Source organism: Nocardioides sp. SLBN-35 (assembly GCF_006715725.1).
In the GTDB taxonomy this organism is placed as follows: Bacteria; Actinomycetota; Actinomycetes; order Propionibacteriales; family Nocardioidaceae; genus Nocardioides.
In genome coordinates, this window is record NZ_VFNU01000001.1 from 3938578 (window position 1) to 3994808 (window position 56231).

Below are 56231 nucleotides of genomic sequence, written 5' to 3' on the forward strand. Positions count from 1 at the left end.
CGTCTCGACGAGCATCGAGACCCCGAGCACGTCGGACAGGAGGACGAACTCCTGCCGGGTGTCGTCGCACGTTTGCCCGACCGCGGTGAGGAAGTCGATCGCCTGCTCCCACTCGGCCAGGGTCGGCCGCACCTCGCCCACCAGCGCGTGGACGTGCCGGGTGACCGCGTCGAGCACGGCGCGGGTCCGCGGGTCCGGCGTCGCGGCGAAGCTCGCCCGGACCTCGTCCAGCAGAGTGGCGCGCGGCGGGGCGAGATGGTCGGCGAACCAGTCCGCGACGACCGCGTTGCGCTCCTCGCCGTGCCGGTAGACCGTGTGGTCGCCGTCCTCCCACTCTCGCAGCGTCGCCTCGCCGAGCGCCGCGTCCAGGAAGGGCTGCTGCTCCTCGCGCGAGACGATCGGGTCCTGGCCGCCGTGCACGACGAGCACCGCACCCGTGATCCGGTCCCTGGCCTGTAGCGCGATCCGGTCGAAGTTGGCCCGGACCTCGGCCTCCCCGGCGCCGCCGAGCATCGCCGCGGCCTGCTCGTCGAAGGTCCGGAAGCCCAGCAGCCGCGGGCGGGCGGGCGCGCCGTTGACGCAGACCGCGGAGATCCGTGGGTCGCTCGCGGCCGCCGTACCGGCGAACAGGCCGCCCATGCTGTTGCCCCAGATCCCGACGCTGCCACCGAGCGAGGGGTCGGCGAGGACGTGGTCCACGAAGGTGGAGTACGCCGCGCGCACGTCCACGTCGAGCAGCACGCCGCCACGCATCCGGGTCTCCCCCTGCCCCGGCCCCTCGACCAGGAAGGCGGCCACGCCCCGGGCCAGCAGGGCGTCGGCGGCGCGCAGGTAGGTCGCCCCCCAGCCGCTCTGCCCGCCGAGCACGATGACCGTTCCCCGCACCGGCCCGACCGGGCGGACCAGCCAGCCGAAGAGCCGGCCGTCGCCGAAGGGCAGGGTCACCTGCTCCCAGGCCGGGTCGGCGAGCGCGCCGGCCCTGGCGACGGTCGCGGTGAACCGTGCGTAGAGCGCGACGCGGTGCGGGCTGTCGTCGTTCCACGCCATCTGCGCGAACAGCAACGCCGCGGCCGACCAGCGGAAGGCCTCGCGGGCGGTCACGACCTGCCCGGCGGCCAGCGCCTTCTCGGCCTGGGCCGCGCGGTCGCCGGCGATCGCGACGAGTGCCTCGTCCCACGGCGTGCCCGCATCGGTCGCGTCCCGCAGCCGTCGTACGTCCGCGGCGGCCAGGCCGCCGTCGATCATGCGCTCCGGCGACATGGACCGCCACAGCACGTCGGCCGGCGGTGTCACGGGGGTCACGCGACGGTCCAGTCGAGCCGCTCGCGGAGCTGGGCGAAGGCGGCCGGCAGGTCGGCCCGGGCACCGGCCCAGAACAGGTGGTGGTCGGGGCGGCCGAGGAACGCCTCGACGCCGTGCTCGGCGAACCATGTGGCGTAGGTGCCGTCTACGTCGGCGACCGTGTCGAGAGATGCGGTCACGACGCCGAGCTTGTCGAGGAACGCGAGGTCCGTCGCGTCGAGCGACACAGCGGTCGTCGTGACCAGGTTGAAGCCCCGGCCGATGACGTCGTCGAACAGCCCCGTGACGTCGCCGCGGCGCACGACGCCCTGGGGCGTCAAGGTTCCGGCGAGCGGGCTGACCGCACCTGCCCCGTCGTGGTGGACGACACCGGCCACCAGGGTCGGGAACGGCGGCGGAGGCGGCACGTTGCCCGTGCGGAACGCCTCGTCGCGGGCAGCCGCCTCGGCCGGGTCGTGGGTGTTGGCGACCTTGCCGAGCGCGGTCGAGATCTCGGTGATCGCGGTGGCGTGCGGCCGGCGCTCGGCCTCGTAGGTGTCGAGCAGCGACTCGTCCGCAAGGCCGCGCAGGACCAGGTCCAGCTTCCAGGCCAGGGTGATGCCGTCGCGCATGCCCGAGCAGGCGCCCTGGCCCATGTACGGCGGCGTCGTGTGCGCCGCGTCGCCGGCGAGCAGCACCCGGCCCTCGCGCCAGCGCTCGGCGATCCGGCCCTGGAAGGTGTAGACGACCTGCCGCAGGATCTTCACGTCCTCGGGGCCGAGGCCGTGTGTCTCGGCGAGCCACTGCCAGGCGAAGGCCGGGTCCTCATAGGCCGCCTGGTCCTCCCCGGGCAGCACCGCGAGCTCGAAGCGCTGCCGGCTGCGGCCGATCGGCATGAACATGTGCCCGCGCTCGGGGTCGCAGAACTGCGTCGTGCGCGTGAACCGCTCGGGCAGCACGCGCAGCTGCTCGGTATCGACGTTGAGCCAGCGGTCGTCGACGCCGTTGTCACTGCGCTCGATCCCGAGTGTGGCGCGAACGAAGCTGTTGGCGCCGTCCGCCCCGACGACGTACGACGCCGTGACGGTCCGCTCCTCGTCGGCGTGCGACCACTGGCCGGTGCGCGACTGGCTCCACGGCCGCGCGGTCACCTCGACGCCACCGTCGTGCTGGCGCAGGTTGACGACCGACCAGCCCTGGTTGACCTCGACGCCGGCCGCGCGGGCGCCGGCATCGACGGCATCCTCGATGTCGGGCTGGTACATCGAGATGTGCGCGGGGTGTCCGGCCGACGTACCTCTCCAGTCGAGCTCGACCAGCAGCTCGCCCGCACCGCTGAAGTAGCGGTAGTAGTCGAGCGGCCGCGCGTCGCGCAGCGCGTGGTCGAGGTCGCCGACCGACGCGATCACCCGCGCCGTCTCGCCGTCGATGTGGGTCAGGCGCGGCAGGCCGTAGAGGCCGGGCCAGCGCTCGAAGACGACCACGCGGTGGCCGGCCTTCCCGAGGGCAGAGGCCAGCACCAGGCCGGCCGGTCCGTATCCGACGATCGCGACGTCGTACTCGTTGCTCATGACGGCGACGCTAGGTTCGCGACGCCGTCGCGACGATCCGCTTCGCGTCAGGGTGATCCGGTGAGCGACAGGAGTGTGCGGACGGTCACTGTGGGGCGGCGCGCAGGGTCGTCGAGGGGCTCTCGCCGTAACGCTCGAGGTAGGCGCCCGCGAACCGCGGGACGTGCGTGAAGCCCCACCGCAGCGCCACGTCCGCGACCGTCAGCCCGCTTCTCGGTACGGCGGCCCGCAGGTCCGCGTGGACCCGGGCGAGCCGCACCTGCTGGAGGTACTGGCGCGGCGTGACGCCCACGTGGTCGCGGAAGTGGCGCTGCAGCGAGCGAGCGCTGACGCCCGCCTCCTCGGCCAGCCGCTCGACCGAGAGCTCCTCCTCGGGGTGCGCCTCGATCAGGTCGACCACGCGCTTGACCGGGGTCGGCCGGTGCGCGCCGTGGCGCCGCTCGGCGAGCTGGTCGCTGTAGTTGTGGGGCTGGGCGAGCAGCAGCCCGGTCATCAGGAACCCGGCGAACGGGTTGGCCTCGTCGACGGTCCCGGCCAGCCCCAGCGGTTCGTCGAGGTCCTCGACCAACAGTCGCACGGCTCGCGCCCACGACGCCGCGGCCGGCGCGCGCAGGTCCATCGCCATCCCGAACCGGATCGGCGCGACCACGGTCCGGCCGAGCAGCTGCTCGAGGTGCCTCTCCAGCGCGTACCGCTCGAACCGCACGTGCAGCTGTCGGTAGTCGTCGCTCAGCCTCATCCGGGCCTGCATCCGCGGCGAGATGATCCCGGCCGTGACGTCGTCGACGACGACCTCGTCGTCGCCGCACGTGATCAGGTTGCGCCCGCCCCACGACAGGTTCACGTCGTAGTAGTCGACCTGCTCGGTCAGGGTCGCGCCGAGCTCGGCGCCGCGGTGCTCGCCGTACACGAGGGACAGCGAGCCGAGCGGCGCCACCGCGACCGAGGCGCGCTCGACGCGTCCGGCGTGGTCGAGCGGTGCGAGCCGGTGGGGCGTGAGCGCCCGCGACACCGAGGCGCGGAACTCGTCGAGGTCGTCGGCGTCGACCACCGAGAACCGCTCGAGCACCGGGCGGGTCGTCATCTCGCCATGGTAGGGCGGGCTCCGTCAGCCGAGGAAGGATCGCACCAGGTCGTGGTAGCCGCGCGGCTCCAGCAGGAACGAGTCGTGGCCCCACGGCGAGGCGACCTCGGTGTGGTCGACGGTGACGCCGCGGGCGGCCAGCTGGTCACGGATGCGCAGCGAGTGGGCGGTCGGGAAGCGCCAGTCGGAGTCGAAGGAGACCAGCCGGAACCGGGTCGACGGTACGACGTCCGGATGGGCGGCGAACGGGTCGAAGTAGTCCATCGGCCGGGTCAGGTGGAGGTACGACAGGGCGTCGAAGCGCGCCAGGAAGCTCTCCCCCTGGTGCTGCAGGTAGTGCTCGACCTCGAAGTCGGCGGCCAGCCGCTTCTCGGTGCCGGAGGTGTCGCGGGCGTGACCGAACTTCGCGGCCAGCGACTGTCCCGAGACGTAGGTGATGTGGGCCATCATCCGGGCCACCTTGAGACCGTGGCGCGGCATGACGCCGTGCTCGGCGTACCGGCCGCCGTGGAAGTCGGGGTCCTCCAGGATCGCGGCCCGGGCGACCGCGGAGAACGCGATGTTCTCCGTGGTCAGCCGGGAGCTGGCGGCGACGACGACCGCCCGGTCGATCCGGTCCGGCTCCTGCAACGCCCACTCCAGGACCTGCATCCCGCCGAGCGATCCGCCGACGGCAGCGTGCAGGCGTTCGATGCCGAGCTGGTCGAGCAGGCCGCGGTGGGCCGTCACCAGGTCGGCCAGGTCGAGCGCCGGGAAGTCGGGGCCGTACGCGCGGCCGGTCGCCGGATCGGGCGACGACGGGCCGGTCGTGCCCGAGCAGCCGCCGAGCAGGTTGGCGCTGACCACGAAGAGGCGGTCGGTGTCGAGCGCCTTGCCGGGCCCGATCAGGTTGTCCCACCAGCCGGGGCGGCGGGCACCCTCGTGCCACCCCGCGGCGTGCGCGTCACCGGTGAGGGCGTGGCAGACGAACACCGCGTTGTCGCGGGCGGGCGACAGCTCGCCGTACGTCTCGTAGGCGACCTCGACGTGCGCGAGCTCGGCGCCGGAGGCCAGCACCAGCGGGCCGTGCTGCGTGAGCACGGCCCGCCGGGTGGTGACGAGCCCGACCGAGCCGGTCGCGGCGGCAGTGCTCACTTGGCCGCGATCAGCGCCTGCTCCAGGTCGGCGATGATGTCGTCGACGTTCTCGATGCCGACCGAGAGCCGCACCAGGTCCTCGGGCACCCCGGCCGCCTCGAGCTCCTCGGGCGTGAGCTGCGAGTGGGTGGTGGTCGCGTTGTGCACCGCCAGGGACTTGGCGTCGCCGATGTTGACCAGGTGGCTGAACAGCTCGAGCGACTCGATGAACCGCTTGCCGCCGTCGCGCCCGGACGTCAACCCGAAGGAGACCAGGCCGCCGTACCCCTTGCCGGTGAAGAGCCGGTTGGCGAGCGCGTGCGACGGGTCGGTCTCCAGGCCCGGATAGCTCACCCACGCCACCGCCTCGTGTCCCTGGAGGTACTTCGCGACGGCGAGCGCGTTCTCGCTGTGCCGCTCCAGGCGCAGGTGCAGGGTCTCCAGTCCCTGGAGGAACAGGAACGAGTTGAGTGGCGCGATCGCGGCGCCGGTGTTGCGCAGCAGCACCGTGCGGGCGCGGATGATGTAGGCGAGGCTGCCGACCGCCTCGGTCCAGACCACGCCGTGGTACGCACCGTCGGGCGTGGTGAGCCCGGGGAACCGGTCGGAATGCGCGGCCCAGTCGAAGTTGCCGGAGTCGACGATGACGCCGCCGATCGAGGTGCCGTGGCCACCGATGTACTTGGTCGCCGAGTGAACCGACACGTCGGCGCCGTGGTCGAAGACCCGCTCGAGGTACGGCGTCGTGACCGTGTTGTCGACGACGAGCGGCAGGCCCTCGGCGTGGGCGGCGTCGGCCCAGGCGCGGATGTCGACGACGTTGATCCTCGGGTTGCCGACGGTCTCGGCGAAGACCAGCTTCGTCCTCCCGTCGACGTGCTGGGCCAGGTCCTCGGGCCGGTTCGGGTCGACGAAGCGGACCTCGATGCCGTACTGCGGCAACGTGTGCGCGAACAGGGCGTAGGTGCCGCCGTACAGCGTGGAGATGGCCACGATGTTGTCGCCGGCGTGGGTCAGGTTGAGCACCGCGTAGGTGATCGCCGCCGAGCCGGACGCGACCGCGAGGGCCCCCACGCCGCCCTCGAGCTGCGCCACGCGCTCCTCGAACGCCGACTGGGTCGGGTTCATGATCCGTGTGTAGATGTTGCCCGGCTCGGCCAGCGCGAACAGGTTGGCGGCGTGCTCGGTGTCGTTGAAGACGTACGACGTCGTCTGGTAGATCGGCACCGCCCGCGCATTGGTAGCGGGGTCGGGCTGCTCCTGGCCGGCGTGCACGGCGAGGGTCTCGGGGCGGTGGGTCATCGCGGGCTCCTTGTCGGTGACTGCTTTCCGACCTAACTGTAGTTAATTACTCCATTTTGTCCGGAGGGGCTGTCCGCAGGATGGACTCCGATAGGTTCCGGAGGGTGAGGAGACCCCGCACCCGCAGCGTCGTCGTCGAGTGCCGCACGGACGACGACCACGCCCTCGAGGCCGGGGCGGGGGCCGTCGCCGGCACCCACGTCGCCGGCCTCGACATCACGCGGACCCGGCTCTACACCGCCGACGAGCTGTACGACGCGCCGCGCTACGCCGACACCTTCGACGGCCGCGCCTACCAGTGGGCGCTGGCCACCTCAGGCCCCGCGGAGGCCCTGGCCGAGGTGCTCCACGACCAGGCGATCGACAACGCACTCGGCGCGTGGGTCGCCGGTGTGGGGCGCGGCCTGGTGGGCGTCATGGGTGGGCACGCGGCGGACCGCGGCACCCCCGGGTACGCCGAGGCGGCCCGCCTCGGCGCCCTGCTCGGCCGCGACCACGTGGTCGCCACCGGCGGCGGGCCGGGCGCGATGGAGGCGGCCAACCTCGGCGGCCGGCTGGCCGCCGCTCCCCCGGAGGCGCTCGCCGAGGCGCTGCGGCGGGTGGCCGCCGTACCGTCCTTCAAGCCATCGGTCGACGAGTGGGTGGCCGCCGCCCGTGGGGCGCTCGCGCTGGTCGCCGACCCGACGCCGTCGCTCGGCGTCCCGACCTGGCACTACGGCCACGAGCCGCCGAACCTGTTCGCGACCGCGATCGCGAAGTACTTCCGCAACGCCCTGCGCGAGGCGATCCTGCTGATGGTGTGCGACGCCGGGATCGTGTTCCTGCCCGGCGCCGGCGGCACGGTCCAGGAGATCTTCCAGGACGCGTGCGAGAACTACTACGCGAGCGACGACGCCGTCGCGCCGATGGTGCTCGTCGGCCACCGCTACTGGACCGAGGAGCTCCCGGCCTGGCCGCTGCTGCGGGCCCTGTCCCGTGGTCGTGCGATGGAGCAACACGTCCATCTCGTCGACACGGCCGAGGAAGCGGCCGAGCTGTTCGTCAGGCAGCCCGTGCGCTGACCGCGCAGCCGAGCACCGCGCGGTAGTGGGCGACCAGCTGCTCGTTGATCGCGTACCAGGACCGCTCCTGCACGGCCCGGACGGCGGTCGCGGCCATCCGGCCGCGCAGCTCGACGTCACCCGCCAGCCGGTCGACGCACGCCGCCAGGTCCGCGCCGTCGCCTGGACGGTAGAGCAGGCCGGAGGCGCCGTGCGCGACGACGTCGACCGGGCCACCGGCGGCCGGGGCGACCACCGGGACGCCCGAGGCGAGCGCCTCCTGCGCGGACTGGCAGTAGGTCTCGTAGCGGCCGGTGTGCACGAACACGTCGAGCGAGGCATAGACCCGGCTCAGCTCGTCGCCATGCAGCAGGCCCAGGAAGCGCGCCCGGTCGCCGAGCAGGCCGCGCAGCCGCTGCTCCTCGGGCCCGCCGCCCACGACCACGAGCGCATAGCGCGGGTCGTCGGCGAGGTGGGTCAGCAGGTCCAGCTCCTTCTCGGCGGCCAGCCGGCCGACGTACCCGACCAGCAGGCGGCCGTCCGGGGCGAGCCGACGGCGCAGTGCCCGGTCGCGGTGCCGCGGGTGGAAGGCGACCAGGTCGACGCCGCGGCCCCACCGGTGCACCTCGGGAACGCCCAGCGCCTCGAGCTGGTCGATGCTGGCGGTCGACGGCGCGAGCGTGCGGTCGACATGCTGGTGGATGCGCCGGGTCAGGCCGGCCGCCGCACGCACACCGCCGGGGACGTCGTACCGCTCCGCGAAGCCGACCAGGTCGGTCTGGTAGATCGCGACGGTCGGGATGCCCAGTTCGCCGGCGGCGCGGGCGGCCTGGAAGCCGAGCGTCGCGGGCGAGGCGATGTGGACGACGTCCGGGCGGAACCGCAGCATCCGCTGGCGCAGCCGCCGGCGGGTCTCCAGGCCGAGCCGGAAGTCCGGGTAGAACGGCAGGTTGGCGCCACGGGCGCGACGGACCCGGAAGCCGGCGTAGGTGTCGGGGCCGGTCGGCGCCACGAGCTCGGCGTGGTGACCTTCCGCCGCGAGGTGCTCGAGCACCCGACGGACCGAGTTGGTCACCCCGTTGACCTGCGGGAGGAAGGACTCGGCGACCACCAGGACGCGGAGCTTGCTCCCCAACTGCCGGGCCTCACTCATGGCCTCACTCATGCCACCGACGCTAGGCAGCGCCCGTCAACAGGAGGTCGGACCTGCGCGAGTGTCCGGCGACCCTTTCGTGAACGCCAGGGGTACGACGTGACCCGGCTCACCCCCGCGTCGTTGCCTGCTTCGTGGAGATCTCTCGCCGAAACCTGATCCGCAACGCCGTCGCCGCCGGCGGTCTCGCTGCCGCCGCCACCACGCTCCCGGGCGTGCTCCGCTCCGCCGCCTCCGCCGACCCGGCCCCGGCTCCCGCGACCCTCGGCCGGACCTTCGCCTACGGCCCAGCCGGCACCGGCGGCTACCGCTCGGTGATCGCCGCCTCCGGCGAGCCGCACCTCGCGCGCACGGCGCTGGGTGTGCTCAGCGACGCCGGTCGCGCCGGCCGCCGCCAGGGCCTGATCTCCTTCGTCCAGCTCAGCGACGTCCACGTCGTCGACGCCCAGTCGCCGCTGCGCCTGGAGTGGACCGACCGGCTCGACGACCCGAGCCCGCTCCCCTCGACCAGGCTGTTCACGTCGTCGTACCGACCGCAGGAGATGCTCACCGGTCACGTCGCCGACTCGATGGTCAAGGCGATCAACCGGATCGGCAGCGGCCCGGTCACCGGCAAGCCGTTCGCGCTGGCCATCCAGACCGGCGACAACTCGGACAACTCCCAGCTCAACGAGGTCCGCTGGAACATCAACCTCCTCAACGGCGGACCGGTGCGCTTCGACTCCGGCAACCAGACCCGCTGGGAGGGCGTGGCCGACAACGCCCCACTGACCTATGACCCGGCGTACTGGCACCCCGAGGGCAACCCTGCCGGCAAGCCGGTCGACCACCCGCGCGCGGAGTACGGCTTCCCGGTCGTGCCCGGCCTGCTCGACGCCGCCCGCCGCCCGTTCACCGCCGAGGGCCTGACCATCCCGTGGTACTCCGTCTTCGGCAACCACGACGGCCTCGCCCAGGGCAACTTCCCCGCCTCCACGCTGCAGCTCAACCTGATCGCGCTCGGTGCCCTCAAGATCGTCTCGCCGCCGCTCGGCCTCGACCCGGGCCAGCTCCTCCAGGACCTCACCGCTGACCCCGGCGCCGTCCTCACCGGCCTGCTCAGCGGGGTCACCAACGCCGGCGTCCGGGCCGTGACCCCCGACCTGAACCGCCGCCTGCTCACCCGCAAGCAGATCGTCGAGCAGCACTTCCTGCTCGGCGGCGCACCCTTCGGCCACGGCTTCACGAGCACCAACCGCCAGCAGGGCACGGCGTACTACTCCTTCGACCAGGGGCAGTTCCGGTTCATCGTGCTCGACACGGTCAACCCCAACGGGTACGCCGACGGCTCGCTCGACAAGACCCAGTTCGCCTGGCTGAGCGCCCTCCTCGCGCAGTCCTCGGACAAGGTGGTGCTGGTCTTCAGCCACCACACCTCCGACACCATGGGCAACCCGCTGATCGCCACCGGCGGCTCGTTGGAGACCCGGGTGACGGGTGCGAAGGTGCTCGACGCGCTGCTCGCGACGCCGTCGGTCGTCGCCTGGGTCAACGGGCACACCCACCGCAACAAGATCACCCCGCGCCCACGCACCGGCGGTGGCGGACTGTGGGAGATCACCACGGCCTCGCACATCGACTGGCCGCAGCAGGCCCGGATCATCGAGGTCGCCGACAACCGCGACGGCACCCTGTCGATCTTCACGACCATGGTCGACCACGCCGGCCCTGCCTCCGCGGGCGCCGGCACGGCGAACGCCGAGCAGCTCGCCGGCCTCGCCCGCGAGCTCGCGGCCAACGACTGGCACGACCACGGTGCCGGGCTCGGCAGCCCGGACGACCGGAACGTCGAGCTGCTGGTCGGCAACCCGCTGGCCTGAGCCCCTTGTAACTAAGTGTTACGTCACGAAAACGGGTGCAACAACGCCCAGGTAGGTACCACACCACCCAGGTAGATGGGTCTGGCGGCAAGACCTGCCTCTGAGCGTGGCCGGCTGTCACAGAGACGCGCTCGTCGGCGACTACCCGGGTGCTGTGGCCGCTACCCGGGCGTTGTGGCGGCAAGAATCGCGCTGTAACACTTAGTTACAAGCGCCCTCAGCGGACCGGGAGCAGCCAGGACCGCTCCTGCCCGTGCGCGGTGAATCCCGCACGGCGCAGGATCGGTCCGGACGTCTGCACCCGCCCCTTCACGATGGCCAGGTCGGCGCGGTGGTCCGCGGCGTACCGCAGCCGCGCCGCGAGCACTGCCCGGTAGACACCTCGCCCCCGCGCCTCGGGCAGCACCGCCCCACCCCACAGGCGCCCGTCCGCCCCGACGACGGTGAGGCCGCCGGACCCCACCGGCCGGCCCCCGGCGTACGCCACCACGGCTCCGCCGCCCCCGCTGGCGACCTTGGCCGCCTCCCCCGGGAAGACCGCCTCCAGCGTGGCCCGGTCGGTCGGGGTGCCTCCGAGCACCTCGGTGGTCAGGCGGACGGCGTCGACGAACACGTCGAGGTCATTGCTCCAGCGCAGCTCGACGTCGGCCGCGGGTGCCGCCGCTCCCGCGTCGGCCTCGGTGAGGTCCAGCGCCAGTACGTCGACCGTCTCGTCGAGCACCGCGCCCCGCCCGACCAGCTCCCGCTCCAGCCCCTCCGGGGCATCGAGCCGCACCCACCACGCCACCTCGGCCGTGGCCGGCACCGCCGGATCCACCAGGTCCCGGGCCCGTGCGAGCACCTCGTCGACGACGGCGCCGACCGGGCGGCCAGGGTCGCCGCTGCGGGTCCACGCGACCTGGACGGGCCGCTCGTTCCAGTCCGGGTGGCGCACCAGCAGGTACTCCTCCGCCTCGACCCGCGGCGCCCCTGCCGGGACGAAGACCCACGCCGCGCTCGCGGCCTGCACCCGCTCCCGAGCCGGCACGCGGGCGACTACTCCGCCGCGGCGAGCTGCCCGCAGGCCGCGTCGATCTCGCTGCCCCGCGTGTCGCGCATCGTCGTCGCGATGCCCTTGGCCTCGAGGCGGCGCACGAACTCGGCCATGTCCTCCTCGCGCGAGCGGGTGAACTGCGAGCCCGGCACCTCGTTGAGCGGGATCGGGTTGATGTGGACCCAGCCGGTGCCGCGACCGTCGGCGGAGAGTACGTCGGCCAGCAGGTCCGCGCGCCAGCCCTGGTCGTTGATGTCACGCATCAGGGCGTACTCGATCGACACCCGCCGCCCGGTCTTCGCGAAGTACTCGTAGGCCGCGTCGACGGTCTCGGCGACGGAGAACCGGGTGTTGATCGGCACCAGGTCGTTGCGCAGCTCGTCGTCGGGCGCGTGCAGCGACAGCGCCAGGGTCACCGGGATGCCCTCGCCCGCGAGCTGCCTGATCCGGGGCACGAGGCCGACGGTCGAGACCGTGACGTGGCGGGCGGACAGGCCGAGCCCGGACGGGGCCGGCTCGGTGAGGCGGCGTACGGCGCCCAGGGTGGCCTTGTAGTTGGCCAGCGGCTCGCCCATGCCCATGAAGACGACGTTCGAGAGGCGGCCCGGCCCGCCGGCGACGTCGCCGTTGGCCATGGCGCGGGCGCCGACGACGACCTGGTGCACGATCTCGGCGGTGGACATGTTGCGCTGCAGGCCACCCTGGCCGGTCGCGCAGAACGGGCAGGCCATGCCGCAGCCGGCCTGGCTGGAGATGCAGATCGTGGCGCGGTCCTTGTAGCGCATCAGCACCGACTCGACCAGGGAGCCGTCGAAGAGCTTCCACAGCGTCTTGACCGTCTTGCCCTTGTCGGCGCTCTGCTGCCGGATCGGGTCCATCAGGTCCGGCAGGAGCGCACCGACCAGCTCGGCACGCTGGCCGGCGGGCAGGTCGGTCATCTCGGCGGGGTCGTGGACCAGCCGGCCGAAGTAGTGCATGCCGAGCTGCTTGGCTCGGAAGCCCGGGAGGCCCATCTCGACCAGCAGGTCCTTGCGCTCCGCCTCGCTCAGGTCGGCGAGGTGCCGGGGTGGCTTCTTGCGCCCCCGCGGCTCGGTGAAGACGAGGGGAAGCGGGCGCGGCTGCGCGTCGGGCTGCTCGGACATGGCCCGACGATTCTCCCACCCGGGAGCGCGCCCGCCCAATCCCCCGCGGCGGGCCCAGTCTCGACTCAGGCGTCCTTGTTGAGCAGGAACCACACGACGGCGGCCCCGACCCCGACCACGACGACCAGCGTGGCGACCATCCCGAGCAGCATGTAGCGGCCGAACCGGCGGGTGTGCTGCGGCACCAGCATCCCGATCGGCACCACGAACATCAGCAGTACGAACGGGAAGAGCTCCTCGACCCGCTTGTAGCCGGCGACCCACTTGATGATGGCGGCGTACAGGCCGGGCACGACGATGACCGCGACCATGCCGGTGAAGAAGCCGGCGAGCGGGAAGAAGACGGGGTGCCCGCGGTGGAACCAGTCGGGGCGCCGGGACCTCTCGTCCAGCGTCTCCGCCTCGCCGCCCACGCGGTCCTCGCCTGCCTCAGTCATGTCCGGGCGATCGTAGCGGCCGGACACCAAGGAGCGGATATCCGGTGAGTGTCGATCCGGAGGTTCCCCGTTCGACTGCGGGGTGGAAGGGTCGACACGCGACCCCGAGACCGAGGAGACCGACCGTGAAGTACATGCTCATCATGCGCGCGACCGACGAGGCCGACGCCGCCTTCGCCGAGAGCGACCTCCCCTTCGACGAGGTGATGGAGGCGATGGGCCGGTACACCGACGAGATGCTCCAGGCCGGGGTCCTTATCGCCGCCGAGGGCCTCGACCCCGACCCGGCCACCGGCCTGGTCGTCGACTACTCGAGCAAGCCGCCGGTCGTCACCGACGGCCCCTACGGCGAGACCAAGGAGCTGTTCGGCGGGTACTGGATCGTCGACGTCGCCTCGCTCGAGGAGGCAGCCGAGTGGGCCAAGAGGGCACCGCTCGCCGGGCCCGGCACGAAGGCCGAGATCCGCCGGATCACCTCGATCGACGAGTTCCCGCAGGACAACCCGTGGATCCAGAAGGAGCGCGCCTGGCGCGAGGCGACCGGCCAGCTGTGACCGGTCCCTCCCGCCGGGGCGGCGCCGAGGGCCGGCGGGCCGTCGAGGCGGTATGGCGCATCGAGTCCGCCCGGATCGTCGGCGCGCTGGCCCGCTACGCCGGCGACTTCGCCCTCGCCGAGGACCTCGCCCAGGAGGCGTTCGCCGAGGCACTCGTCGCGTGGCCGCGCGACGGCGTGCCGGCGAACCCGGCAGGCTGGCTGCTGACGGTGGCCCGGCGCCGGGCGATCGACGGGTTCCGGCGGCGGGCCGCGCGCGACGAGCGGTACGCCGCCCTCGGGCGCGACCTCGCGAGCCGCACCTCCGCCTCCGACGACGGCGACCTCGACCTGCTCGCGGACCCCGGCCGGATCGATGACGACCTGCTCGCCCTCGTCTTCATCGCCTGCCACCCGATCCTGTCCCCCGAGTCACAGGTCTCGCTCACGCTGCGCACCGTCGGCGGCCTCACCAGCGACGAGATCGCCCGCGCGTTCCTGGTGCCGACCGCGACCGTCCAGGCCCGGATCACCCGGGCGAAGAAGACCCTGGCGGCCGCGCGGGTCGCCTTCGACGTACCGCCTCCCGAGGAGCGGCGCGAGCGGCTCCGCGCCGTTCTCGGCGTCGTCTACGTCATCTTCACCGAGGGCTCCTCGGCCACGTCCGGCGACGCCTGGATCCGGGCGGACCTGGCCCGCGAGGCGATCCGCATGGCCCGGGTGCTGGCCCGGCTGGTCCCCGACGACCCGGAGGTCCACGGCCTGCTCGCGCTGCTGGAGCTGACCGCCGCCCGCTTCCCCGCCCGTACGACGCCCGCCGGCGCCCCGGTCCTGCTCGAGGACCAGGACCGCCGCCGATGGGACCACCGCTCCATCCAGCGCGGCCTGGCCGCACTGGACCGGGCCGAGACGGTCGGCCGTGGCCTGGGCGCCTACGGGCTGCAGGCCGCCATCGCCGCCTGCCACGCACGCGCCCGGTCGGTGGCCGTCACCGACTGGGACCGGATCGTGCTGCTCTACGAGGCACTCGGCAGGATCGCGCCCTCCCCCGTCGTCGAGCTCAACCGCGCGGTCGCCGTGTCGATGGCGTCCGGCCCGGCGGCAGCGCTGCCGCTCGTCGACGAGCTCAGGGCCCGGGGCGCCTTCACCGCCTCCCACCAGCTTCCCGGCGTGCGTGGCGAGCTGCTGCGCCGGATGGGCCGCGCCGAGGACGCGCGGGCCGAGCTCGAGCTGGCCCTGGGGCTGTGCGGGAACGAGTCCGAGCGCGTCGTACTGGCAGCGAAGCTGGCCGCTCTGTGAGAGTGGGCCGGTGACCGAACCACACCCGTCGCTCACCGGCCGCCTCGACGGCAGCACCCGGATCTCGGCGGCCATGGCTCGCCCGCCGCTGTTCGACTCGTTCCACGACCTGTGGACGATCCGGAGCGAGATGTGAGCCTCGCCGAGCACTACACCCGCTTCCGGGTGGCCGACCGGCTGCTGCTCACCGGCCACTCCCACCAGGCCTGGCCCGACGTCGCGCGGGAGGGCGTGATCGAGGCGTACGACGACGCCGCGCTCGACGTCGGGCGCAAGTGGGCCCGGGCCGAGGTCCGCGCGGAGCGACTGCGCGCCGGCGTGCGGATGCTCGTCGGCGATCCCGTCGCCGAGGTGGCACTCGGCGCCAGCGCGCACGAGCTGCTGGTGCGCTTCTTGTCCGCCCTGCCCCTGTGCTCCAGGCCGCGGCTGGTGACCACCGACGGTGAGTTCGACTCGGCCCGCCGCCAGCTCGACCGGCTCGGCGCTGCCGGGGTCGAGGTAGTGCGGGTGCCCGCGGCGCCCGTGGACACCCTCGCCGAACGGGTCGCGGCAGCGGTCGACATTGGCACCGCGGCAGTCGTCATCTCGTCCGTGCTGTTCGAGACCTCGCAGCTCGTGCCGGGGCTCGCGGCGGTGGCCGAGGCCTGCGAACGAGTCGGCAGCGAGCTGCTGGTCGACGCCTACCACCAGCTCGGCGTCGTACCCCTGTCCGTCGCCGCGGACGGGCTGCACGAGGCCTGGATCCTCGGCGGCGGCTACAAGTACCTCCAGCTCGGGGAGGGCAACTGCTTCCTGCGGATCCCGCCGCACGCGAGCGGCATGGAGCCGGTGGTCACCGGCTGGTTCGCCCACGCCGGCGACCGGTTCGCCGGGTCGACCTACGACCCGACCAGCCACTACCGCGCGGCCCGGGTCCTCGACTTCTTCGCGGAGCAGGGCCTGACTCCCCCACGGCTGCGCGAGATCTCGCTGCACCAGCGCGGCCTGCTCGCGAGCGCCTTCGACGCGCTCGGCCTGCCCGACAGCCTCGTCACCCGCGACCGGGACACCCCCGCCGACGGCTTCGGGGGCTTCCTCACGCTGTTCACGCCCGAGGCGGCGCGCCTGCAGGCCGCCCTGGCCGAGCGCGGGGTGCTGACCGACAGCCGGGGACCGCACCTGCGGTTCGGACCGGCGCCGTACCTCACCGACGATCAGCTCACCACCGCGATGGCCGTGCTCGGCGAGGTGGCGGCCGACCACATGCCCGGTGGTTGAGGTGCGAGGCGCCCCGGCGCCGAGCCTCGAAGCCTCCGGGGCAGGTCAGGTGAAGATGCCGTAGTGCAGCAGCAGCCAGATCGGCGCGATCGTGGCGAGCAGCGAGTCGAGGCGGTCCATCAGGCCGCCGTGGCCGGGGATGACCTGGCTCATGTCCTTGATGCCGAGGTCCCGCTTGATGACCGACTCGCACAGGTCGCCGAGCGTGGCCATGACGACCGCGATCAGGCCGAGCGCGACACCGATCCACCAGTCGCCGTCGAGGAGGTAGACCACGAGCGCCACACCGGCGGCGACGGTGGCCACGGCCGAGCCGGCGAAGCCCTCCCAGGACTTCTTGGGCGAGATGACCGGCGCCATCGGGTGCTTGCCGAAGAGCACGCCGGCGACGTACCCGCCGATGTCGGAGGCGATCGTCACCAGGATGAACGTGATGATCCCCTTCACGCCCGGGTCGTCCAGGCCACCGCCGTCACGGCCGCCCTCGGCGAGCATGAGCGCGACGAACGAGCCCAGGAAGGGCACGTAGACCAAGGCGAACACCGAGGCGGTGGCGTTCTTGACGTAGCCGTCGATGCCGCGGCGCAGCAGCCACAGCATGATCACCAGGGCGCTCACGGCGGTCGCCGTCACCAGGGCCGCGGAGCCCCACAGGTAGGCGACGACGACCATCACGACGCCGCCGATCATCAGCGGCTGCTCGGGCAGGTCGATGTCCTTGGCGAGCAGCCCCTTGCGCAGCTCCCACACCGCGACGACCACGGCGATCGCGACGATCACCATGAACGCCGGCTTCCAGAACAGCAGTGAGGCCGCGATCGCGCTGAGCAGCACGACCGCGGAGCCGACCGCCGCCTTCAGGTCCCGGCCGGCGCGGCCGTGGTCCTTCTTCGGGGCAGCGCCGTTCGCGGACGGAGTCGTCGAGGACATCGAGGGCGGGAGCGTGGCGAGGTCGTCAGACCTCGAGCAGCTCGGCTTCCTTGTTCTTGAGCAGCTCGTCGATCGCGTCGGTGTGCTTCTTGGTGAGGCCGTCGAGACGCTTCTCGGCGCCGGTGACGTCGTCCTTGCCGACCTCGCCGTCCTTCTCGAGCTTCTCCAGGCCCTGCTTGGCCTTCTGGCGCACCTGGCGTACGGCGACCTTGCCGCCCTCGGCCTTCTCCTTGGCGAGCTTGATGAACTCCTTGCGGCGCTCCTCGGTCAGCTCGGGGAAGACGCAGCGCAGCTGCTTGCCGTCGCTGGACGGGTTGACGCCCAGGTCGGAGTCGCGGATCGCCTTCTCCACGTTGTTGAGCGCGCCGACGTCGTACGGCGACACGATGATGATCCGCGCCTCGGGCGAGGCGAAGGACGCCAGCTGCTGCAGCGGCGTCGGGGTGCCGTAGTAGTCGACCATGATCTTGCTGAACATGCTGGGGTGCGCGCGCCCGGCGCGGATCGCCGCGAACTCCTCACGGGTCGCGTCGACCGACTTGCCCATCTTCTGGTCGGCCTCGTTGAGGGTGTCGTTGATCACCGGTTCTCCTTCGTTGCCTTCTGCTCGCCTGTTCAGCCGGTCCAGCGTGTCTCAGCCTGCGCTGACCCGCGTGCCGATCCTCTCACCCTGCACGACCCGCAGGATGTTGCCCTCGGGCTCCATGCCGAACACGATCATCGGCAGCTTGTTCTCGCCGCACAGCGCGAACGCGGTCTGGTCCATGATCCGCAGGCCCTGGGCGATCGCGTCGTCGTAGGTCAGCTCGTCGTACTTCGTCGCGGTCGGGTCGACGTTCGGGTCGGCGCTGTAGACACCGTCGACGCCGTTCTTGGCGACCAGCACGACGTCGCACCGGCTCTCCAGCGCGCGCTGGACGGCGACGGTGTCGGTCGAGAAGTACGGCAGGCCCATCCCGGCGCCGAAGATGACCACGCGGCCCTTCTCCATGTGCCGGATCGCGCGCCGCGGGATGTAGGGCTCGGCGACCTGGCCCATCGTGATCGCGGTCTGCACGCGGGTCTCGACGCCCTGCTTCTCCAGGAAGTCCTGGAGGGCGAGGCAGTTCATGACGATGCCGAGCATGCCCATGTAGTCGGCCCGGACCCGGTCCATGCCGCGGGTCTGCAGCTCGGCGCCGCGGAAGAAGTTGCCGCCGCCGGTGACGACGGCGATCTGCACGCCGGCGTCGGCCACGGCCTTCACCTCCTTGGCGATGGCCTGCACGACGTCGGGATCGACCCCGACCTTGCCACCGCCGAACACCTCACCGGAGAGCTTCAGGAGGACGCGCTTGTAACCGGGCACGAGGTGACCTTACCGGGCGGACGCGGCACCTCCGCATTGCGCCTCATTGCACCCGCTGCACCCGTTGGCGGTAGTTGTCGCTGTTGTCACCGTCGATGTCGGAGTCCCGAGTCTTCGAGATGTGACCGACCTTCTCCTCGCCGCCCTGGACGGGCTGCGCCTCGATGAGGGTGTCCCGCTCGAACTGGTGGGACTTGTCGGTGTTGCGGTAGTAGCGGTAGAAGGCCCAGTACGTCGCCGCGCCGCCGGCGGGTCCGGCGGCGAGCAGCCAGACCGGCCCGTCGTCGGACGCCATCGGGACCAGCGCGGGGATCAGGGTCGTGATCAGGTCGAGTGTCATGCCGAGGCCACCAAGATCGCGCCGGCGATGCCTTCGAGGAAGGTGCCGACCGTGAATGCCGCGAGGAGCAGCTTGGGCTGGGAGACCGGGATGCTGCCCATGGTCTCCCCCGTGCGGGCGTTGACCGCGATGTAGTGGAGCATGCCGTTGCTCTCCTGGCGGTAGGAGTAGAGCCACACCGGCAGGTACATCGACACCCAGCGTGAGCCGCCCACGTCGAGCTTCTCCTGCTCCCACCGCACGCCGCGGTCGAACCGGCCCAGCGACCCCCGGACCTCCGAGCGGCCGATGGAGAGCAGCTGGTCCTCGAGGTGCGGGCGGACCGCCTCGACGTTGAGGTCGCGCTTCTCGCTGGTGAAGCCCACGAGGTAGCTGGCGTTCCACTTCACCGCGTTCTTCGTGTCGAACGGCAGGATCGTGTTGATGATGTTGTTGGTGTTGGCCGGCCCGATCTGGGCGCGCTCCGAGGATCCCTCGACGGTCAGGTCGTCGACCGTGAACGAGACCTGTCGCGAGACCTGGTAGACGTCGGCGGCGTAGTAGGTGACGTTGTTGTCACCCTGCTTCTCCGTCCAGCGCCGGGTCTGGACCTCACCCTTGCCCCAGTACTGCGACTCCGCGCGGGCGTCGATGACGAGGTACGGCAGGTAGACGCCCAGGACGTTCTCCGGGACGAACTCCTTCTTGAACCGCTTGTGCGCGAAGAGCCGTCGCTTCGAGGCGAACTCGCGGATCTTCTCGACCGCCTCGTCCTTGGTCAACCGGAACGGCAGCACCGCGTCGGGTACGGCGCCGTTGGGGATCTGCTGGTTGACGTTGAGGGTGTGGCGGCACCAGTGGCAGCGGGCGTTGAGTGCGTGGGCCGTGTCGACGACGACCTCGGCACCACACGCCTCGCACTTGAAGGTGAGCTGGTCCGCCGCGTCGGCCGCGATGTCCCCCGCACCGCTCGCGATGACCGTGCCTTCGAGCTGGTCGATGCCCTCGCCGAGGCCGAACTCCTCCTCGACGCGGGCCTCCTGCCACTCGTTGCGGCAGAACAGGCACACGAGCATGCCGGTCGAGCCGCGCAGCCGGACGTCGGTCGACCCGCACTTCGGGCAGCGGTTGAGGCCGTCCTTGAGCGACTCGTTGACGGTCTCGATGCTCGGGCCCGGCTCGGGCTCGGCCTTGGCCGCGGCGAGCTCCTCCTCCAGCGACAGGGGTGGCCCGTCGAAGGTGGGCTGCTTCGGCTCGGCGGACTCCTGACTCACAGACCGAGCGCCTTCGCCTTCGCAGCGTCGTAGTCCTCCTGGGTGATCAACCCGGCGTCGAGCATCTCCTTGGCGCGCTTGAGGACCGCCATCGGGTCCTCGGCGGCGGGGGCTGCGGGGGCGGCCGGAGCCGCGGGCGGGGCGGTCGCCGCCGGGGCGGCGGGCGCCTGAGCGGGCGGCACCGGCTGCTGCAGGCCGCCGAGACCCATGCCGCCGGTCGCCATGCCCATGCCGATCAGGCCACCCGGACCGGCGTTCTCGCCGGCCGCCTCGATGCCGGCCGCGACCGAGGCCTGGAGGTTGGAGTTGCCGCGCGACCCGGACAGCGCATCGGCACGCTGGACGTTCTTGAGGAGCTCACGGGTGTTGGCGTCGTACTCGATCGAGATGATGGCGGTCTTGACGATCTCCAGGCCGCGGTCGGTGCGCCACTGGTAGTTCTGCTCCACCGCGGCGGACAGCGACTGGGCGAAGCCGATCGAGTCCTGCTGGAGCTTGGCGATGCGGTTCCCCTTGGCGGGGTCGTTGGTGTACATCGAGAACGCCGGCGCGAGCGAGCCGACGACCTCGTTGAACAGCTGCTCCCCGGCCGGGTTGTCGATGTCGGTGAAGTCGAACGCCTTGCGGCCGCCGATGACGTCGGCGGGCACGAAGTTGCGGATGAAGGTCAGCGGGTCGGTGATCTTCAGCGTGTAGGTGCCGCGGGTGATCGCGCCGACCTGGGTGTTGAGGAACGCGTCGTCCCAGTAGATCTCCGACTGGGTGCCGAACTTGTTGTTGGGCAGCTCCTTGAGCGTCACGAAGATCGCGGACTGCTGAGCGGAGGGACGCCCGCCGAACTTGAAGCGCTCCCAGCTCTGCTTGATCAGCGAGTCGACCAGGCCACCGCCGGTGAAGATCGACTGCGAGGCCGGGTCGTCGGAGTTCCAGATGTAGGCGCCCGGCTCGGCGGCGAAGCCGGTGAAGGCGCCGTCCTCCATCAGGACCAGGCCGTAGCCCTCGGGCACGATGATCTTCGACCCGTTGGTGATGACGCCCTCGGAGCCCTGGGTGTTGCTGCCCCGGCCGGCGTTCTGACCCTTGGCGACCGCCGGGAAGACCGCCACCGTCGAGCCCACGCCGTCGGGGACTCCGTAGAAGTCGACCCACTGGTCGGCGAGGGTGCCGCCGATGGCACCGATTGCAGCCTGGATGAGTCCCACGTGACGCTCTCCTTCTGACACCGATGTGCACCCGCGAGTGCGGGTGCGCAGGTCCGACACATGTCCGATGGCCGGGCGGCACAAACCTACCCCCTGGCAGGTGGCGGCACAGGTGAAAAACCAGACGGCCGGCGGCCACCCGAAGGTGACCACCGGCCGTCGGTGCGATCAGTGCACCGGACCGTCAGGTCAGGCGCCGACCTCGAAGCGGGCGAACCGCTTGACAGTCGTGCCGGCGGCGTCGAGGACGGCCTTGACCGTCTTCTTCGACTCCGAGACCGACTCCTGCTCAAGGAGCACGAGCTCCTTGAAGAAGCCGCCCAGGCGACCCTCGACGATCTTCGCGACGGCAGCCTCGGGCTTGCCCTCCTCGATCGTCTTCTTGGTCAGGACGTCCTTCTCGGCGGCGACGATGTCCGCGGGGACCTCGTCGCGGGTGAGGTACTGCGCCTTGAGGGCCGCCACCTGCATGGCGGCGCCGCGGGCGGCAGCCTCGTCGCCGTCGTACTCGACGATGACGCCGACGGCCGGCGGGAGGTCGGCCGCACGCTTGTGCAGGTAGACCGCGACGGGGCCGTCGAAGTACGCGACGTTGCCGAGCTCGATCTTCTCGCCGATGGTGATGGCGAGGCCCTCGACGACCTGGCCGACGGTGCTGTCGCCCAGCGGCAGCGCCTTGGCCGACTCGGTGTCGGTGGCCTTGCCCGCGTCGATCGCCTCGGCGATCTGCTGGGCGGCCTTGATGAACTCCTCGTTCTTCGCGACGAAGTCGGTCTCCGACTTCAGCTCGATGAGCGCGCCACCGGCGTTGGCCACCAGGCCGGCCGAGGTCTCGCGCTCGGCGCCGCGGGCGGCCGCCTTGGCGGCACCCTTGACACGGAGCAGCTCGACGGCCTTGTCGAAGTCGCCGTCGGTCTCGTCGAGCGCCTTCTTGCAGTCCATCATGCCGGCGCTGGTCAGCTCGCGGAGCTTCTTGACGTCAGCAGCAGTGAATGCCATGGATCCTCGTTGTTTCTCGAAGGGGTGGACGGAGGGGAACGCTCAGGCCTCGGCCGGAGCGTCGGCCGCGGGGGTCTCCTCGGCAGCAGCCTCGGGAGCAGCCTCGGCGGCCGGGGCCTCCTCGGCGGGCGCCTCGGCGGTCTCCGTCGCCTCGGCGGCCGGAGCAGCGGCGTCACCCTCGAGGAGCTCGCGCTCCCACGCGGCGAGGGGCTCCTCGGCGGCGGGGCTCGAGGCCGAGCCGGCACCGGAGCGGGACATGAGGCCGTCGGCCGCGGCGTCCGCGATGACGCGGGTCAGCAGGCCCACGGCGCGGATGGCGTCGTCGTTGCCCGGGATCGGGAAGTCGACGTCGTCGGGGTCGCAGTTGGAGTCGAGGATCGCGATGATCGGGATGCGCAGCTTGCGCGCCTCCTCGACGGCGAGGTGCTCCTTGTTGGTGTCGACGATCCACACGGCCGACGGGACCCGGGACATCTCGCGGATGCCGCCGAGGGTCTTCTCGAGCTTGGCGTGCTCCCGCTTCATCTGCAGGAGCTCCTTCTTGGTCCGGTTCGAGCCGGCCACGTCGTCGAAGTCGACGTCGTCGAGCTCCTTGAGCCGGTTGATCCGCTGGTTCATCGTCGCGAAGTTGGTGAGCATGCCACCGAGCCAGCGCTGGTTGACGTAGGGCATGCCGACGCGGGTCGCCTGCTCGGCGATCGCCTCCTGGGCCTGCTTCTTCGTGCCGATGAACATGATCGTGCCGCCCTTGGCCACGGTCTCCTTGACGAAGGCGTAGCTGCGGTCGATGTAGGCCAGCGACTGCTGCAGGTCGATGATGTAGATGCCGTTGCGGTCCGTGAGGATGAATCGCTTCATCTTCGGGTTCCAACGACGGGTCTGGTGTCCGAAGTGGACGCCGCTCTCGAGGAGCTGGCGCATGGTCACGACAGCCATGATGTCTCCTATTGCCTTGTTTCAGTTGGTCCTGTCGTCTGCACGCGACCCGACCTCCCGGACTGGTCCGGGAGGACTGAGGATCGACGCCCACGGGCGATCGGCTCCGGAGCGGAGCCGTCGTGGTCTGCGGACGAGCGAATTCCGGCCCAGGGCGGACCGGTACCCACCAGCGTACGGCGTCGGGCGCCCGTCGTACCAATCCGTGACCTGGGCTCTCCACAGCCCCCGTCCACCCCGCCCCTCCTCCACAGCCCGACGCGCTCCCGCCGCCCCTGCCGGACCTGCCCCGCATCCTCGTCCCATGACCCGCCCGCACCCCCTCCCCGCCCTGCTGGCCGTGGTCGCCGGACTGCTCACCGGACTCCTCGCCGGGCTGCTGGTCCAGGCGGCCCCCGCGCGGGCCGAACCCGGCGGCACCCAGGATCCGGTCGGAGTCTGGCCGCTCCTCCCGGTGCCCGAGGTCGTGCGCCACTTCGACCCGCCCGACTCCCCCTACGGCGCCGGCCACCGCGGCGTCGACCTCGCCGGGCACGCCGGCCAGCCGGTCCGCACCGCCCTGCCGGGGACCGTGGTGTTCGCCGGCCCGATCGCCGGTCGCGGCGTGGTCGTCGTCGGGCACGGCGCCACCCGCACGACCTACGAACCCGTCGCCGCCACGGCCACGGTCGGCACGACGCTCGCCGCCGGCCAGGTGATCGGCACACTCCAGCTGCCGGGATCGCACTGCTTCCCCCGAGCCTGCCTGCACTGGGGCTGGGTCGCCGGCGACACCTACCTCGACCCGCTGCGCCTCGTCGGCGCCGGCCCGGTCCGGCTGCTGCCGCTGTGGCGGGACCAACCCGTCGCTCGGGCGATCGGGCGACGTGGAGTTGCTACGATTGCTACGGACGTCGGGGCAACCCGATGAACGCGGCGATCGTCAGGAGCAGTGCCGTCGAGCGGATCCCCCATCGCGAGCTGCGCAAGAACAGCGCCGAGATCCTGCGGCGGGTGGCGGCGGGTGAGTCGTTCGAGATCACCAACCACGGCGAGGTGGTCGCGATCCTGCGCCAGCCCTCCGCCGACGACCTCTGGCACGCCGAGATGGCGCGGCCGGCAACGAGGAGCCGGGGTTGGAACACCATCAGGCCCGTCAAGGCGAAGCGTCCGATGCAGGACGTTCTCGACGAGCTTCGCGAGGACCGGCTGTGAAGCTCTACGTGGACACCTCAGCCGTGGTGAAGCTCATCGCCGACGAGGCCGAGAGCGAAGCGCTCAGGGACTACTTGAACGGGTTCGACCCCGGGCGCATCTTCTCCTCCGAGCTGCTGGTGACCGAGGTCCGCAGAGCTGCGATGCGCAACGAGATCGAGCAGAGCCTGGCGACCGAGGTGCTCGAATCGATCAGCCTGTTCGAGATGAGCTCTCCCCTGCTGCAGCACGCCGGCCTTCTGCCGGACCCCACGCTTCGCGGTCTCGACGCGATCCACCTGGCGACGGCACTGCGGCACGGCGCGGAGGTTCTGGTCTGCTACGACAGCCGACTGCGCACGGCTGCCGAACGACAGGGCCTCGTCACCACCGCGCCGGCGTGACCCGCGCTCAGGCCCTCGGGTGCGCCTGCTGGTAGGCGCGCCGCAACCGGTCGGTGGTGACGTGGGTGTAGCGCTGGGTGGTGGCCAGCGAGGCGTGCCCGAGCAGTTCCTGGACGGAGCGCAGGTCGGCCCCACCCTCGAGGAGGTGGGTGGCAGCGGTGTGCCGCAGGCCGTGGGGTCCCAGGTCGGGGGCTCCGGGGACGTCGGCGAGCCGGCGGTGGACCAGGCTGCGGACGGCCCGCTGCCCGATCGGGCCGCCCCGGGCGCCGAGGAACAGGGCCGGACCGGATCCGGGGCGCGCCAACGCTGGGCGGCCCTGCGCGAGCCAGCGGTCGAGTGCCGCGGCGGCCGGCTGGCCGAACGGCACCGCACGCTCCTTGCGACCCTTGCCGAAGACCCGCACGACATTGCGGTCGCGGTCAACGTCGTCGACGGCGAGCCCGCAGAGCTCGCCGACGCGCATGCCGGTCGCGTACAGCAGCTCGAGCATCGCCACGTCCCGCAGGCCCACCGGGCTGCCGTCGTCGGCGAGCTCGGCGGCGGCTCCGATCAGCCGGGTGGCCTCGTCGACCCGCAGCACGTCGGGCAGGGTGCGGTGCGGGCGCGGTGACCCGAGCGCCGAGCCGACGTCGCTGTGCGTGCGGCCGGTGCGGGCCAGCCACCCGGTGAAGACCCGCGCCGCGGTGGCTCGGCGGGCCAGCGTCGTACGGGACAGGCCCATGGTCTGCTGCTTGGCGAGCCAGCTGCGCAGGGTCCGCAGGTCGAGCTCGTCGACGCCGGCGAGGCCGAGCCGGCCGGCGTGCTCGAGCAGGCCGGCGATATCGCCCACGTAGGCCCGGACGGTGTGCTCGGTCAGGTCGCGCTCGGCGACGAGGTGGCGCTCGTAGTCGCCCAACACACGGGCGAACGCCTCGGGCAGCTTGTCTTCGTCGGCGGCGCTCACTGATCGATCGTAGGACGCACGACCTCCCCCAGCCGCCAACCCGACGGCAGCCGCTCGACGTGTCCGTCGAGCGCCAGCCCCTGCAACAACTGCTCCACCTCGGCGGCCTCGAGCCCCGCGACTCGCGCGACCGACGTCGCAGGGGCCGGCGACACCTTCGGCACGGCGTCGAGGACCTGCCGCGCACGGATGGTCAACTGGTCCCGTGGTGTTGCGGGTGCGCGGGGGATCTCGCGGAGGTGCTCACCCGAGGCGCCGAGGAGTTCCAGGACGTCGGCGCCGCTGGTGACCAGCGACCCCCTGCCCGAACGGAGCAGTTCGTGCACACCCTCGGAGGCTGCACTGAAGACGGGGCCCGGCACACCCATCACAGTGCGGTGGAGCAGATCTGCCCACGACGCGGTATTGAGGGCGCCGCTGCGGATGGCCGCCTCGACGACCACTGTGCCGCTCGTCAGTGCCGCGATGAGGCGGTTGCGGGCCAGGAACCTGATCCGGAGGGGCGCGGATCCTGGCGGTGCCTCGGAGACGACCGCGTGCTGGGCACCGAGGTGTTCGAGCATCTGTCGATGGGCGGCCGGGTAGGCGATGTCCACTCCGCAGGCGAGCACGGCAACGGTGTGGCCGTCGGCAGCGACCGCTCCGCGATGGGCGGCATAGTCGACACCGTAGGCCGCCCCGGAGACAACCGTCCGACCGGCCGCGCCCAGGACGGCCGCCATGTCGCCGGCGACACGGTCGCCATAGTCGGTCGAGGATCGCGAGCCCACTACCGCGACCGCTGCACCGAGGCGGTCGAGGCGGAGTGGCCCGCGCACCCACAGCCCGACCGGAACCTCCCCGCGTGCATGCAACACGCCCGCGCTGGCCAGGGCATCGAGGGACGACGGCCACTCATCGTCGCCCGGAACTACGAACCGGATGCCGCGCCGCAAGGCGCTGTCCAAGACCCGCTCGGGATCCGCTTGCTCCAACCGGCCGGCGGCAGCCCGGAACTCCGGCCGCAGATCGGGACGCTCCCGCAGCACCTCGAGGAAGGTCGTCCCTCCCAGTTCGCGGGTGAGGCCGAGACACCGCACGTCCCCGGGCTCGGTCGCGAGGTTGATGGTGACGCGAGCGAGGCGCTCGTCGTCTGCGGTGGTCACGCGATGCCCTCTTCGGAAGCGTCAGAGCGGAACATCGCGAGGTCCAGCGATCGTGCCGAGCGCAGGCGGAGCGCCGTGCGAGCCTCGTCGACGCCCGGTTCGACGTCACGCCCGGTGCGCACCGAGCGCAGGTCTGCAACGGTCCAGGCAAGGCGGTGGACGCGCACGGCGCCGCGGGCGCTGAGCCGCCCCGCGAGCATCTCTGCGTCGATCACTCGCTGTGCCTGGTCGGCCAAGGGCCAGACGTCCTTGAGGCGGGGACTCGGGATGTGCGCGTTGAGTCGCCAGCTTCGACCGGCGAAGCGCTCCTGCTGGCGCTCGCGCGCGGCGGCAATCCGCACACGCACCTCGGCGGACGTCTCGACGGACCGGAAGGGGTCACGACTGGCCGGAGACGGGGGCAGGACATGACGCACGATGTCGATCCGATCGACGATCGGGCCCGACATCCTGGCCCGGTAGGCCCGGCGCACGGTCTCGGCGCAGGTGCACCGGTTGGAGCGGGCGACCGCTGACCAGTTGCCGCAGGGACACGGGTTGCTGGCGAGAACCAGCATTCCACCGGCAGGCAACGTGATCGACTCGTCACGACGCGCGATGGTGATGTCGCCGTTCTCTAGCGGCTGACGGAGTGCCTCGATGACATCGGAGCGGAACAGCGGGAACTCGTCCATGAAGAGCACGCCGCAGTGGGCTCGGCTGATCTCCCCGGGCTGGACCCGCCCGGACCCGCCGCCGATCACGCTGACCTTGCTGGCGTCGTGGTGCGGCGCAGCGAAGGGTGGCCGGACCACCATGCCGTCGCCGGGATCGAGCACTCCAGCCAGGGACTGAAGGGCAGTGAGCTCGAGGGACTCCTCAGGCGTGAGGTCGGGCAGGATCGTCGGGATCCGCTCGGCCAGGCTGGTCTTGCCGCACCCCTTCGGGCCCGACAGCTGGATCGGGTGTCCGCCGGCCGCGGCCACCTCGACGGCGTACTTCTCCTCATCCATGCCGTACAGGTCGGCGAGGTCGAGCTCGTCGAGCCGCTCCTCACCCCGCCAGGTGATCAGTTGGAGACCTGTCGATGCGGTCACCGGAGGCGCGTCCGGCGGTTCCTCGCCGCGGAGGGTGGCGATGACCTGGCTCAGCGACCGAACCCCGATCGCCTCCATGTCCGGCACCATCATCGCCTCGGCGACCTGGGGCTCGGGCACGAAGATCCGGCGGATGCCGGCGGCAGCTGCAGCGAGCGTCATCGGCAGCACTCCCAATGTCGGGCGCAGACCGCCTGCGAGCGTCAGCTCACCGACGAAGGCCATGCTGTCCAGCCAAGGCGGCTCGAGCTGCCCGTCCGCTGCCAGCAGGCTCACCGCCATCGCCAGGTCGAAATGCGTCCCGGACTTTCGCAGGTCCGCGGGCGAGAACAGGAACGTGCAGCGCTTGGTCGCCGGCCAGTGCAGGTCGTTGTTGATCAACGCCATCCGCACCCGGTCGACGCCCTCGCGCAGCGATGCGTCAGCTCGCCCGACGACCACTGTCGTGGGCTGTCCGACGGAGACATCGGTCTGGACGTCGATGAGATGGCCAACGGCACCTGCCAGTGCAACGCACCGCGCTGTCGCGAAGGGCATCAGTTCCGCCGCCCGAGGTGACGCGGGTCGTCGTCGATCATTGCGTGTCGATGGGGGTTGACCATGGACGACACGGTGCTCCTTCATGCTCACACCTGGGCTCGAGCCCGAGCACTGCTGTGGAGAAGCGGCCTGCTCGCCGGCCCTGTTGATAGCCGATGTCACGCCCCGGGGCCAGTGTGGTCCGCGAGACGCGTCAGGCGCTCAGCAACGCCAGGGGGACCACGGCGATCCCGTCGCGACGGCGGTAGGCCTGGCGACCGGTCGTGATGACCATCAGGTCCACGATGTCGGTTGGGATCCGATCGCGGAGCCAGTGCAGGTGCCGGACATCGGCGTCGGTGACACTCGCGGCGAGCTTGACCTCGATCCCGAGCACCTGGCCCTCTGGTCCCTCGACGATCAGATCCACCTCATGGTCGCCATTGCGGGTACGCAGATGCCCCACTCGTGCCTGGGCGGCCTGCGCGGCCACCCTGACCGTCAACGTCGCCAGCGACTCGAAGAGCGGCCCTGCCATGTGGCTGCCCCGGGCCGTCGCGAGCGCGGCGGCGGACAGGTTGAGCAGCCGGGCAGCCAGAGCCGGGTCGGCGAGCTGATGCTTGGGAGCCTGCTGGAGTCGCGCGAAGGCCCCGCGGCTCGGACTCCAGCCCGGGACGGGGTCGAGAAGCCACAGGCGGGTCAGGTGGTCGCGGTAGGCGATGGTCGTGGTCTTCGCAGGCTGCGAGCCGTCACCGGCCGTCGTGGCGTCGAGGATCGTGGAGTAGGACGCCGCCGACGAGGACGCGGCAGCGTAGGCAGCCAGCCACCGGCGCAGCGTCTCGGGCCGGCGTACACCAAATCCGAGGTCAGGAAGATCCCGATCAATGACCCGCTGAAGGTAGGAGTCCAGGAGCGCTCGCCGCAACCTCAAAGGTTGTCCGGCGATTCCCGGGAATCCACTCGACTCGATGGCATCGAGGTAGTCCGCCAGTGTCTGATGGGTTGCGCCGGCGATGGCAGGAGACGCTCCCGCGAGCAGGTCGCCCAGACTGATCAGCGGCGGCGCGTCGCTCGAGGTGGTGACCGCGTGGTGACGCTCATGGAGTGCCATCGGCCTCATCCGCAGCGAGAGGATCCGCCCTGCGCCTGAGTGCGTGACGGCCTCCGACGGAGGTGTCGCGCTGCCGGTCAGCAGAAAGCGACCGGGAGGTGCTCCAGCATCCACCTGTCGGCGGATGACGTCCCAGACGGCGGGCAGTCGTTGCCACTCATCGATCAGCAGAGTGCCCGACGCCGCGTTGGCGAAGGCAGGGTCAGCCTCGACCAGCGCCAGCTGAGCGGGATCGTCCAGCATCCACGACATCGTCGCACGGCGCGCGGCCGTCTCCGTCTTCCCGACACCCTTCGGCCCGTCAATCGCCACCGCGGGTGCGGCAGCGAGGAGCTCATCGAGTTCCTCGTCCACAGTGCGCGGAAGATAGGGCATGCGCCATACGCTACCGTTAGCAGGACATTGACGCTACCTTGAGCAGGATCTCTACGCTACCTCCAGCACGCCGGGCATCAGCACAGCCCCCGAACGTGGTCGACGACCGCGGGACCGCGGCGCGGGCGCAGGATCGCGACCAGGTCGACCCGGATCCCGTCGGGGCGGACGCCGCGCTCGAGCACCCACCGCTCCCCCATCCGCCGCAGCCGGTCGAGCTTGGCGTCGGTGATCGCCTCGTGCGGGGTGCCGGCCGCGAGGGAGGTGCGGGTCTTGACCTCGCACACCACGAGGGTGGCACCGTCGCGCAGCAGTACGTCGACCTCGCCGTCGGCGCAGCGCCAGTTGCGCTCGAGCAGGACCATCCCGAGCCCGGTCAGGTGGCGCACGGCCACGTCCTCGCCGTACGCGCCGATCGCCCGGCGGGCCTGTGCTGTCGTCACGCACCGATGGTCGTCAGCAGGGCGGACGCAGGGTGCTCAGGAGGGGCCGGCCTGTGCACAACTCCCGTGGTGAGGTGGCCTGTGGACGCCGAGCGGCCCGAGGACGGACGGATGGGGCAGGAGGGACGTCATCCCACCAGCTGCGGGATCCCGCAGTCCGCCTTCTTCTTCGCGTAGACCTCGGCGCCCGCGACGTTGATGCCCAGCGCCTTGAGCAGCGGGGTCAGCAGGACGTTGTCGAGGGCCGCCACCAGCGGGTTGACGACCAGGGAGAGCAGGGGCGTCACGACCGCTCCCAGGAGCCCGCCGACGGGTAGGATCCCGAGCACGTTCAGGTGCGTGTCCTGGTTGAGATAGGGGACGCCGAGCGAGTCCGTGCCGAACTCGACCGGGGCCGAGCCGTCGTAGTTCTCGAGGTCGACGGTGGCCGACTTGGTCTCGGTCGCGGCGGGCGCCGGCGTGCTGTAGAGCCGGATGTACCCGTCCACGAGATTGATCAGATTCAGCAACGCCTTGACCGAGAGGTTGTTCCTGTTGGCCGGGTCGCCGACGGTGATCTCCAGGCTGACCAGGCCACTGGTCGTCACGAAGTCGAGGATCTTCTTGTCGGTGAGGCACCGCACGTCGTCGAGGCTCACGTCCGCCGGGGTCAGCTTGAGCGTCAGCGTGATCGGCGCCGAGATCGACACCAGCCCGAGGTCGAGGTTGGCCAGGTTGCCGCGCAGGTTGACCTCCACCTGGTTGGAATGCCCCTTGGTCTCCACGGACTTGGCACGCCCGCAGTACTGGATGGGCTTCTGCCCGATCTTCACGCTGCCGGTGAGCGTCGACAGCCCCACCACGTTGACGTTGAGGTTGGGCACCAGGATCGCGTTGGAGCCGTTGGCGACGAAGGCGGCCGTCGAGACCAGGTCGAAGACGTTCACCGTCGCGTCGAGGGCGGCCGAACTGGTGGTGTCGAGGCCGACGATGTCGGCCACGTTGACGATGATGTCCTTCGCGGCGACGGTGGCCAGCTTCTGCAGGAGCGCGACCTGCGCCGCATGACCGCCCTGGTTCTGGAGCACCTGCGCCATGGCCAGGTAGAAGGTGCCGAGGGAGACGCTCGCATCGACGAAGTCGTCGAAGCCACCGGCGATGAGGCCCGTGTTCACCAGGTCGAGCAGCTTGATGTCCGCCGCGGCAAGGCCCTGGGCGTCGAGCACGTTCAGTCCGACGTCGGTCCCCAGCGCCTTGACCAGCGGGCCGAGGATGGTGCCGTCGCCGAGCCTGATCCGGGCGGCGTAGGTGCCGACCGTGAAGCAGGCGCCCTTCTCGACCGAGGTGACCGCCGACCGGGTCGCGTCGCCCTTGGACCGCCCGGTCATCCCACCGAAGCTGAACTTCGTCGACGAGTGCGCCAGCACCCGGACCGCGCTCGGCGACTCGGCGTCGTCAGCGGGCTGGCTGAAGGCGACGAAGTCACCAGCGGCGTCGACCTTGCCGACCTTCCAGGTGACGTCGGCATCCGCACCGAAGCTGTCCCTGTTGCGCGCGAGCGAGGCGTTGACGGCGTCCGAGATCACGCCGTTGGTCATCAGTGTCTTGAGCGTCCTGCCGTCGAGCTGCCACGCGACGTCCATCGCGACGACGTCGGCGACCGCCTGCATGTCGCGACGCACCACCCGCTGCTGGCCCAGGTCGACGGCGAACGCGGCCGACACCAGCAGGACGACGGACATCAGTACCGCGACCAGGACCGCCGTCACTCCACGCTCGTCGGGGCACGCCCGAGCGCGACTCCCGCGGGCCACGTCAGCTCACCCTCGCCACGGCGGTGTAGTGCAGGGTGTCGGGCAGGACCAGCCCGAAGCCCGGGATCAGCGTGTCGTACGCGATGACCACCTTCACCCGCGCGCACCGCTTCGACGTCTCGCCGGGGCAGTTCTCGAAGGTCACCGAGCACCCGTCCACGCCCGTCTTGCACTTCTGTCGCTGCGCGGCGAGCGCGTCCTTGACCGCGGCGAGTCCCGCGTCACGCTTGCTGTCCTCGCTGCCGATCCTGACCGCGGCCGCGCGCGCCCCCTCGGAGGCGGCCTGGCTCACCGACTGCCGCACGCTCAACATGTCGCCGTAGTTGATGATGCCGAACACGATGAGCATCAGCGGGAACAGGATCAGCGCGAACTCGACCGAGGCCGCGCCCCTGTCGCCCGTACGTCGACGGCGCGGCAGAGCACCCGTCCCTCCCACACAGCGCCTCATCGGCCGGCCTCCCCGGATCGCTCCCATGACGCCCCCGAGCGGCGTTGCGCACACAGTAGTGGCGCGACGAACGACCGGGGAACGGATCCCGGGGCATTCCACTCGGACGACGAGGGCGGGATAGCCCGTTGGGACTAGGACCCCATGGCCCCTGCCGCCCGGGACGATGGTCCCCACGGACACCACCCGTTCAGGAGCCGCCCATGGTGCGCCGGCGTCACGCGGGTCCCTGACGGTCGGCCCGACTTCGGCGCCGAGGGCAAAAGGCGTCCGTTCGGGCTTCGCTCACGCGCGGCCGGTGCCGACAATCTAACCGGGAGTTCGGTCGGCTCGGGCCGTCGAGGGGGAGGCAGGAATGGCTCTGGGACGACGACGTGTGCGTCGCACCGGTGCGACCGGTGAGGCGCGCGGTGCGGCGGCGCTCGAGTTCGCGCTCGTCGGCGGCCTGCTGGTGATGATCGTCTTCGGGATCCTCCAGTACGGCCTGTACTTCGACGACTCCCTGAACGCCAACCAGGGGGTCCGGGAGACCGCCCGGATGTCGGTGGTGGGCAAGAACTCCCCCGGCTGCGGTACGACGACCGGTTGGCCCGGCATCGCGTGCACCGTCGAGAAGATGGTCGACCGGGCGCCGGCGGACACCTACGTGAAGATCTCCGCGCCCGACGGCTGGGCACGGGGGAACCTCCTGCAGGTCTGCGTCCTGGTGCGCTCGCGCGGTGACTTCGGGATGCTGCCGATGCCCAACGGCGGCTACGTGCGCGCGAGCCTGCGGATGTCGATCGAGGAGGACACGACCAAGCCCACGGGCACCGGATCGGCCGAGTCGGTGCCGACGGGTCAGAGCTGGTCGTGGTGCTCGTGACCGGCCCTCGGCGCGCCCTGCGGCGACGCCCGGACGACGAGCGGGGCGCCGTCGCGGTGCTCGTCGCCCTGATCGCCGTCGTGCTGCTGATGGCGGCCTCCCTCGTGATCGACCTGGGCCTGGCCCGGGACGTGCGCGGCCAGGCACAGAACGCGGCCGACGCCTCGGCCCTGGCGGCCGGCAACGTGCTCTACGACGCGAAGGGCGTGGCCCAGCCGGCGCTGGCGACAGCCGCGGCCCAGGACTATGCGGCAGCCAACTTCAGGGTCGCGGCCGCGGCCTGGGCCGGGTGCAAGGATCCGGGCCACCTGGCGTACGCCCCCACCTCGCAGTGCATCTCCTTCGACGACGCGGACCGGCCGAGCCGGGTCCGGGTGCGGGTGCCGCAGCGCAGCGTGAAGACGGCGCTCGCCGGGCTGATGGGGGTCAGCGAGCTCCACATCGGCGCCGTAGCGACCTCGAACATCGACCCGGGCGTGGTGTTCAAGTGCTCGTTGTGCGTGCTCGGGGAGGGCCCCCACACCCTGGGCAACGGCGATGCGACCGTCACCGCGAGCAGCGTGCACTTCAACGGCAGCGTGTCGACCGGGCCGAACGGCCACGTCGAGGCGATCGGCGACGGCAACGAGATCACCGTGGAGACCAGCGCCACCGGAAACTACTCCCCCGCGGCCGAAACCGTGGACACGAAGATGGGCGACCCGCTCGGGGGCTGGGCCATGCCGGCGCCGTACGGCACGGCGAGGACCGACCCCTGTACCGACGGCCCCGGCGTCTACGGCGACGCGACCCTGGGCAACAAGGACGACTGCACCCTCGCACCGGGCCTCTACGTCCTCACCGGCACCTGGAGCATGGGCAACAAGACCGTGCTCAAGGGCGTCGGCGTCACCCTCTACGCCGTGTGCGGGACCCCCACGGCACCGACGCGCTGCGCCCAGGGCCAGGCGGGCGGGGCCTTCGACGCGACCAACAGCAACGGCGTGAACCTGACCGCGGGCGCGCCCGGCTTCGGGGACCTGGCGATCGTCTACGACCGCAACAACACCCGGGTCCTCAACATCCAGGGCAACGGCGAGACCACCATCACCGGCACCATCTACGCACTGAGCTCGCTGCTGTACGCCAACGGCAACTCGGGCAACCAGGTCAACAGCGGCTCGATCGTCGTCAATGACCTCTACATGAACGGCCAGAACTCGCACCTGGTCGTCACCAACGGCATCGACCGCGAGTGGCGCGTCCCGCCGAGCGGCCTGCACCTGAGCGACTGAACGGCCGGACGGGTCGAGCGCCGGCTACGGCTTCGGCAGCTCCAGGTCGGAGGTCGCCAGCTCCTCGACGTTGACGTCCTTGAAGGTGAGCACCTTGACGTTCTTGGCGAAGCGCGCCGGGCGGTACATGTCCCAGACCCAGGCGTCGGCGATGGTGACCTCGAAGAACACGTCGCCGCCCTCGGAGCGGGCCTTCACGTCGACCGAGTTGCACAGGTAGAACCGGCGGTCGGTCTCGACGACGTACTTGAAGATGCCGACGACGTCGCGGTACTCCCGGTAGAGGTTCAGCTCCTGCTCGGTCTCGTACTTCTCGAGCTCCTCGGCACTCACGAGGGCGACTCTAGCCCTCTCCCCCAGGCAGCGGCTCGAGTCCTGCCGCGCGTCGCACGTTGACGAACCGCATCCGGTGGATCGGCGAGGGCCCGTGCTCCTCGAGGGCGGCCGTGTGGGTGGCGGTGATGTAGCCCTTGTGCGTCTTGAAGTCGTACGCCGGCCAGTCCCGGTCGAGGTCGAGCATGATCCGGTCCCGGGTGACCTTCGCGAGCACCGACGCCGCCGCGACGCACGCGGCCACCCGGTCGCCCTTCCAGACGGCGAGGCCGGGTACGCCGAGGCCGTCGACCGGGAAGCCGTCGGTCAGCACGTACGACGCCGGCAGGTCCAGCTTGGCGACGGCCTGCCGCAGTGCCTGGACGTTGGCGACGTGCATCCCGAGGCGGTCGCACTCGTCGTGCGGGATCACCACGACCGACCAGGACAGTGCCCGGCGCACGATCTGGTCGTAGCAGCGCTCCCGGGCGGCGGCCGTGAGCAGCTTGGAGTCCGCGAGGCCGGGGACGATCCCGGCCTTGCCGGCGGGCAGGATCGCCGCACCCGCGACGAGCGGGCCGGCGCAGGCCCCGCGGCCGGCCTCGTCGACGCCGGCGACCGGCTCGAAGCCGTGCCGGCGCAGGGCGCGCTCGTAGCCGTAGATGCCGGCGTCGCGTCGTACCGTCGCGCCCCTGGGCAGCGAGGACATGCCGGGTGCTCCCTCCGATCAGGTACCGGGGACGGTGTCGGCCTTCTCCGCCTTGTCCAGCAGGTCGGCCGGTGGATTGTCGGGGATGCCGTCGAAGACCTCCGGGCGACTGATCCAGCGCCAGCGGTCACGAGGCCAGATCAGCGTGAAGACCTTGCCCACGACGAGGTCGGTGTCGACCCACGGGCTCTGGGTGCAGGGGTCCTCGCTGGGGCTGCACAGGTGCGCACGAGAGTCGGCGGAGTGGCCGCGGTTGTCACCGAGGACGAGCAGCTTGCCCTTCGGGATCGGGCCGATGATCCAGTCGCAGGGCCGGGACAGGCCGGTCTCGCGCTCGCTGACGAAGTCGTCGATCTCGGCGTTGCACTGTCCCGGGTCGGGTCCGAGGTAGGCGGACTCGTCGATGGCCTTGCCGTTGACCTTGATCCGGCCCTTCTCGTCACAGCACTCGACGACGTCGCCCTCGGTGCCGATGACCCGCTTCACGAGGTGGCCGCCGGTCGGGTAGAGGCCGACCTTGGACAGCAGGTTCGCGACCCCGGTCGGGCCCTGGCTGTCGGCGGGCCCGAGCCACTCGCCGGGATCCTGGAAGACGACGACGTCGCCGCGCTTCGGCGTACGGCCGAACCAGTAGGAGACCTTCTGGACCAGGATCCGGTCGTTCTTGACCAGGCCGGGCTCCATCGACTCCGAGGGGATGTAGAAGGCCTGGACGAACAGTGCCTTGATCACGATCGCCAGGCCCAGCGCGACCGCGAGCAGCAGGATGCTCTCCTGCCACACCGGCAGGTGCTTGCGCTGGCCGGAGGAGGACCGGGAGCCCGCCTGGTCGGTCGCCTTCGGGTCGGGGACCTGGGCGGCGGAGTCCGCGGCGGAGTCGTCGGTCGTCACGAGAGTCGAGTCTAGGAGCACGCCCCACGCAGGACGCACGAAGGCCCGACCGTGTCCGGTCGGGCCTTCGTGGTAGCGCTGATCGGGGTCTCGTCAGACCTCGCGGCGCTCCTTGATCTTGGCCTTCTTGCCGGTGAGGTTGCGCAGGTAGTAGAGCTTCGCGCGACGGACGTCACCGCGGGTGACGACCTCGATGGTCTCGAAGATCGGCGAGTGGAGCGGGAAGGTCCGCTCGACACCGACGCCGAAGGAGACCTTGCGGACGGTGAAGGTACGGCCGATGCCGGAGCCGTGGACGCGGATCACGACGCCCTGGAACACCTGGACACGGGAGCGGTTGCCCTCGATGACCTTGACGTGGACCTTGACAGTGTCACCGGCGCGGAAGGCCGGGACGTCGGCACGCTTGGCGGCGTTGCCGAGGTCGGTGACCACGGCGGGGGTGGGGTTGCTCATGATTCTCCTCGCGAATGCACACAGGTCAGCCGCGGTGGTGGTGGGATGCGGATCGGAGCGTCACGATCGGCGATTCCCCTGTGGCAGAAGCGTCCGTGACACCGACCAGCAATCCTCCCACAGCAGGCGGCGGCCGCCCAAAATGGCGCTCAGCGGTGCTCAGCGGTGCTCAGCGGCGCTTGGTGAGCGTGACCGTGTGCGGCGGGCCGGGCAGGTCGCTGCGCAGCCGGAACCCCGCCTTCTTGTACAGCCGCTGGTTGCGGGCGCTCGCCGCCCCGGTGAACAGGACGTACGACGTCACGCCGGCCGGCGCCACCGCCTGGATGTGCTCGAGCAGGATCCGCCCGAGCCCGCTGCCCTGCAGGTCGGGCGCCACCATGACCCGGCCGATGTCCCAGGTGTGGTCGTCCTCCAGCCGGCCGCGCACGGCGCCGACCAGCCGGCCGGCGCGTCGTACGACCCAGGTGTCCCACTCCCCCAGCCAGGCGCGCACGTCGTCGAGCGACTCCTGCAGGGCCGGGATGTCGAGGGTGTCGTTGGCCTGGGCCTCCTGCAGCCAGCAGGCGCGCTGCAGGGTGAGGATCTCGCCCGCGTCGCCGGGGGTGGCCCGCACGATCGGCGTCCCGTCGTCGAGCACGGAGGGCGCCAGCAGGTCGGGACGGCGCTCGGCGGTGCGTCGTACGGCCTGCTCGTGGCGCCAGGCCGCGACCTTGCCGTGGTCGCCGGAGAGCAGGACGGCGGGGACCTCGTGGCCGCGCCACTGCGGCGGCTTGGTGTAGACGGGGTACTCCAGCAGCCCGCCCTCGGCGTGGGACTCCTCGACCAGCGACGCCGCGTTGCCCATGAAGCCCGGCAGCAGGCGGACGACGGCCTCGGTGATCGCCAGCGCGGCGACCTCGCCGCCGTTGAGGACGTAGTCGCCGAGGCTGATCTCGCGGACCTCGGCCACCTCGCGCGCGTGGTCGATGACTCGCTGGTCGATGCCCTCGTAGCGTCCGCACGCGAAGACCAGGCGCTCGCGGGTGGCGAGCTGCTCGGCCAGGCGCTGGTCGAACGGCTCGCCGGAGGGTGTCGTGAAGACGACGGTCGTGCCCGGGGTGAGCAGCTGGTCGAACGCCTCGCCCCAGGGCTCGGGCTTCATGACCATGCCGGCACCGCCGCCGTAGGGGGTGTCGTCGACCTTGCGGTGCCGGTCGTGGGTCCACTGCCGCAGGTCGTGGACGCCGACGTCCAGCAGCCCGCTCGCGGACGCCTTGCCCGGCAGCGAGAGCTCCAGGGGAGCGAAGAAGTCGGGGAAGATGGTGAGGTAGTCGAGCCTCACTCGTCGTCCTCCGGGAACGGCGTGACCAGACCGGGGCGGTCAACGATGACCACGCGGCCACCGGCGAGGTCGACCTCGGGCACCAGTGCGCTGACGAAGGGCACCAGCGCCTCGCGGCGGTCGGCGGTCCTGATCCGGAGCAGGTCCTGGGCGCCATGGGTCAGGCCGACCACCTCGCCGAGCGGGGTGCCCTCGAGGTCGACCGCGGCCAGGCCCACGAGCTGGTGGTCGTAGAACTCCTCGGGATCCTCCGGCCGCTCGTCGACGGGTACGACGGCCCGCAGCACCACGCCGCGCGCCGCCTCCGCGGCGGTGCGGTCGGGCAGCTCGGCGAAGCTCGCGAGCAGCACGCCCTGGTGCCAGCGGGTGCGGCTCACGGTGAGGGTGCGGGCGGCGAACGCCGAGCCGCGCGGCGCCTCGACCTGGAGCACCGCACCGTCGGCGTACCGGCGCTCCGGCTCGTCGGTGCGGACGTCGACGGTCACCTCACCCCGGATGCCGTGCGGCTTGCCGATGCGGCCGACGACGACCTCGATGCTCTCCACGCGCCCATTGTCCCGGAAATGCGAGCAGCCCCGCACATCGGTGCGGGGCTGCTCGGATGAGACGGTCAGCGGCGGTCGGTGTCGACGAAGTCGATCCGGGTGCTGCTGTTGCCGGCGATCGCGGAGATCACCGTGCGGAACGCGGTCGCGGTGCGACCGCTGCGACCGATCACCTTGCCGAGGTCGTCGGGGTGGACCCGGACCTCGAGCACGGCGCCACGGCGCAGCTGCTTGTCGCGCACGACCACGTCGTCGGGGTGGTCGACCACTCCGCGGACGAGGTGCTCCAGCGCGTCAGCCAGCATCGGCTCAGGCCTCGGGGGTCTCGGCCGGGGCGTCGGTGGTCTCCTCGGCAGCCGCCTCGGCGGGCGCCTCCTCGACCTTGTCCTCGACCTTGTCCTCGACCTTGTCAGCCTTCTTCTCGGCCTTCTTCTTGGCGGTGGTCGCCGAAGCCTTGGGCTCGCTGGCGGCCTCCTTGAGGGCCTCGTTGAAGATCTCGAGCTTGTCGCGCTTGGGCTCCTTGACCTTGAGGGTGCCCTCGGCGCCGTCGATGCCCTTGAACTTCTGCCAGTCACCGGTGATCTCGAGGATCCGGGCGACGGCCTCGGACGGCTGCGCGCCGACGCCGAGCCAGTACTGCGCCCGCTCGGAGACGACGTCGATGTACGACGGGTCCTCCTTGGGGTGGTACTTGCCGATCTCCTCGATCACCGCGCCGTCGCGCTTCTTGCGCGAGTCGACGATGACGATGCGGTACTGCGGGACCCGGACCTTGCCCAGGCGCTTCAGACGAATCTTGACGGCCACGTTTGTGGTGTCTCCTTGAGAACTGGTGGTGGGTGAGCCAGGGACGACCAGGTGGGGACACCGGTGCCCGGGCTCGGACGGGTTCTACCACCTCCGGTTGAGAGGGACCGGACGTCGCAGAACTCAGTCGGACAGTCTGCCAGACGCCCGACCTGCCGGACGAATCCAGCCTCACCCCAGGGTGGGGTCGCCCGCAAGGTGCTCGGCAAGGGCGGTCGCGATGGCCCGGTCGGCGGTGTCGAAGCAGCTGTAGGCCGGCGAGGTGTTCACCTCCCAGCAGTACCAACGCCCGTCCTCGCCGAAGCGCAGGTCGATCCCGGCGAGCTCGAGCCCCAGCGCGGCGGTCAGGGCGCGGCAGCGCTCGGCGACGGCGTCCGGCAGGTCGGCGGGCTCGAGGCCGAAGCCGCCGTACCGGTAGTCCACGGCCTCGGTGCGGACCCGGCTGGCGAACAGCCACTGCCCCACGGCGTGCACGCGGTGCTCCGCGCCGGGCACGAACCGCTGCAGCTGGGTCGGGCACCAGCGCACCGCCGAGAGGTCGTCGCCGGGGCCGAGGGTGCGCACGATGCTGCGGGTGCCGCTGACCGACTTCACGATCGCCCGGCCGTGGTGGGCGACGAAGGCGGCGGCCGCCGCCGGGTCGGTGGTCAGCAGCGTCTCGGGCACGGCGAAGCCCGCCGCGGCGATGACCCGCGACTGCCGTGGCTTCGAGTGGTTGCTGAGCCCCGCGGAGGGCCGGTTGACCACCCGCACGGACGCCGGCGCGCACTCGGCCCACTCGCGCAGGTGGACCGCGAGCCGGGTGAGCCGGGCGCGCTCGGCCGGGTCGACGGCGTCGCCGAGGTCGTAGGGCCGCAGGTAGATCCCCCGCACGTCCACGACCCGGACCTCGCGCCCGGCCACCACCAGCACCAGCTCGTCCCCGGTGCGCTCGACCGCGACGTCGGCGCAGGCGGCCTGGTCGACGAACACGTACGGCGTCCCGCGGTCCGCCAGCACCCGGCGGACGTCGTCCAGCGGGCTGTCGGTGCGCAGCCCGTGCAGCACGATCACGACACCGCCTCCGCCCCGAGCACCCGGCCGACCTCGGCGCGGATCGCCGCGCGGACCGGCTCGGTGCGCGCCAGCGGTGCCGGCAGCACCGCGTGCAGCCGCGGGAGCGCCGCGCCGCCACCGAGGTCGAGGACCGCGCTCAGCAGCGGGACCGCGCGGGTCGTCGCCATCCGGGCCAGGCGGCGTCGTACCTCACCGCTGGGGGCGGGTCCGTCGCCCGCGACCCGGAACGCCTCGCCGGCCACGACGGTGACGACGACGGGCGCGACCGGCTCGTCGCCGACGGTCACCGGCAGGCCCGCCGACCTCCCCCACTCGGACGTCGGCAGGCACGGTCCGGCGAGGCCGGCGTGCGAGGGCGCGACCAGGCAGCGCGCACCGAGCGTGTCCAGCCAGTGCCCGAGGAAGGCGGTCATCTCGCCGGCGACGTAGGTCCGGTGCTCCTCGGCGATCCAGGTCAGGTCTCCGGCCTCGACCCCGGCGAGCAGGGAGACCACGCAGCGCACCCTGTCGTCGGTGAACGGCTCGCCGTCCGCGATCCCCCGGCCCACGGCCGGCCCGGTCCCGCAGGACGGGCCGGCCGCGAGTGACCAGCCGGGCAGCGACAGGTCTGCCGGGGTGAGCAGGCGTGCGCCGGCCCACACCGCGACCAGGGCCGCGGCCCCGGGGTCCCGCTCGGAGGCGAGGACCAGGATCACGACGCTCCGTCGGCGTGGGCGCCGTTGAGTGCGGCCTCGACGACCTCGCCGTTCACGTCTGGCCGGTCCTCGGACCGGACGAACGGCGCGCCGAGGCTGCCGACCACGCGCTCGATCCGGTCGAGGCGCCGGATGACCTCCTCGAGGCCCTCCCGCTCGTCGATGAGCGGGTTGACGACCAGGTCCCCGGGGTCGAGGTGGTCGACCTCGCGGCCCGCGCGCTTGTAGATGTCGATCTCGCGGATCTCCTTGAACCTCTTCTCGAGCACGTCGTCGCGCAGGTGCTTGACGAGGTCGTCCTCGAAGTGGAACCTCTTCACGATCCGGCCGGCCGCCACCAGGGCGTCGTACACGTTGATCCGTCCGTAGCCCATCTGGTCGTTCCAGGTGCCGTTCGGGTGGCCCGAGACGTTGGCGTAGGGCACGGTGCCGGTCTTGTCGGCCGTGGTCTCGATGATCCGGCGGACCCGCACGTTGCTGAGCGTGGAGTTCCGCGACCGGATCAGGGCGGCGAGCGCGGCCACGTGCGGCGTGGCGGCGGAGGTGCCGTTGAAGGTGCCCGTGTAGTCGGTGGCCGTGTAGCCGTTGGCACCGAGCCGGTCGGTCGTCGGGATCCGGACTCCGGGGGCGACGACGGACATCTGCGGTCCGTAGTTGGAGCCCCACGGCTCGCCGTCGGGGCTGGCCGGCGACTTGCGGCCGTCGACCTGGTCACTGGCACCGACCGCGATCACGAGGGGGTTGGTCGCGGGGTAGGTGATGCCGTTGGCTGTGTTCTGGTTGTGGGTGGCGACGCAGAGCACCATGTCGGCGTTGAACGCCTCCTGGATCGCCGGGTCGATGATCGCGTGGCTCCACGCGTTCCAGCCGAAGCTCATCGACACCACCTGCGCGCCCTGCATCCGGGCGTAGCGCAGGCCGGCCGCGACCTCGGTGTCGGTCCACCGCGAGAACGCGATCGGCAGCAGGCGGCAGCCGCCCGCGAGTCCGGCGACGCCGACCCCGTTGCCGATCCGGGCGCCGACGATCCCGGCGCAGGCCGTGCCGTGGTTGCCGGTCGGGGCGCCGGTGCCGGACATGGTGCCGAGGTTGATGCCGTTGTGCAGGAACCCGCCGACGAGGTCCGGGTGGCCGAGCTCGACGCCCTCGTCGAGGATCGCCACGGTCACCGCCGACGAGCCCGTGGTGAGGTCCCACCCGGTGGTGCCGGGCCCGCCGGCGCGGATCTGGCGCAGGTTCCACTGGCTGGGGTACATCGGGTCGTTGGGGTTGTGCGCGACCGGCACCCGCGCGGGCACCCACTCCAGGCGGACCTCGACCGCGCGCCCCAGCGCCTCGGCGATCCGCTCAGGGAGGTCGTACGCCGGGCTGGCGGCCGGGTCGGTCACGGCGAAGTAGTCGTGGTCGCCGAGCAGCGCCGAGCGCACCTCGTCGCGCTGCAGCCCGAGCGCGGTGACCCTCGCGAGGTCCTCCGGGTCGGCGACGTCGGCGTGCAGCAGCACCACCGCGTCGGCGGCGGGCGCGAGCTCCTCGGCGCCGGCACCGAAGTCGGCCGTGTAGACCGGCGACGACCAGGCGACGCTGCCACTTGCGGTGGCCGCGGCGACCGCGTCGCCGTCGACCTCGGACCCGTCGGCAGTGCGGGCGAAGACGAAGTCCGGGCCCTCGTTGGCGGGCTGCTTGGTCGCGTCGTCGGCGGCCGCCGGACCTGCGGCGCCGTCGCGGACCAGGCCGAGGGCGTCGAGGACGTCGGTCCGGCCCGCGGCGGCGGGACCACCGGCGCGGGGCGAGAGCAGCACGCGGTCGGGCAGGGGGGTGAGCTCCACACCGGAGGGGTGCGTGAGGTGCTCGGGGTAGCGGTGCATGGTGGGCTCCTTCGAGAGGGGGCGCGACCGGGTGGTCGCTCCTCCCTAGGAGCCGGCAGGTGGCCCGCCTGATACGCCCGCTTCCGGCCTCAGGCGACGACCTTGCCGCGCAGCACCACGCGCGACGGCTCGGTGAGCACCGACAGGTCCTCGACCGGGTTGCGCGGGTAGACCACGAAGTCGGCCGGGTCGCCCTCGTCGAGGCCCGGGTTCCATCCGAGCCAGGCCCGGCCGCGCCACGAGGCGGCGCCCAGGACGTAGTCGTTGGGCAGGCCCATCGCCGCCATGGCGAGGATCTCCTCGTGCAGGACGCCGTGGCGCGACGAGCCGCCGCCGTCACTACCGACGTAGAGGGCCACGCCGGCGTCGTACGCATCCATCAGGACCGCCCGGCGGCGGGCGAGGAGGGTCTCCATCGTGGCGCTGTACGTCGGGAACTTGTCGCGTGCGGCCGAGATGAACTCCGGGAACTTGGCGGTCTGCAGCACGGTCGGGACCAGGGCAACGCCACCGGCGACCATCTGCTCGAGGTGGGCAGCGGTGAGGCCGGTGCCGTGCTCGATGCAGTCGATGCCGGCGTCGAGGAGCGGGCTGATCGAGTCCTCGCCGAAGCAGTGTGCGGTCACCTTGGCCCCCTGGGCGTGGGCGACCTCGATCGCGGCGGTCACCGCGTCGGCCGGGAAGGACGGCGTCAGGTCGCCCTCCTCGCGGGAGATCCAGTCACCGACGAGCTTGACCCAGCCGTCGCCGTCGAGGGCCTGCTCGGCGACGGTGTCGACCAGGCTGTCGGGCTCGACCTCGACCCCGTAGCCGCGCAGGTAGCGGCGGGTGCGGGCGACGTGGCGCCCGCAGCGGATCAGGCGGGGCAGGTCCTCGCGCTCGTGGACCCAGCGGGTGTCGGCCGGGGAGCCGCAGTCGCGGGTGAGCAGCACGCCGTTGTCGCGGTCCGCGATGGCGGTCCGCTCGATCTCCGCGTCGTCGACCGCTCCCCCGTCCTCGAGGCCGAGGTGGTTGTGGGCGTCGACCAGGCCGGGGACGATCCAGCCCTCGGCGGCGGTCTCGGCCCCCGTCAGCCCGGCCGGGCGCTCGTAGGTGATCCGGCCGTCGACGACGTAGACCTCCCGCGTCTCGCCGTCGGGAAGGACAGGGCCGGAGAACCGCAGCGCACTCACGCGGCCGACGTTATCGCCCCAGTGCGGAGAGCAGCCAGGTCGGTGACAGCGTGGTCGCGCCGGCACCGTGGACGCGGGCGTCCAGAGCCCGGTCAGCGGTGACCACCACGACCCGGCCGCCCTTCTCGGCGGCCTTGCGGGCCTCGGCGACGATCGTCGCGTCGCCGTCCTTCGGCGCGTGGACCGTCCGCACGTGGGCGTCCCTGCCGGCGCGCACGCCGCCCTTGGCCTGCCCCTCGAGCACGAGCACGACGACGTCGTACTCGATGTCGGCGACGAGGAGCTGCTCGTGCAGCCGCGCCGCCGCTCCCGCGCGGTCCTTCCACCAGCCGTCCGGGCGCGCGCCGACGACGTTGGCGCCGTCGACGATGAGGGTCGAGCTCATCTCACACCCCATCGATTGGTCACAAGCCGCACGTCCTGGCCCCGAAATGACGCGGTTTGGTCCCAAACCGCAATATGAGTGACCTACTTCAGGAACTTGGAGAAGTCCTTCGGCAGCTGCAGGTTCTCGGCAGCGGCCTCGTAGTCGATGTCCTGTCCGATGCCGAACGGGTTCGGCTTCGACTCGGCGGCCTTCGCCTTCGCGGCGGCGGCGTCCTGGGCGGCCTTGGCCGGGTTGCCCGAGCGGCGCGCGCCCTTGCCCTTGGCCTGCTTGGCCTTCTGCTTCGCGCTGACCCGCTTGCCGCCGCCGGGACCGCCCATGCCGGGCATCCCCGGCATGCCGGGCATCCCGCCGCCACGAGCCATCTGCATCATCATCTTGCGCGCCTCGAAGAAGCGGTCGACGAGCTGGTTGACGTCGGAGACGCTGCGGCCCGAGCCCTTGGCGATGCGGGCCCGGCGCGAGCCGTCGATGAGCTTGGGGTTGGCGCGCTCGGCGGGCGTCATCGAGCGGATGACCGCCTCGATCCGGTCGATCTCGCGGTCGTCGAAGTTCTCGAGCTGCTCACGGACCTGGCCCATGCCGGGCAGCATCCCGAGGATCTTCTGCATCGAGCCGAGCTTCTTCAGCTGCTGCATCTGCGCGAGGAAGTCGTCGAGGGTGAAGTCGCCCTGGGTGAGCTTCTCGGCGGCCTTGAGGGCCTCCTCCTGGTCGAAGGCCTTCTCGGCCTGCTCGATCAGGGTGAGGACGTCGCCCATGTCCAGGATGCGCGAGGCCATCCGGTCGGGGTGGAAGACGTCGAAGTCGGTCATCTTCTCGCCGGAGGAGGCGAACATGACCGGCTTGCCGGTGACCTGCCGGATGGACAGGGCGGCACCACCGCGGGCGTCGCCGTCGAGCTTGGTGAGCACGACGCCGTCGTACCCGACCCCGTCGAGGAAGGCCTGGGCGGTGACCAGCGCGTCCTGGCCGATCATCGCGTCGACGACGAAGAGGACCTCGTCGGGCTGGACGGCGTCGCGGATGGCGGCGGCCTGGCCCATCATCTCCGCGTCGACGCCGAGGCGGCCCGCGGTGTCGACGATGACCACGTCGTGGAGCTTGCGCTTGGCCTCCTCGATGGAGGCATTCGCGACCGAGACCGGGTCGCCGACGCCGTTGCCCGGCTCCGGGGCGTAGACCGGGACGCCGACCTTCTCACCGTTGACCTGGAGCTGCTGGACGGCGTTCGGGCGCTGCAGGTCGCAGGCCACGAGCATCGGGGTCTTGCCCTGCTCCTTGAGCCACAGCGCGAGCTTGGCCGCCAGGGTGGTCTTTCCGGCACCCTGCAGACCCGCGAGCATGATGACCGTCGGACCGGTCTTGGCGTAGCGCAGCCGGCGGGTCTCGCCACCGAGGATCTCGATCAGCTCGTCGTTGACGATCTTGACGACCTGCTGGGCGGGGTTCAGCGCACCGCTGACCTCCTCGCCGCGGGCACGCTCCTTGATCGCAGCGACGAACTCCTTGACGACCGGCAGCGCGACGTCGGCCTCGAGCAGCGCGATCCGGATCTCCCGGGCGGTGGCGTCGATGTCGGCCTCGGAGAGCCGCCCCTTGCCGCGGAGGTTCTTGAAGGTCGCGTTGAGGCGGTCGGACAGTGTGGCGAACAAGAGCGTTGCGTCCTCGTCGGAGTCGTCGGTAGAAGTGGAGTCTTCGAACACGATCGTAACCGCCGGGGCCGTGGGTCCCGTCGTCTGCGGTAGCGGTCCGAGGGTACTGCGGCGGGTGCTGGCCACCCGCCGCGGTGGTCGGGAGTGCCATCGGGGGCACCCCACCGGGTCGAGGAGGATCGACGATGGCAACCACGACACCTGTACGACGTCCCGGTGGCCCAGGCCGCCGGATGACACCTGCTGGCATCGCGATCTGGGGCGGCATCGCCGTCGTGGGCGCGGTCTGCTGGACGGTGCTGGCCCTGTCCCGCGGCGAGGAGGTGTCGGCGCTGTGGATCCTGTTCGCCGCGCTGGCGTCGTACGCGATCGCGTACCGGTTCTACGCCCGGTTCATCGCCGACCGGGTGCTCGAGGTCGACGACACGCGCGCCACCCCGGCCGAGCGGCTGGAGAACGGCCAGGACTTCGACGTCACCGACCGGCGCGTGCTGTTCGGCCACCACTTCGCCGCGATCGCCGGGGCGGGGCCGCTCGTGGGGCCGGTGCTGGCCGCGCAGATGGGCTACCTGCCCGGCACCATCTGGATCATCGTGGGCGTCATCCTGGCGGGCGCCGTCCAGGACATGATGGTGCTGTTCTTCTCCATGCGCCGCGACGGCAAGAGCCTGGGCCAGATGGTGCGCGAGGAGATCGGCACGATCGGCGGCATCGCCGCCCTCGTGGCCGTGTTCGCGATCATGATCATCATCCTGGCCGTGCTCGCGCTGGTGGTGGTCAACGCCCTCGCCGAGTCGCCCTGGGGCGTGTTCTCGATCGGCCTGACCATCCCGATCGCCCTCTTCATGGGCTTCTACCTGCGCTACCTGCGGCCCGGCCGGGTCTCGGAGACCACCGCGATCGGCGTCGCGCTGCTGCTGCTCGCCATCATCGTCGGCGGCTGGATCGACGACACGGGCCTCGGCGACAGCCTGACCCTCTCCCACGAGACGCTGACCGTCTGCCTGATCGTCTACGGCTTCGTGGCCTCCGTCCTCCCCGTGTGGATGCTGCTGACGCCGCGCGACTACCTGTCGACGTTCATGAAGGTCGGCGTCATCGCCCTGCTCGCGGTCGGGCTGGTCCTGGCCCGTCCGGTGCTCGCCAACGACGACGTCACGAGCTTCGCACTGCACGGTGACGGGCCGGTGTTCGCCGGCAAGCTGTTCCCGTTCGTGTTCATCACCATCGCCTGCGGCGCACTGTCGGGCTTCCACGCGCTCATCTCGTCGGGAACGACCCCGAAGATGATCGCCAAGGAGAGCCACGTCCGGATGATCGGGTACGGCGGCATGCTGATGGAGTCCTTCGTCGCGATCAGCGCGCTGATCGCGGCGTGCGTGATCGACCAGGGGCTCTACTTCGCGATCAACAGCCCCGCGGGCGCCACGGGCGGCACCGCCTCCAGCGCCGCGCAGTTCGTGGGCTCGCTCGGCTTCACCCTCTCCCCCGACACGCTCACCCAGGCCGCGGCGGCCGTGCAGGAGCCGACCCTGGTCTCGCGGACCGGAGGCGCACCGACGCTGGCCGTGGGCATCTCGCAGATCTTCACCGACGCGTTCGGCGGTGGGCTCGCGGCCTTCTGGTACCACTTCGCGATCATGTTCGAGGCCCTGTTCATCCTCACCGCGGTCGACGCCGGCACCCGCGTGGGCCGGTTCATGCTGCAGGACACCATCGGCAACCTGTGGCCGCGGTACGCCGACACCTCCTGGCGTCCCGCGGCGTGGTCGGCGAGTGCGCTCGTCGTCGCTGCCTGGGGCTACATGCTCTACGTCGGCGTCACCGACCCCCTCGGCGGGATCAACCAGCTGTTCCCGCTGTTCGGCATCTCCAACCAGCTGCTCGCCGCGATCGCGCTGTGCGTGTGCGTGACCCTGATGCTCAAGCACGGCAAGGCACGCTGGGTGTGGGTGCCGCTCGTGCCGCTCGTCTGGGACCTGGTGACGACGATGACCGCCAGCTGGCAGAAGGTCTTCTCCGACAACCCGGCGATCGGCTACTTCGCCCAGGCCGACCGCTACCGCGACGCTCGCGACGCCGGCCAGGTCCTGGCCCCCGCGAAGGACGCCGGGCAGATGGACCAGGTCATCACCAACTCGATGACCAACGGCATCTTGCAGCTGACCTTCGCGGTCCTCGTGGTGGTGGTCGTGGCCAACGCCGTCGTGGTCTGGGTCCGTGCCCTGCGGGCCGGCGGCCTGCCGACCACCGAGGTGCCCGCCGTACCGTCCCGGATCGTGGCCCCGGCCGACTTCTTCGCGACCGCGGAGGAGAGGGCCGCCGTCCGCGAGTGGGAGGAGTCGCGCCTGACCCGGACCGGGAGCCACTCGTGAGCGTCCTGGGCCCGGCGGTCCGCGCGTGGCGCGGCGTGCGCTGGTACGTCCGCGAGGCCACCGGGGAGGCCCGCTGGGACGAGTACGTCGAGCGCTGTGCTCGCGAGGGCACCGAGCCGGTGTCCCGCCGTGCCTGGGAGCGCGACCGCGCCGACGCGAAGGAGGACCGGCCACAGTCGCGATGTTGCTGACCCGCACGCGCTCGGCGTGACGCACGTCTCACTGACCGGGACCCTGCGCCCCGGCGCGCTGCGGCCTCCCGATGCTCGGCGCTCCGTCCCACTCCCGACCGGAGGCACCATGAAGCGCCGTACCCGACTCTCCGCCCTCGCCGCGACGATCGCCGTCCTCGCCACGACGCCTGCCGTGGTGGGCCTGCAGGGGGCCGAGGCCGACCCGAAGCCCAAGCAGGCGTTCCCCGGCTACGACATCCTCTTCGTCCGGCACGCCAACAGCACCTACCCGGTCCCGGAGGAGGAGCTGTCACCCCTGGGCATCCAGCAGGCGGCGAAGCTGGTCGACTTCCTGCACGACGCACCCGTCGAGTCGGTCGACTCCTCGATCATGGTCCGGACCTTCCAGACCGCCGACGGCGTCGCCGCGGACCACGACGTCCCGGTCCTGGCCGACGAGGACCTGCGCGAGGTCGAGCTCGTGTCCAAGGACGAGCGCGTCGCGGGCGGGATCATGGCCAGCTGGGTGATGGACCCCTCGACCCGCGGCGACGACTTCGGCGGCGCCGAGAACTACTACGACGTCAAGGAGCGCTGGGACCGCTGGTGGACCCAGTACGCCCGGGAGCACCGCAACGACCGCGGCACCGGGGTCGTCGTCGCCCACGGCGGCATCTACGGCCTGATGCTGCCCGAGACCTGCGCCAACAAGCCGCAGCTGCCGTTCTCGGAGCGGTTCCCGGGCAACACGGAGATGATCAAGGCCCACCTCAACCCCAACGGCACCCTCGTCTGCACCGCCTTCGGCGTCAGCCCCGACCCGGCGAGCATGCCCAACCGCGACGGCTCCCCGCACTACTACTACGAGGTCGACCCGGTGACCGGCGTCGCCACCCAGGTGACCTCGCCCCTCTCCTGAGCCGACCGCTGATCAGCTCGAGCTGATCGCCTTCCGAACGGCGCGGGCGGCCTCGGCCGCCCGCGTCTCGGAGAGCGCTCCCGCCGCGACCTCCTGGACGTAGAACACGTCCACCGCCTGCGGGCCCAGCGTGGAGATGTGGGCCGAGCGGACCGTCATGTCGAGCGCGGCCAGCGCCGCGCTGACGACGTGCACGACCCCGAGGCGGTCGGCGGCCCGGACCTCGATGACGGTCGCGTGGTCGCTCGCCTCCGGTCGTACGACGACCGCCGGGTCGAGGTCCCCCGTGACGTGTCGTGCCGCGAGCCGGGCGGCGGCGTCCACCCGGCGCGAGGTGATCGCGTCCAGCTGGTCGCCCAGCGCCCGTGGGTCGAGGCCCGCCTCGGCGACGTCCCAGACCGACACGGCGTACTCGCCCTGCGCCCACAGTCGCGCCGCCCGCACCGTGACCCGCCGCAGCGCGAACACCGCGGCCACGTCGGCGAGCAGGCCGACCCGGTCGAGGGCCACCACGGTGATCCGCGACCCGTCGACGACCGGCTCCACCACGATCGACACGTCGCCGTCGACCACCCCGGCCGGGACCGGGATCTCCTCGACGGTGAACGCCGGCGGCGCACTCCCCCGCTCCAGCGCCGTGCGGGCCCGCCGGGACAGGTCGAGCACCAGCCCGGCCCGCCACGACGACCAGGCCTTCGGTGAGGCGGCCTTGGCGTCGGCCTCACTCAGCGCGGTCAGCAGCGCCAGCGCGTCGAGGCTGTCGACGTGCTCGAGCAGCGCGTCGATGGTCGCCGGGTCGTCGGGGTCGCGGGTGGTGGCGATGTCGGCGAGCAGCAGGTGCCAGCGGACCAGCTGGGCGATCAGGTCGACCTCGTGCGGGCCGAAGCCCATCCGGGTCGCGATCGCCCGGGCGATGGGAGCGCCGGCGATGCTGTGCTCGGTGAGCTCGCCCTTGCCGATGTCGTGCAGCAGCGCAGCCACGACGAGCACATCGGGTCGCGAGACGTCGCGGATCAGCGCGGCCGCCTCGACACAGGTCTCGACGACGTGCCGGTCGACGGTGAAGCGGTGGATGGCCGAGGCGTGCGGCAGCAGTCGGATCCGCTCCCACTCGGGCAGGATCCGGTCCAGCGCGCCGGTCTCGTCGAGCGTCTCCCACACCGGCAGCAGGCCGGGCCCGGCGGCGAGCAGCCGTACCAGCTGCTGGCGGGCCTCGTCGGGCCACGGCTCCGGCAGCGGCGGGCACTCGCGGACCAGCCGGGCCGCGGTCGGTGGGGCGAGGACGACGTCGCGCACCGCCGCCTCGGCCGCCGCGCGCAGCAGCAGGACCGGGTCGGCAGCCGGCTTCGTGCCCGCCTCGAGCACGATCTCACCGCGCGACAGCGCGATGCCCGGAGCCACCCGCTCCAGCTCGGGGCGCCGGGGCCGGGCGGCCGGCGTACGGCGCAGGGCGTCGTCGGTACGCCGCCACGCCAGCCGCGACAGGTGGGTCACCCGACGGCCGAGCTCGCGCACGTAGCGCTGGGCCGCCGCCTCGTCGGGCAGCTCCAGGCCCTCGGCGAGCGGCGCCCAGTGCTCCGGGGCGATCCGGTCCGAGGCGCGGCCCGCGGCGTCGTGGAGCAGGTCGCGCACGTCGAGCAGCTGCTGGCGGCAGCGCTCGAGGTCCGCGGCCGGTACGTCGACCAGCCAGGTCGCGGTGAGGCTCTTGAGCACCGTCGCGTCGCGCAGCCCGCCCTCCGCCTCCTTGAGGTCGGGCAGCGACAGGTGCGCGAGCTCGCCGACCAGCCGGTGCCGGCTGCGGACCAGCTCGCGCAGCTCGGGCAGCCGCTCGCGGGCCTGCCGGCGCCAGTGGGTCAGCGTGGTCGTGCGCAGTCGCAGCGCCAGGCTGTGGTCGCCGGCGACGTGGCGTACGTCGAGCAGCCCGGACGCCACCCGGACGTCGCCCTCCGCCGCCGACAGCATCTCGGGCAGGGAGCGGACCGCGTGGTCGAGCTTCTCGCCCGAGTCCCACAGCGGGTACCAGACCCGGCTCGCCAGCTCGCGCCAGAGCTCCTCGTCGACGCCCTCGTCGGCCACCAGGACCACGTCGAGGTCGGAGTACGGCGCCAGCTCGCCCCGCCCGTAGCCACCGACCGCCACCATGGCCACGCCCGTGTCGGGGCCGCCCGCGGCGTCGTAGGCGCCGAGGCAGAGGGCGTCGGCCGCCTCGGTCCGGGTGGCCCGCTCGGCTGCGGTCATCCCTGGCCGTGACCGAAGTGTGGCCGGGCGCCTCCGGTGGCGGTGTGCAGGTCGTAGGCGGTCTCGGCGTGGATCACGAGGTCGACGCCGGCGACCTCGTGCTCCGGGTCGACGCGGAACCCGACGGTCTTCTCCAGCACCCACACCAGCAGCGCGGTCATGGTGAAGGAGAACACGAGCGTCACGCCCGCCGCCACCAGCTGCTTGCCGAGCTGGTGGGCACCCCCGCCGTAGAACAGGCCGTCGACGCCGCTCACCGAGGAGGACGCCAGCAGTCCGATGATGATGGTGCCGACCAGCCCGCCGACGAGGTGGACGCCGACGACGTCGAGCGAGTCGTCGTACCTGAAGGTGTACTTGAGGCCGACGGCCAGCGCGCAGATCGAGCCGGCGGCGAGCCCGACGAGCATCGCGCCGATCGGCGTGACCGACCCGCAGGACGGCGTGATCGCGACCAGGCCGGCGACCACGCCCGAGGCCGCGCCGAAGGACGTCGCGTGGCCGTCGCGGAAGCGCTCCACGCCGAGCCAGGCGAGCAGCCCCGTGCAGCCGGCGAGGAGCGTGTTGACGAAGACGATCGCCGCGGTGTTGTTCGCCGCCAGCGCGGACCCGGCGTTGAACCCGAACCAGCCGAACCACAGCAGCCCCGCGCCGACCATGACCAGGGTCAGGTTGTGCGGCTTCATCGGGTCGCGCCCGAAGCCGACCCGGCGACCGAGCACGAGCGCCGCGGCCAGGCCTGCGGCGCCGGAGTTGATCTCGACCGCCGTACCGCCGGCGAAGTCGAGGGCACCCAGCTGATTGGCCATCCAGCCGCCGACGTGGTCACCGGAGCTGAAGTCGAAGATCCAGTGCGCGACCGGGGCGTAGACCAGCACGGTCCACAGCGCCGCGAACAGCAGCCAGGTCCCGAACCGGGTGCGGTCGGCGATCGCGCCGGCGATCAGGCCGACGGTGATCACCGCGAACAGGCCCTGGAAGGCGGCGAACAGCGTGATCGGGTACGACGCGTCGGGGTCGGCCTCGAGCATCCCCTTGAAGCCGAAGTACTGGGTCGGGTCGCCGACCAGGCCACCGCCGAGGTCGTCGCCGAAGGCCAGCGAGTAGCCGACCACGACCCAGACCACCATGACGACGGCGAGGGCCCCGAAGACCATCATCATCATGTTGAGCACGCTCTTGGAACGCACCATGCCGCCGTAGAAGAACGCCAGGCCCGGCGCCATCAGCAGGACCAGGGCGGCCGCGGCGAGGAGCCAGGCGGTGTCACCGGCCGCCGAGGCGGGCGCGGCAGCGGTTGCGGTGGCGAGGAGCAGATCGGGCATTCGGACACTGTGCGGGGAGTTTGTTTCGCACGTGTAACGCGTCTCCCGGCACCGGTTACGCGCGAGTGAAGCCGGGGCCTGCCGCGTGGGCAGGCCCCGGCCGGGACTCTCGGGTCAGAGCGCCGCGGTGTCGGTGTCTCCCGTGCGGACCCGCACCACGGACTCGACCGGGCTGACCCAGACCTTGCCGTCACCGATCCGGCCGGTGTGGGCGGTCTTGGTGATGATCCCGACGATGTCGGCCGCGTCGGCGTCGTCGACGACGATCTCGATGCGGATCTTGGGGACCAGCGCGATGTCGTACTCCGCGCCCCGGTAGACCTCGGTGTGGCCCTTCTGCCGGCCGTAGCCGCTGACCTCGCTGACCGTCATCCCGGTGACGCCGAAGGCCTCGAGCGCCTCCCGGACGTCCTCCCACTTGTGCGGCTTGATGACCGCGGTGACCAGCTTCATGCGCTTACCTCCGAAGGGGTGGACGACGTGGTGCTCAGGAGCGAGGTACGACGAGCGGCACCGCCGCCGGTGGTGAGATCGTAGGCCGCCTCGCCGTGCTCGGCGAAGTCGATCCCGTCCACCTCGTCCTCCTCCGGCAGCCGCAGGCCCATCACGGCCTTGATGCCGAGACCCACCACCAGGGTCGCGATCGCCGACCAGACCATCGCGAACGCCGCGACCAGGACCTGCACGACGAGCTGCTTCGCGCCGCCGCCGGTGAGCAGGCCGCCGTCGTGGGAGGCGAGGAAGCCGACACCGATGGTGCCGATCAGGCCACCGACCAGGTGGACGCCGACGACGTCGAGCGAGTCGTCGTACCCGAACCGGTACTTCAGGCCGACCGCCAGGGCGCAGACGCCACCGGCGACCAGGCCGAGCACGATCGAGCTCCAGGGCACCAGGTTGCCGCACGCCGGGGTGATCGCGACCAGGCCGGCGACGACGCCGGAGGCGGCACCGAGGGAGGTCGCGTGGCCATCGCGGAGCTTCTCCACGAGCAGCCAGCCCATCATCGCGGCGCAGGTCGCCAGCGTCGTGTTGAGCCAGACCAGGCCGGTCTCGGTCGTGTAGTCGTCGAGGTTCACGATCGAGCCGACGTTGAAGCCGAACCAGCCGAACCAGAGCAGGCCGGCGCCGATCATGGTCAGGGTCAGGTTGTGCGGCTTCATCGGCTCCTTGCCGAACCCGAGCCGCCGGCCGAGGAGGAGCGCGAGGACCAGGCCCGCGACACCGGCGTTGATGTGCACCACCGTGCCGCCGGCGTAGTCGATCGGCGCCACCTCGGCGCCGCCGTCACCCGGGAAGAGCAGGTCGGCCAGGCCGTTCTCCACGCCGCTGAGGAAGCCGCCGCCCCACACCATGTGCGCGAGCGGGAAGTAGGACAGGGTCACCCAGATCGGCAGGAACACCAGCCACGCGGAGAACTTCATCCGGTCGGCCACCGCACCGCTGATCAGCGCCGCGGTGATCACCGCGAAGGTCAGCTGGAAGGCGACGAAGACATAGTTCGCGGGATCCGTGCTCTCGAGCCCGAACTGCGTGAACGGGTTGGAGAAGAGCTTGCCGATCTCCTTGCCCGTCGCACCGCCGGAGGTGGCGAACGTCGTGCTGTACGACATCGACCAGCCCCACAGGGCGTACACGATGCCCACCACGCCGAGGGCGCTGAAGGACATCATCATCATGTTGAGCACTGACTTGGTCCGGCTCATGCCGCCGTAGAAGAGCGCCAGGCCAGGGGCGGTCATCAAGAGGACGAGCGAGGCCGACACCAACATCCAGGTGTAGTAGCCGTTTTCCATGCCCCGAAGACTCGGTGGCTGAGGTTTCGGCCCGGGCGACCGCATGTTTCACGCCGGTAACGGGTGCCGCACAGCGGTTACGGTCCGGTGACGGCCGCGGCGGGCCGACCTCCGGTCGTCAGCCGAGCAGCGCGTCGACGAACGCGGCCGCGTCGAACGGCGCGAGGTCGTCGGGGCCCTCGCCCAGGCCGACCAGCTTGACCGGTACGCCGAGCTGGCGCTGCACCGCGACGACGATGCCGCCCTTCGCGGAGCCGTCGAGCTTGGTGAGCACGATGCCGGTCACGTCGACGACCTCGGAGAACACCTTCGCCTGGATCAGCCCGTTCTGGCCGGTGGTGGCGTCGAGGACGAGCAGGACCTCGGTGACCGGCGCCTGCTTCTCGATCACCCGCTTGACCTTGCCGAGCTCGTCCATCAGGCCCTGCTTGTTCTGCAGCCGGCCCGCGGTGTCGACCACGACGGTGTCCACGCCGCGGTCCACGCCCTGCTTGACGGCGTCGAACGCGACGCTCGCCGGGTCGCCGGCCTCGGGGCCGCGGACCACCTCGACGCCGAGCAGCTCGCCCCACGTGGCGAGCTGCTCGGTCGCGGCGGCGCGGAACGTGTCGGCGGCCGCGAGCAGGGCCGTACGGTCGTCGGCGACCAGGATCCGGGCCAGCTTGCCGACCGTGGTGGTCTTGCCGGTGCCGTTGACGCCGACCACCAGCACCACGCCGGGGGCCTCGCCCTCGCCGCTCACCTTGAGCGAGCGGTCCATGGTCGGGTCGACGAGGTTGATCAGCTCCTCGCGGAGCACGGTGCGGGCGTCGGGTGCCTGGCCGCCCTCGACGCGCAGCCGGGTGCGGAGTCTC

The 56231-nt window shown here is 71.6% G+C and carries 57 protein-coding genes (2 of these 57 only partly in view); 14 read left to right on the forward strand and 43 right to left on the reverse strand.

The window, feature by feature from the left end:
- From FBY23_RS26480 to FBY23_RS19015, 5 genes are all read right to left on the reverse strand, one after another.
- On the reverse strand, positions 1-1302 hold the 5' portion of the coding sequence (locus FBY23_RS26480; protein WP_222117878.1) for a dioxygenase. Its footprint begins 618 nt before the window's first position; 1302 of the gene's 1920 nt are visible here — the first part of the coding sequence; its start codon is at positions 1300-1302; its stop codon lies off the left edge, out of view.
- The gene (locus FBY23_RS19000; RefSeq protein WP_141799571.1) at positions 1299-2852 is read right to left on the reverse strand and encodes a bifunctional 3-(3-hydroxy-phenyl)propionate/3-hydroxycinnamic acid hydroxylase; all 1554 of its coding nucleotides are present in this window, start codon (positions 2850-2852) and stop codon (positions 1299-1301) included. Before FBY23_RS19000 ends, FBY23_RS26480 begins: the two co-directional genes overlap by 4 nt.
- A gap of 85 nt (positions 2853-2937) precedes the next feature.
- The gene (locus FBY23_RS19005) at positions 2938-3936 is read right to left on the reverse strand and encodes an AraC family transcriptional regulator (protein ID WP_141799572.1); all 999 of its coding nucleotides are present in this window, start codon (positions 3934-3936) and stop codon (positions 2938-2940) included.
- A 24-nt stretch (positions 3937-3960) separates the two neighbouring features.
- Positions 3961-5070, reverse strand: a complete 1110-nt coding sequence (locus FBY23_RS19010) for a homoserine O-acetyltransferase (protein WP_141799573.1) — start codon at positions 5068-5070, stop codon at positions 3961-3963.
- Positions 5067-6353 (reverse strand): O-acetylhomoserine aminocarboxypropyltransferase/cysteine synthase family protein, encoded by a 1287-nt coding sequence (locus FBY23_RS19015; RefSeq protein WP_141799574.1) that lies wholly within the window; start codon positions 6351-6353, stop codon positions 5067-5069. Before FBY23_RS19015 ends, FBY23_RS19010 begins: the two co-directional genes overlap by 4 nt.
- A gap of 104 nt (positions 6354-6457) precedes the next feature.
- On the opposite strand from FBY23_RS19015, the gene FBY23_RS19020 reads away from it, so the two are divergent.
- Entirely contained in the window at positions 6458-7414 is a 957-nt protein-coding gene (locus FBY23_RS19020; protein WP_186348236.1) for an LOG family protein, read from the forward strand.
- Here FBY23_RS19020 and FBY23_RS19025 read toward each other — a convergent pair.
- The gene (locus FBY23_RS19025) at positions 7395-8558 is read right to left on the reverse strand and encodes a glycosyltransferase family 1 protein (RefSeq protein ID WP_141799575.1); all 1164 of its coding nucleotides are present in this window, start codon (positions 8556-8558) and stop codon (positions 7395-7397) included. The genes FBY23_RS19020 and FBY23_RS19025 overlap by 20 nt on opposite strands.
- Positions 8559-8680: 122 nt before the next feature.
- On the opposite strand from FBY23_RS19025, the gene FBY23_RS19030 reads away from it, so the two are divergent.
- A complete protein-coding gene (locus FBY23_RS19030) occupies positions 8681-10405 on the forward strand; it encodes a TIGR03767 family metallophosphoesterase (RefSeq protein WP_141799576.1) in 1725 nt (574 codons plus the stop codon).
- Between the two features lie 217 nt (positions 10406-10622).
- On the opposite strand, the gene FBY23_RS26035 is transcribed toward FBY23_RS19030, so the two are convergent.
- The 3 genes from FBY23_RS26035 to FBY23_RS19045 all read right to left on the reverse strand — a co-directional run bounded on the left by FBY23_RS26035 (position 10623) and on the right by FBY23_RS19045 (position 13017).
- Positions 10623-11432, reverse strand: coding sequence for a GNAT family N-acetyltransferase (locus FBY23_RS26035; protein ID WP_160158291.1), 810 nt, complete (start codon positions 11430-11432; stop codon positions 10623-10625).
- An 8-nt stretch (positions 11433-11440) separates the two neighbouring features.
- Positions 11441-12580, reverse strand: a complete 1140-nt coding sequence (rlmN, locus tag FBY23_RS19040; RefSeq protein WP_141799577.1) for a 23S rRNA (adenine(2503)-C(2))-methyltransferase RlmN — start codon at positions 12578-12580, stop codon at positions 11441-11443.
- 65 nt (positions 12581-12645) lie between these two features.
- A complete protein-coding gene (locus FBY23_RS19045; RefSeq protein WP_141799578.1) occupies positions 12646-13017 on the reverse strand; it encodes a hypothetical protein in 372 nt (123 codons plus the stop codon).
- A 134-nt stretch (positions 13018-13151) separates the two neighbouring features.
- Here FBY23_RS19045 and FBY23_RS19050 point away from each other — a divergent pair, with 134 nt between their 5' ends.
- From FBY23_RS19050 to FBY23_RS19060, 4 genes are read left to right on the forward strand one after another with little or no spacing between them, the layout of a single operon-like run.
- On the forward strand, positions 13152-13571 hold the full coding sequence (locus FBY23_RS19050; protein WP_222118015.1) for a YciI family protein: 420 nt from the start codon (positions 13152-13154) through the stop codon (positions 13569-13571).
- Positions 13568-14848: an RNA polymerase sigma factor gene (locus FBY23_RS19055; RefSeq protein WP_222117879.1), complete on the forward strand. Its 1281-nt coding sequence runs from the start codon at positions 13568-13570 to the stop codon at positions 14846-14848. Before FBY23_RS19050 ends, FBY23_RS19055 begins: the two co-directional genes overlap by 4 nt.
- 10 nt (positions 14849-14858) lie before the next feature.
- Positions 14859-14984, forward strand: coding sequence for a hypothetical protein (locus FBY23_RS26740; protein ID WP_260806087.1), 126 nt, complete (start codon positions 14859-14861; stop codon positions 14982-14984).
- Positions 14981-16105, forward strand: a complete 1125-nt coding sequence (locus tag FBY23_RS19060; RefSeq protein ID WP_222117880.1) for a hypothetical protein — start codon at positions 14981-14983, stop codon at positions 16103-16105. Before FBY23_RS26740 ends, FBY23_RS19060 begins: the two co-directional genes overlap by 4 nt.
- A 45-nt stretch (positions 16106-16150) precedes the next feature.
- On the opposite strand, the gene FBY23_RS19065 is transcribed toward FBY23_RS19060, so the two are convergent.
- From FBY23_RS19065 to rpsB, 8 genes are all read right to left on the reverse strand, one after another.
- Entirely contained in the window at positions 16151-17035 is an 885-nt protein-coding gene (locus FBY23_RS19065) for a phosphatidate cytidylyltransferase (RefSeq protein WP_141799581.1), read from the reverse strand.
- Between the two features lie 25 nt (positions 17036-17060).
- On the reverse strand, positions 17061-17615 hold the full coding sequence (gene frr, locus FBY23_RS19070; protein ID WP_222118016.1) for a ribosome recycling factor: 555 nt from the start codon (positions 17613-17615) through the stop codon (positions 17061-17063).
- 54 nt (positions 17616-17669) lie between these two features.
- Positions 17670-18383 carry a UMP kinase gene (gene pyrH, locus FBY23_RS19075; RefSeq protein WP_141799583.1) on the reverse strand — a complete coding sequence of 238 codons (714 nt, stop codon included), beginning with the start codon at positions 18381-18383 and terminating at the stop codon, positions 17670-17672.
- 43 nt (positions 18384-18426) lie between these two features.
- Positions 18427-18723 (reverse strand): hypothetical protein, encoded by a 297-nt coding sequence (locus FBY23_RS19080; protein ID WP_222117881.1) that lies wholly within the window; start codon positions 18721-18723, stop codon positions 18427-18429.
- A complete protein-coding gene (locus tag FBY23_RS19085; RefSeq protein WP_141799584.1) occupies positions 18720-19976 on the reverse strand; it encodes a TFIIB-type zinc ribbon-containing protein in 1257 nt (418 codons plus the stop codon). Before FBY23_RS19085 ends, FBY23_RS19080 begins: the two co-directional genes overlap by 4 nt.
- A complete protein-coding gene (locus tag FBY23_RS19090; RefSeq protein WP_141799585.1) occupies positions 19973-21178 on the reverse strand; it encodes an SHOCT domain-containing protein in 1206 nt (401 codons plus the stop codon). The genes FBY23_RS19085 and FBY23_RS19090 overlap by 4 nt, the downstream gene beginning before the upstream one ends.
- Before the next feature lie 189 nt (positions 21179-21367).
- Positions 21368-22177, reverse strand: coding sequence for a translation elongation factor Ts (gene tsf, locus FBY23_RS19095; RefSeq protein ID WP_141799586.1), 810 nt, complete (start codon positions 22175-22177; stop codon positions 21368-21370).
- Positions 22178-22219: 42 nt separating this feature from the next.
- On the reverse strand, positions 22220-23113 hold the full coding sequence (gene rpsB, locus FBY23_RS19100) for a 30S ribosomal protein S2 (protein ID WP_141799587.1): 894 nt from the start codon (positions 23111-23113) through the stop codon (positions 22220-22222).
- A 304-nt stretch (positions 23114-23417) separates the two neighbouring features.
- Between rpsB and FBY23_RS19105 the strand changes: the two genes are divergently transcribed.
- From FBY23_RS19105 to FBY23_RS19115, 3 genes are read left to right on the forward strand one after another with little or no spacing between them, the layout of a single operon-like run.
- The gene (locus tag FBY23_RS19105; protein WP_141799588.1) at positions 23418-24023 is read left to right on the forward strand and encodes a peptidoglycan DD-metalloendopeptidase family protein; all 606 of its coding nucleotides are present in this window, start codon (positions 23418-23420) and stop codon (positions 24021-24023) included.
- Positions 24020-24307 (forward strand): type II toxin-antitoxin system Phd/YefM family antitoxin, encoded by a 288-nt coding sequence (locus tag FBY23_RS19110; RefSeq protein ID WP_141799589.1) that lies wholly within the window; start codon positions 24020-24022, stop codon positions 24305-24307. Before FBY23_RS19105 ends, FBY23_RS19110 begins: the two co-directional genes overlap by 4 nt.
- A complete protein-coding gene (locus FBY23_RS19115) occupies positions 24304-24690 on the forward strand; it encodes a type II toxin-antitoxin system VapC family toxin (RefSeq protein ID WP_141799590.1) in 387 nt (128 codons plus the stop codon). The genes FBY23_RS19110 and FBY23_RS19115 overlap by 4 nt, the downstream gene beginning before the upstream one ends.
- A 7-nt stretch (positions 24691-24697) precedes the next feature.
- On the opposite strand, the gene FBY23_RS19120 is transcribed toward FBY23_RS19115, so the two are convergent.
- From FBY23_RS19120 to FBY23_RS19150, 7 genes are all read right to left on the reverse strand, one after another.
- On the reverse strand, positions 24698-25633 hold the full coding sequence (locus FBY23_RS19120) for a tyrosine recombinase XerC (RefSeq protein ID WP_141799591.1): 936 nt from the start codon (positions 25631-25633) through the stop codon (positions 24698-24700).
- Complete coding sequence (gene dprA / locus FBY23_RS19125; protein ID WP_141799592.1) at positions 25630-26778, reverse strand: DNA-processing protein DprA; 1149 nt, start codon at positions 26776-26778, stop codon at positions 25630-25632. The genes FBY23_RS19120 and dprA overlap by 4 nt, the downstream gene beginning before the upstream one ends.
- Positions 26775-28391, reverse strand: coding sequence for a YifB family Mg chelatase-like AAA ATPase (locus FBY23_RS19130; RefSeq protein WP_141799593.1), 1617 nt, complete (start codon positions 28389-28391; stop codon positions 26775-26777). The genes dprA and FBY23_RS19130 overlap by 4 nt, the downstream gene beginning before the upstream one ends.
- A gap of 196 nt (positions 28392-28587) precedes the next feature.
- Positions 28588-29859, reverse strand: coding sequence for an ATP-binding protein (locus FBY23_RS19135; protein WP_141799594.1), 1272 nt, complete (start codon positions 29857-29859; stop codon positions 28588-28590).
- Between the two features lie 77 nt (positions 29860-29936).
- Positions 29937-30302: a YraN family protein gene (locus FBY23_RS19140; protein ID WP_141799595.1), complete on the reverse strand. Its 366-nt coding sequence runs from the start codon at positions 30300-30302 to the stop codon at positions 29937-29939.
- A gap of 128 nt (positions 30303-30430) precedes the next feature.
- Positions 30431-32050: a hypothetical protein gene (locus FBY23_RS19145; RefSeq protein WP_141799596.1), complete on the reverse strand. Its 1620-nt coding sequence runs from the start codon at positions 32048-32050 to the stop codon at positions 30431-30433.
- Between the two features lie 46 nt (positions 32051-32096).
- On the reverse strand, positions 32097-32534 hold the full coding sequence (locus FBY23_RS19150) for a TadE/TadG family type IV pilus assembly protein (RefSeq protein ID WP_222117882.1): 438 nt from the start codon (positions 32532-32534) through the stop codon (positions 32097-32099).
- Between the two features lie 388 nt (positions 32535-32922).
- Between FBY23_RS19150 and FBY23_RS19155 the strand changes: the two genes are divergently transcribed.
- Together FBY23_RS19155 and FBY23_RS19160 are read left to right on the forward strand one after the other, a co-directional pair.
- On the forward strand, positions 32923-33411 hold the full coding sequence (locus tag FBY23_RS19155) for a TadE family protein (RefSeq protein WP_160158292.1): 489 nt from the start codon (positions 32923-32925) through the stop codon (positions 33409-33411).
- Entirely contained in the window at positions 33399-34685 is a 1287-nt protein-coding gene (locus FBY23_RS19160) for a TadE/TadG family type IV pilus assembly protein (protein WP_141799599.1), read from the forward strand. The genes FBY23_RS19155 and FBY23_RS19160 overlap by 13 nt, the downstream gene beginning before the upstream one ends.
- Positions 34686-34709: 24 nt before the next feature.
- Here the strand turns inward: FBY23_RS19160 and FBY23_RS19165 are convergent, their stop codons facing one another.
- The 14 genes from FBY23_RS19165 to ffh form a co-directional block, all read right to left on the reverse strand.
- A complete protein-coding gene (locus FBY23_RS19165; protein WP_141799600.1) occupies positions 34710-35018 on the reverse strand; it encodes a DUF2469 domain-containing protein in 309 nt (102 codons plus the stop codon).
- Between the two features lie 10 nt (positions 35019-35028).
- Entirely contained in the window at positions 35029-35706 is a 678-nt protein-coding gene (locus tag FBY23_RS19170) for a ribonuclease HII (protein ID WP_141799601.1), read from the reverse strand.
- A gap of 18 nt (positions 35707-35724) precedes the next feature.
- Entirely contained in the window at positions 35725-36597 is an 873-nt protein-coding gene (lepB, locus tag FBY23_RS19175) for a signal peptidase I (RefSeq protein ID WP_260806088.1), read from the reverse strand.
- A 93-nt stretch (positions 36598-36690) separates the two neighbouring features.
- On the reverse strand, positions 36691-37053 hold the full coding sequence (gene rplS, locus FBY23_RS19180) for a 50S ribosomal protein L19 (RefSeq protein WP_141799602.1): 363 nt from the start codon (positions 37051-37053) through the stop codon (positions 36691-36693).
- 169 nt (positions 37054-37222) lie between these two features.
- Positions 37223-38374, reverse strand: a complete 1152-nt coding sequence (gene trmD, locus FBY23_RS19185) for a tRNA (guanosine(37)-N1)-methyltransferase TrmD (protein WP_141799603.1) — start codon at positions 38372-38374, stop codon at positions 37223-37225.
- Positions 38371-38919 (reverse strand): ribosome maturation factor RimM, encoded by a 549-nt coding sequence (rimM, locus tag FBY23_RS19190; protein WP_222117883.1) that lies wholly within the window; start codon positions 38917-38919, stop codon positions 38371-38373. The genes trmD and rimM overlap by 4 nt, the downstream gene beginning before the upstream one ends.
- Before the next feature lie 65 nt (positions 38920-38984).
- Positions 38985-39224, reverse strand: a complete 240-nt coding sequence (locus FBY23_RS19195) for an RNA-binding protein (RefSeq protein ID WP_141799604.1) — start codon at positions 39222-39224, stop codon at positions 38985-38987.
- 4 nt (positions 39225-39228) lie between these two features.
- Complete coding sequence (gene rpsP / locus FBY23_RS19200; protein WP_141799605.1) at positions 39229-39726, reverse strand: 30S ribosomal protein S16; 498 nt, start codon at positions 39724-39726, stop codon at positions 39229-39231.
- Positions 39727-39897: 171 nt separating this feature from the next.
- Positions 39898-40779, reverse strand: a complete 882-nt coding sequence (locus tag FBY23_RS26040) for a RimK family alpha-L-glutamate ligase (RefSeq protein ID WP_160158293.1) — start codon at positions 40777-40779, stop codon at positions 39898-39900.
- Positions 40776-41477: a hypothetical protein gene (locus tag FBY23_RS19210; protein ID WP_141799606.1), complete on the reverse strand. Its 702-nt coding sequence runs from the start codon at positions 41475-41477 to the stop codon at positions 40776-40778. The genes FBY23_RS26040 and FBY23_RS19210 overlap by 4 nt, the downstream gene beginning before the upstream one ends.
- Entirely contained in the window at positions 41474-43342 is a 1869-nt protein-coding gene (locus tag FBY23_RS19215; protein WP_141799607.1) for a S8 family serine peptidase, read from the reverse strand. Before FBY23_RS19215 ends, FBY23_RS19210 begins: the two co-directional genes overlap by 4 nt.
- Before the next feature lie 89 nt (positions 43343-43431).
- Positions 43432-44514: an amidohydrolase family protein gene (locus FBY23_RS19220; protein ID WP_141799608.1), complete on the reverse strand. Its 1083-nt coding sequence runs from the start codon at positions 44512-44514 to the stop codon at positions 43432-43434.
- Between the two features lie 10 nt (positions 44515-44524).
- On the reverse strand, positions 44525-44899 hold the full coding sequence (locus tag FBY23_RS19225) for an NYN domain-containing protein (protein WP_141799609.1): 375 nt from the start codon (positions 44897-44899) through the stop codon (positions 44525-44527).
- An 83-nt stretch (positions 44900-44982) separates the two neighbouring features.
- The gene (gene ffh, locus FBY23_RS19230) at positions 44983-46551 is read right to left on the reverse strand and encodes a signal recognition particle protein (RefSeq protein WP_141801158.1); all 1569 of its coding nucleotides are present in this window, start codon (positions 46549-46551) and stop codon (positions 44983-44985) included.
- A gap of 185 nt (positions 46552-46736) precedes the next feature.
- Here ffh and FBY23_RS19235 point away from each other — a divergent pair, with 185 nt between their 5' ends.
- The 3 genes from FBY23_RS19235 (at position 46737) to FBY23_RS19245 (ending at position 50018) form a co-directional block, all read left to right on the forward strand.
- A complete protein-coding gene (locus FBY23_RS19235) occupies positions 46737-48926 on the forward strand; it encodes a carbon starvation CstA family protein (RefSeq protein WP_141799610.1) in 2190 nt (729 codons plus the stop codon).
- Positions 48923-49117: a YbdD/YjiX family protein gene (locus tag FBY23_RS19240; protein ID WP_260806089.1), complete on the forward strand. Its 195-nt coding sequence runs from the start codon at positions 48923-48925 to the stop codon at positions 49115-49117. The genes FBY23_RS19235 and FBY23_RS19240 overlap by 4 nt, the downstream gene beginning before the upstream one ends.
- A gap of 109 nt (positions 49118-49226) precedes the next feature.
- Complete coding sequence (locus FBY23_RS19245; RefSeq protein ID WP_141799612.1) at positions 49227-50018, forward strand: histidine phosphatase family protein; 792 nt, start codon at positions 49227-49229, stop codon at positions 50016-50018.
- Between the two features lie 12 nt (positions 50019-50030).
- Here the strand turns inward: FBY23_RS19245 and FBY23_RS19250 are convergent, their stop codons facing one another.
- The 5 genes from FBY23_RS19250 to ftsY form a co-directional block, all read right to left on the reverse strand.
- A complete protein-coding gene (locus FBY23_RS19250) occupies positions 50031-52256 on the reverse strand; it encodes a [protein-PII] uridylyltransferase (RefSeq protein WP_141799613.1) in 2226 nt (741 codons plus the stop codon).
- Positions 52253-53581 carry an ammonium transporter gene (locus FBY23_RS19255; RefSeq protein ID WP_141799614.1) on the reverse strand — a complete coding sequence of 443 codons (1329 nt, stop codon included), beginning with the start codon at positions 53579-53581 and terminating at the stop codon, positions 52253-52255. Before FBY23_RS19255 ends, FBY23_RS19250 begins: the two co-directional genes overlap by 4 nt.
- A 114-nt stretch (positions 53582-53695) precedes the next feature.
- Positions 53696-54034 (reverse strand): P-II family nitrogen regulator, encoded by a 339-nt coding sequence (locus tag FBY23_RS19260; RefSeq protein ID WP_141799615.1) that lies wholly within the window; start codon positions 54032-54034, stop codon positions 53696-53698.
- Entirely contained in the window at positions 54031-55377 is a 1347-nt protein-coding gene (locus FBY23_RS19265; protein WP_222117884.1) for an ammonium transporter, read from the reverse strand. Before FBY23_RS19265 ends, FBY23_RS19260 begins: the two co-directional genes overlap by 4 nt.
- A gap of 118 nt (positions 55378-55495) precedes the next feature.
- Positions 55496-56231, reverse strand: the 3' portion of a protein-coding gene (ftsY, locus tag FBY23_RS19270) for a signal recognition particle-docking protein FtsY (RefSeq protein WP_141799616.1). The gene runs 428 nt beyond the window's last position; 736 of the gene's 1164 nt are visible here — the last part of the coding sequence; its start codon lies beyond the right edge, outside the window; its stop codon occupies positions 55496-55498.

Excerpts from the sequence above, each read along its gene's own strand:
- FBY23_RS19000 (WP_141799571.1), bottom strand. The coding sequence starts at position 2,852 with ATGAGCAACGAGTACGACGTCGCGATCGTCGGATACGGACCGGCCGGC.
- FBY23_RS19065 (WP_141799581.1), bottom strand. The coding sequence starts at position 17,035 with ATGTCCTCGACGACTCCGTCCGCGAACGGCGCTGCCCCGAAGAAGGAC.
- FBY23_RS19045 (WP_141799578.1), bottom strand. The coding sequence starts at position 13,017 with ATGACTGAGGCAGGCGAGGACCGCGTGGGCGGCGAGGCGGAGACGCTG.
- FBY23_RS19170 (WP_141799601.1), bottom strand. The coding sequence starts at position 35,706 with ATGTCCTCGCTGCCCAGGGGCGCGACGGTACGACGCGACGCCGGCATC.
- FBY23_RS19135 (WP_141799594.1), bottom strand. The coding sequence starts at position 29,859 with ATGCCCTATCTTCCGCGCACTGTGGACGAGGAACTCGATGAGCTCCTC.
- FBY23_RS19245 (WP_141799612.1), top strand. The coding sequence starts at position 49,227 with ATGAAGCGCCGTACCCGACTCTCCGCCCTCGCCGCGACGATCGCCGTC.
- FBY23_RS19130 (WP_141799593.1), bottom strand. The coding sequence starts at position 28,391 with ATGCCCTTCGCGACAGCGCGGTGCGTTGCACTGGCAGGTGCCGTTGGC.
- FBY23_RS19025 (WP_141799575.1), bottom strand. The coding sequence starts at position 8,558 with ATGAGTGAGGCCATGAGTGAGGCCCGGCAGTTGGGGAGCAAGCTCCGC.
- rlmN (WP_141799577.1), bottom strand. The coding sequence starts at position 12,580 with ATGTCCGAGCAGCCCGACGCGCAGCCGCGCCCGCTTCCCCTCGTCTTC.
- FBY23_RS19235 (WP_141799610.1), top strand. The coding sequence starts at position 46,737 with ATGGCAACCACGACACCTGTACGACGTCCCGGTGGCCCAGGCCGCCGG.
- FBY23_RS19105 (WP_141799588.1), top strand. The coding sequence starts at position 23,418 with ATGACCCGCCCGCACCCCCTCCCCGCCCTGCTGGCCGTGGTCGCCGGA.
- FBY23_RS19110 (WP_141799589.1), top strand. The coding sequence starts at position 24,020 with ATGAACGCGGCGATCGTCAGGAGCAGTGCCGTCGAGCGGATCCCCCAT.
- FBY23_RS19250 (WP_141799613.1), bottom strand. The coding sequence starts at position 52,256 with ATGACCGCAGCCGAGCGGGCCACCCGGACCGAGGCGGCCGACGCCCTC.
- FBY23_RS19015 (WP_141799574.1), bottom strand. The coding sequence starts at position 6,353 with ATGACCCACCGCCCCGAGACCCTCGCCGTGCACGCCGGCCAGGAGCAG.
- FBY23_RS19225 (WP_141799609.1), bottom strand. The coding sequence starts at position 44,899 with ATGAGCTCGACCCTCATCGTCGACGGCGCCAACGTCGTCGGCGCGCGC.
- FBY23_RS19080 (WP_222117881.1), bottom strand. The coding sequence starts at position 18,723 with ATGACACTCGACCTGATCACGACCCTGATCCCCGCGCTGGTCCCGATG.
- rpsB (WP_141799587.1), bottom strand. The coding sequence starts at position 23,113 with ATGGCTGTCGTGACCATGCGCCAGCTCCTCGAGAGCGGCGTCCACTTC.
- FBY23_RS19005 (WP_141799572.1), bottom strand. The coding sequence starts at position 3,936 with ATGACGACCCGCCCGGTGCTCGAGCGGTTCTCGGTGGTCGACGCCGAC.
- FBY23_RS19260 (WP_141799615.1), bottom strand. The coding sequence starts at position 54,034 with ATGAAGCTGGTCACCGCGGTCATCAAGCCGCACAAGTGGGAGGACGTC.
- FBY23_RS19195 (WP_141799604.1), bottom strand. The coding sequence starts at position 39,224 with ATGCTGGCTGACGCGCTGGAGCACCTCGTCCGCGGAGTGGTCGACCAC.
- FBY23_RS19215 (WP_141799607.1), bottom strand. The coding sequence starts at position 43,342 with ATGCACCGCTACCCCGAGCACCTCACGCACCCCTCCGGTGTGGAGCTC.
- FBY23_RS19255 (WP_141799614.1), bottom strand. The coding sequence starts at position 53,581 with ATGCCCGATCTGCTCCTCGCCACCGCAACCGCTGCCGCGCCCGCCTCG.
- tsf (WP_141799586.1), bottom strand. The coding sequence starts at position 22,177 with ATGGCATTCACTGCTGCTGACGTCAAGAAGCTCCGCGAGCTGACCAGC.
- FBY23_RS19265 (WP_222117884.1), bottom strand. The coding sequence starts at position 55,377 with ATGGAAAACGGCTACTACACCTGGATGTTGGTGTCGGCCTCGCTCGTC.
- rplS (WP_141799602.1), bottom strand. The coding sequence starts at position 37,053 with ATGAGCAACCCCACCCCCGCCGTGGTCACCGACCTCGGCAACGCCGCC.
- FBY23_RS19050 (WP_222118015.1), top strand. The coding sequence starts at position 13,152 with ATGCTCATCATGCGCGCGACCGACGAGGCCGACGCCGCCTTCGCCGAG.